54 protein-coding genes and 1 pseudogene (1 of these 55 cut by a window edge) are annotated in these 55,756 nt (G+C 70.6%); 21 read left to right on the top strand and 34 right to left on the bottom strand.

What is annotated here, in order from left to right:
* The 5 genes from ACIRB1_RS00005 to ACIRB1_RS00025 form a co-directional block, all read right to left on the bottom strand.
* The coding region (locus ACIRB1_RS00005; protein WP_403463890.1) for an LLM class flavin-dependent oxidoreductase at positions 1–296 on the bottom strand (296 nt) is incomplete at its 3' end.
* A 172-nt stretch (positions 297–468) separates the two neighbouring features.
* Positions 469–1,635, bottom strand: a complete 1,167-nt coding sequence (locus ACIRB1_RS00010) for an AI-2E family transporter (protein ID WP_403463891.1) — start codon at positions 1,633–1,635, stop codon at positions 469–471.
* A 119-nt stretch (positions 1,636–1,754) separates the two neighbouring features.
* Positions 1,755–2,771 carry an iron-containing redox enzyme family protein gene (locus ACIRB1_RS00015; protein ID WP_403463892.1) on the bottom strand — a complete coding sequence of 339 codons (1,017 nt, stop codon included), beginning with the start codon at positions 2,769–2,771 and terminating at the stop codon, positions 1,755–1,757.
* Complete coding sequence (locus ACIRB1_RS00020) at positions 2,768–2,980, bottom strand: CDGSH iron-sulfur domain-containing protein (protein WP_352178425.1); 213 nt, start codon at positions 2,978–2,980, stop codon at positions 2,768–2,770. Before ACIRB1_RS00020 ends, ACIRB1_RS00015 begins: the two co-directional genes overlap by 4 nt.
* A complete protein-coding gene (locus ACIRB1_RS00025; RefSeq protein ID WP_403463894.1) occupies positions 2,961–3,650 on the bottom strand; it encodes a HemK2/MTQ2 family protein methyltransferase in 690 nt (229 codons plus the stop codon). Before ACIRB1_RS00025 ends, ACIRB1_RS00020 begins: the two co-directional genes overlap by 20 nt.
* 331 nt (positions 3,651–3,981) lie before the next feature.
* Here ACIRB1_RS00025 and ACIRB1_RS00030 point away from each other — a divergent pair, with 331 nt between their 5' ends.
* The 3 genes from ACIRB1_RS00030 to ACIRB1_RS00040 all read left to right on the top strand — a co-directional run bounded on the left by ACIRB1_RS00030 (position 3,982) and on the right by ACIRB1_RS00040 (position 5,500).
* Positions 3,982–4,152 carry a hydrophobic protein gene (locus ACIRB1_RS00030; RefSeq protein ID WP_352178423.1) on the top strand — a complete coding sequence of 57 codons (171 nt, stop codon included), beginning with the start codon at positions 3,982–3,984 and terminating at the stop codon, positions 4,150–4,152.
* Positions 4,153–4,216: 64 nt separating this feature from the next.
* Positions 4,217–4,426: a hypothetical protein gene (locus ACIRB1_RS00035; protein WP_403463895.1), complete on the top strand. Its 210-nt coding sequence runs from the start codon at positions 4,217–4,219 to the stop codon at positions 4,424–4,426.
* 210 nt (positions 4,427–4,636) lie between these two features.
* A complete protein-coding gene (locus ACIRB1_RS00040) occupies positions 4,637–5,500 on the top strand; it encodes a SigB/SigF/SigG family RNA polymerase sigma factor (protein WP_403464866.1) in 864 nt (287 codons plus the stop codon).
* A gap of 11 nt (positions 5,501–5,511) precedes the next feature.
* Here ACIRB1_RS00040 and ACIRB1_RS00045 read toward each other — a convergent pair whose 3' ends face one another.
* On the bottom strand, positions 5,512–6,000 hold the full coding sequence (locus tag ACIRB1_RS00045) for an ATP-binding protein (RefSeq protein ID WP_403463896.1): 489 nt from the start codon (positions 5,998–6,000) through the stop codon (positions 5,512–5,514).
* A 173-nt stretch (positions 6,001–6,173) separates the two neighbouring features.
* Here ACIRB1_RS00045 and ACIRB1_RS00050 point away from each other — a divergent pair, with 173 nt between their 5' ends.
* Positions 6,174–6,533 carry an STAS domain-containing protein gene (locus tag ACIRB1_RS00050; RefSeq protein ID WP_403463898.1) on the top strand — a complete coding sequence of 120 codons (360 nt, stop codon included), beginning with the start codon at positions 6,174–6,176 and terminating at the stop codon, positions 6,531–6,533.
* A gap of 12 nt (positions 6,534–6,545) precedes the next feature.
* Positions 6,546–6,710: pseudogene (locus ACIRB1_RS00055) on the top strand (RsbRD N-terminal domain-containing protein); the annotation flags it as partial.
* Positions 6,711–6,974: 264 nt separating this feature from the next.
* On the opposite strand, the gene ACIRB1_RS00060 reads toward ACIRB1_RS00055, so the two are convergent.
* Positions 6,975–7,349, bottom strand: a complete 375-nt coding sequence (locus ACIRB1_RS00060; protein ID WP_403463899.1) for a PRC-barrel domain containing protein — start codon at positions 7,347–7,349, stop codon at positions 6,975–6,977.
* A gap of 137 nt (positions 7,350–7,486) precedes the next feature.
* Positions 7,487–7,654 (bottom strand): hydrophobic protein, encoded by a 168-nt coding sequence (locus ACIRB1_RS00065; protein ID WP_403463900.1) that lies wholly within the window; start codon positions 7,652–7,654, stop codon positions 7,487–7,489.
* A gap of 162 nt (positions 7,655–7,816) precedes the next feature.
* On the opposite strand from ACIRB1_RS00065, the gene ACIRB1_RS00070 reads away from it, so the two are divergent.
* Positions 7,817–9,400 (top strand): FMN-binding glutamate synthase family protein, encoded by a 1,584-nt coding sequence (locus tag ACIRB1_RS00070; protein WP_403463901.1) that lies wholly within the window; start codon positions 7,817–7,819, stop codon positions 9,398–9,400.
* A gap of 18 nt (positions 9,401–9,418) precedes the next feature.
* On the opposite strand, the gene ACIRB1_RS00075 is transcribed toward ACIRB1_RS00070, so the two are convergent.
* Positions 9,419–10,066, bottom strand: a complete 648-nt coding sequence (locus ACIRB1_RS00075; RefSeq protein WP_403463902.1) for a TetR/AcrR family transcriptional regulator — start codon at positions 10,064–10,066, stop codon at positions 9,419–9,421.
* Between the two features lie 151 nt (positions 10,067–10,217).
* On the opposite strand from ACIRB1_RS00075, the gene ACIRB1_RS00080 reads away from it, so the two are divergent.
* Positions 10,218–11,282: a medium chain dehydrogenase/reductase family protein gene (locus ACIRB1_RS00080; RefSeq protein ID WP_403463903.1), complete on the top strand. Its 1,065-nt coding sequence runs from the start codon at positions 10,218–10,220 to the stop codon at positions 11,280–11,282.
* 47 nt (positions 11,283–11,329) lie between these two features.
* Positions 11,330–11,917, top strand: coding sequence for an ester cyclase (locus ACIRB1_RS00085; RefSeq protein ID WP_403463904.1), 588 nt, complete (start codon positions 11,330–11,332; stop codon positions 11,915–11,917).
* 13 nt (positions 11,918–11,930) lie between these two features.
* On the opposite strand, the gene ACIRB1_RS00090 is transcribed toward ACIRB1_RS00085, so the two are convergent.
* The 7 genes from ACIRB1_RS00090 to ACIRB1_RS00120 all read right to left on the bottom strand — a co-directional run bounded on the left by ACIRB1_RS00090 (position 11,931) and on the right by ACIRB1_RS00120 (position 20,902).
* Positions 11,931–12,365, bottom strand: a complete 435-nt coding sequence (locus ACIRB1_RS00090) for an NUDIX domain-containing protein (protein WP_403463906.1) — start codon at positions 12,363–12,365, stop codon at positions 11,931–11,933.
* Positions 12,366–12,428: 63 nt separating this feature from the next.
* A complete protein-coding gene (locus tag ACIRB1_RS00095; RefSeq protein ID WP_403464867.1) occupies positions 12,429–14,183 on the bottom strand; it encodes an RICIN domain-containing protein in 1,755 nt (584 codons plus the stop codon).
* Between the two features lie 56 nt (positions 14,184–14,239).
* Positions 14,240–16,396: a beta-galactosidase gene (locus ACIRB1_RS00100; RefSeq protein WP_403463907.1), complete on the bottom strand. Its 2,157-nt coding sequence runs from the start codon at positions 16,394–16,396 to the stop codon at positions 14,240–14,242.
* A 27-nt stretch (positions 16,397–16,423) separates the two neighbouring features.
* The gene (locus tag ACIRB1_RS00105) at positions 16,424–17,359 is read right to left on the bottom strand and encodes a carbohydrate ABC transporter permease (RefSeq protein WP_403463908.1); all 936 of its coding nucleotides are present in this window, start codon (positions 17,357–17,359) and stop codon (positions 16,424–16,426) included.
* Positions 17,356–18,267, bottom strand: coding sequence for a carbohydrate ABC transporter permease (locus ACIRB1_RS00110; protein WP_403463909.1), 912 nt, complete (start codon positions 18,265–18,267; stop codon positions 17,356–17,358). The genes ACIRB1_RS00105 and ACIRB1_RS00110 overlap by 4 nt, the downstream gene beginning before the upstream one ends.
* A gap of 2 nt (positions 18,268–18,269) precedes the next feature.
* Positions 18,270–19,646 (bottom strand): ABC transporter substrate-binding protein, encoded by a 1,377-nt coding sequence (locus ACIRB1_RS00115; protein WP_403463910.1) that lies wholly within the window; start codon positions 19,644–19,646, stop codon positions 18,270–18,272.
* A gap of 221 nt (positions 19,647–19,867) precedes the next feature.
* Positions 19,868–20,902 (bottom strand): LacI family DNA-binding transcriptional regulator, encoded by a 1,035-nt coding sequence (locus ACIRB1_RS00120; protein WP_403463912.1) that lies wholly within the window; start codon positions 20,900–20,902, stop codon positions 19,868–19,870.
* A 451-nt stretch (positions 20,903–21,353) separates the two neighbouring features.
* Here ACIRB1_RS00120 and ACIRB1_RS00125 point away from each other — a divergent pair, with 451 nt between their 5' ends.
* Both ACIRB1_RS00125 and ACIRB1_RS00130 read left to right on the top strand, forming a co-directional pair.
* Entirely contained in the window at positions 21,354–22,208 is an 855-nt protein-coding gene (locus ACIRB1_RS00125; protein WP_352178408.1) for a chitosanase, read from the top strand.
* A 315-nt stretch (positions 22,209–22,523) separates the two neighbouring features.
* Positions 22,524–23,549, top strand: coding sequence for a LacI family DNA-binding transcriptional regulator (locus ACIRB1_RS00130; protein WP_403463913.1), 1,026 nt, complete (start codon positions 22,524–22,526; stop codon positions 23,547–23,549).
* On the opposite strand, the gene ACIRB1_RS00135 is transcribed toward ACIRB1_RS00130, so the two are convergent.
* The gene (locus tag ACIRB1_RS00135) at positions 23,508–27,437 is read right to left on the bottom strand and encodes a glycosyl hydrolase (RefSeq protein WP_403463914.1); all 3,930 of its coding nucleotides are present in this window, start codon (positions 27,435–27,437) and stop codon (positions 23,508–23,510) included. The genes ACIRB1_RS00130 and ACIRB1_RS00135 overlap by 42 nt on opposite strands.
* A 219-nt stretch (positions 27,438–27,656) precedes the next feature.
* Between ACIRB1_RS00135 and ACIRB1_RS00140 the strand changes: the two genes are divergently transcribed.
* On the top strand, positions 27,657–28,955 hold the full coding sequence (locus ACIRB1_RS00140) for an MFS transporter (RefSeq protein ID WP_403463915.1): 1,299 nt from the start codon (positions 27,657–27,659) through the stop codon (positions 28,953–28,955).
* A 51-nt stretch (positions 28,956–29,006) separates the two neighbouring features.
* Positions 29,007–30,488: an arabinose isomerase gene (locus ACIRB1_RS00145; RefSeq protein ID WP_403463916.1), complete on the top strand. Its 1,482-nt coding sequence runs from the start codon at positions 29,007–29,009 to the stop codon at positions 30,486–30,488.
* A gap of 134 nt (positions 30,489–30,622) precedes the next feature.
* Here ACIRB1_RS00145 and ACIRB1_RS00150 read toward each other — a convergent pair whose 3' ends face one another.
* Together ACIRB1_RS00150 and ACIRB1_RS00155 are read right to left on the bottom strand one after the other, a co-directional pair.
* Complete coding sequence (locus tag ACIRB1_RS00150) at positions 30,623–30,889, bottom strand: DUF6959 family protein (protein WP_403463917.1); 267 nt, start codon at positions 30,887–30,889, stop codon at positions 30,623–30,625.
* Positions 30,890–31,043: 154 nt separating this feature from the next.
* Complete coding sequence (locus ACIRB1_RS00155; protein WP_352178402.1) at positions 31,044–31,706, bottom strand: DUF6629 family protein; 663 nt, start codon at positions 31,704–31,706, stop codon at positions 31,044–31,046.
* Positions 31,707–31,979: 273 nt separating this feature from the next.
* Between ACIRB1_RS00155 and ACIRB1_RS00160 the strand changes: the two genes are divergently transcribed.
* Complete coding sequence (locus ACIRB1_RS00160) at positions 31,980–32,195, top strand: DUF4177 domain-containing protein (protein ID WP_019056094.1); 216 nt, start codon at positions 31,980–31,982, stop codon at positions 32,193–32,195.
* Positions 32,196–32,234: 39 nt separating this feature from the next.
* Here the strand turns inward: ACIRB1_RS00160 and ACIRB1_RS00165 are convergent, their stop codons facing one another.
* Positions 32,235–33,269: a LacI family DNA-binding transcriptional regulator gene (locus ACIRB1_RS00165; RefSeq protein WP_403463918.1), complete on the bottom strand. Its 1,035-nt coding sequence runs from the start codon at positions 33,267–33,269 to the stop codon at positions 32,235–32,237.
* Between the two features lie 159 nt (positions 33,270–33,428).
* On the opposite strand from ACIRB1_RS00165, the gene ACIRB1_RS00170 reads away from it, so the two are divergent.
* The 6 genes from ACIRB1_RS00170 to ACIRB1_RS00195 all read left to right on the top strand — a co-directional run bounded on the left by ACIRB1_RS00170 (position 33,429) and on the right by ACIRB1_RS00195 (position 39,855).
* Entirely contained in the window at positions 33,429–34,247 is an 819-nt protein-coding gene (locus ACIRB1_RS00170) for an ATP-binding cassette domain-containing protein (RefSeq protein WP_403463919.1), read from the top strand.
* Entirely contained in the window at positions 34,244–35,305 is a 1,062-nt protein-coding gene (locus ACIRB1_RS00175; RefSeq protein WP_352178399.1) for an ABC transporter permease, read from the top strand. Before ACIRB1_RS00170 ends, ACIRB1_RS00175 begins: the two co-directional genes overlap by 4 nt.
* 64 nt (positions 35,306–35,369) lie before the next feature.
* Positions 35,370–36,371, top strand: coding sequence for an ABC transporter substrate-binding protein (locus tag ACIRB1_RS00180; protein WP_403463920.1), 1,002 nt, complete (start codon positions 35,370–35,372; stop codon positions 36,369–36,371).
* A 125-nt stretch (positions 36,372–36,496) separates the two neighbouring features.
* On the top strand, positions 36,497–37,942 hold the full coding sequence (argG, locus tag ACIRB1_RS00185) for an argininosuccinate synthase (protein ID WP_403463921.1): 1,446 nt from the start codon (positions 36,497–36,499) through the stop codon (positions 37,940–37,942).
* 209 nt (positions 37,943–38,151) lie between these two features.
* The gene (locus ACIRB1_RS00190; protein WP_403464868.1) at positions 38,152–39,213 is read left to right on the top strand and encodes a M20 family metallopeptidase; all 1,062 of its coding nucleotides are present in this window, start codon (positions 38,152–38,154) and stop codon (positions 39,211–39,213) included.
* 108 nt (positions 39,214–39,321) lie between these two features.
* Complete coding sequence (locus tag ACIRB1_RS00195) at positions 39,322–39,855, top strand: TerD family protein (protein ID WP_403463922.1); 534 nt, start codon at positions 39,322–39,324, stop codon at positions 39,853–39,855.
* Here ACIRB1_RS00195 and ACIRB1_RS00200 read toward each other — a convergent pair.
* Positions 39,821–40,582 (bottom strand): hypothetical protein, encoded by a 762-nt coding sequence (locus ACIRB1_RS00200; RefSeq protein ID WP_352178396.1) that lies wholly within the window; start codon positions 40,580–40,582, stop codon positions 39,821–39,823. The two genes, ACIRB1_RS00195 and ACIRB1_RS00200, sit on opposite strands and share 35 nt — an antisense overlap.
* Before the next feature lie 154 nt (positions 40,583–40,736).
* On the opposite strand from ACIRB1_RS00200, the gene ACIRB1_RS00205 reads away from it, so the two are divergent.
* Positions 40,737–41,873, top strand: coding sequence for a PP2C family protein-serine/threonine phosphatase (locus ACIRB1_RS00205; RefSeq protein ID WP_403463924.1), 1,137 nt, complete (start codon positions 40,737–40,739; stop codon positions 41,871–41,873).
* A 31-nt stretch (positions 41,874–41,904) separates the two neighbouring features.
* Here the strand turns inward: ACIRB1_RS00205 and ACIRB1_RS00210 are convergent, their stop codons facing one another.
* The 8 genes from ACIRB1_RS00210 to ACIRB1_RS00245 form a co-directional block, all read right to left on the bottom strand.
* Positions 41,905–42,879: an MASE1 domain-containing protein gene (locus ACIRB1_RS00210; protein ID WP_403463925.1), complete on the bottom strand. Its 975-nt coding sequence runs from the start codon at positions 42,877–42,879 to the stop codon at positions 41,905–41,907.
* Between the two features lie 276 nt (positions 42,880–43,155).
* A complete protein-coding gene (locus ACIRB1_RS00215) occupies positions 43,156–43,986 on the bottom strand; it encodes a PP2C family protein-serine/threonine phosphatase (RefSeq protein WP_403463926.1) in 831 nt (276 codons plus the stop codon).
* Between the two features lie 180 nt (positions 43,987–44,166).
* Positions 44,167–44,289 carry a type B 50S ribosomal protein L36 gene (gene ykgO, locus ACIRB1_RS00220; RefSeq protein ID WP_043662604.1) on the bottom strand — a complete coding sequence of 41 codons (123 nt, stop codon included), beginning with the start codon at positions 44,287–44,289 and terminating at the stop codon, positions 44,167–44,169.
* Entirely contained in the window at positions 44,286–44,534 is a 249-nt protein-coding gene (locus ACIRB1_RS00225; RefSeq protein WP_026150279.1) for a type B 50S ribosomal protein L31, read from the bottom strand. The genes ykgO and ACIRB1_RS00225 overlap by 4 nt, the downstream gene beginning before the upstream one ends.
* Before the next feature lie 75 nt (positions 44,535–44,609).
* Positions 44,610–44,774 (bottom strand): 50S ribosomal protein L33, encoded by a 165-nt coding sequence (gene rpmG, locus ACIRB1_RS00230; RefSeq protein WP_329551168.1) that lies wholly within the window; start codon positions 44,772–44,774, stop codon positions 44,610–44,612.
* A gap of 107 nt (positions 44,775–44,881) precedes the next feature.
* Entirely contained in the window at positions 44,882–46,774 is a 1,893-nt protein-coding gene (gene nhaA, locus ACIRB1_RS00235) for a Na+/H+ antiporter NhaA (protein WP_403463928.1), read from the bottom strand.
* A gap of 98 nt (positions 46,775–46,872) precedes the next feature.
* Positions 46,873–48,513 (bottom strand): phosphoglucomutase (alpha-D-glucose-1,6-bisphosphate-dependent), encoded by a 1,641-nt coding sequence (gene pgm, locus ACIRB1_RS00240; protein WP_403463929.1) that lies wholly within the window; start codon positions 48,511–48,513, stop codon positions 46,873–46,875.
* Positions 48,514–48,629: 116 nt separating this feature from the next.
* The gene (locus ACIRB1_RS00245) at positions 48,630–49,550 is read right to left on the bottom strand and encodes an SGNH/GDSL hydrolase family protein (protein ID WP_403463930.1); all 921 of its coding nucleotides are present in this window, start codon (positions 49,548–49,550) and stop codon (positions 48,630–48,632) included.
* A 267-nt stretch (positions 49,551–49,817) separates the two neighbouring features.
* On the opposite strand from ACIRB1_RS00245, the gene ACIRB1_RS00250 reads away from it, so the two are divergent.
* Positions 49,818–50,492, top strand: coding sequence for a hypothetical protein (locus tag ACIRB1_RS00250; RefSeq protein WP_403463932.1), 675 nt, complete (start codon positions 49,818–49,820; stop codon positions 50,490–50,492).
* 54 nt (positions 50,493–50,546) lie between these two features.
* On the opposite strand, the gene ACIRB1_RS00255 is transcribed toward ACIRB1_RS00250, so the two are convergent.
* From ACIRB1_RS00255 to ACIRB1_RS00275, 5 genes are all read right to left on the bottom strand, one after another.
* Complete coding sequence (locus ACIRB1_RS00255) at positions 50,547–50,783, bottom strand: chaplin (protein ID WP_352178388.1); 237 nt, start codon at positions 50,781–50,783, stop codon at positions 50,547–50,549.
* A 100-nt stretch (positions 50,784–50,883) separates the two neighbouring features.
* A complete protein-coding gene (locus ACIRB1_RS00260) occupies positions 50,884–51,336 on the bottom strand; it encodes a flavodoxin family protein (protein ID WP_403463934.1) in 453 nt (150 codons plus the stop codon).
* Positions 51,337–51,345: 9 nt separating this feature from the next.
* Positions 51,346–52,950 (bottom strand): serine/threonine-protein kinase, encoded by a 1,605-nt coding sequence (locus tag ACIRB1_RS00265; RefSeq protein WP_403463935.1) that lies wholly within the window; start codon positions 52,948–52,950, stop codon positions 51,346–51,348.
* Positions 52,951–53,094: 144 nt separating this feature from the next.
* Positions 53,095–55,308, bottom strand: a complete 2,214-nt coding sequence (gene katG / locus ACIRB1_RS00270; RefSeq protein ID WP_403463937.1) for a catalase/peroxidase HPI — start codon at positions 55,306–55,308, stop codon at positions 53,095–53,097.
* A gap of 36 nt (positions 55,309–55,344) precedes the next feature.
* Positions 55,345–55,756 carry the 3' portion of a Fur family transcriptional regulator gene (locus ACIRB1_RS00275; protein ID WP_328826604.1) on the bottom strand. It continues 26 nt past the right edge of the window, so only the last 412 of its 438 coding nucleotides appear in the window; the start codon falls outside the window, past its right edge — the gene reads right to left on this strand; the stop codon is at positions 55,345–55,347.

Here is a 55,756-nt window from a genome sequence, read left to right on the forward strand (position 1 = left end):
AACCGCCCCTCGGAGAGGAGTTGCAGGGTAGCGGCCTTCTGGGCGACGACCGCCGGGTGGTAGCGGGTCGTCGGGCAGGTCACGTACGTCATCAGAGGGATGCGTTCCGTGGCCTGCGCGGCGGCGCCGAGGACGCTCCACGCGTAGGAGGAGTGGCCCTGGGACTCCAGCCACGGGAAGTAGTGGTCTGACGTGACGGAGAAGTCGAAACCGGCGCGCTCCGCGCCGACCACATGGTCCACCAGCTCCCGTGGGCCGGCCTGCTCGGTCATCATCGTGTAGCCGATCTTCACCATGGCGCTCCTCTCCTCGTGGATCGCCCCGCCGGGGCAGGGTCGATCCGGTCAGTTTCTTCGCCTTCGCATACGTTCCCCGACGTTTGCACGCGTACCCGGCATCTCCCGCTTCTCACCCGGCTCCCGGAACACTTCGGCCCCAGCCCGGGCAACGCCTTCCGTCGCCCCGGCGTCACTTCCGTTCCTTCTCGGGAAAGACGTACTCGTCGAGGAGGAGGCCTGCGGCGACGGCCGCCGGGATGGCGACGAGGGCGCCGATGATGCCGAGGAGCGCGCCGCCGACCAGCACCGCGAGGACGGTGACCAGCGGATGGACGTCGACGGCGAACTTCATCGCCCTGGGCACGATGAGGTAGTCCTCGGCGACCCGGAAGACGATGTAGAAGACGGCGGTCGCGATCGCGATGGGCAGGGACACCGAGAGCGCGACGAGGCTGACGACGATCCCGGCGAGGGTGGAGCCGACGATCGGGATCAGGTCCATGAGGGCGGTGAAGATGCCCAGCGCCGCGGCGTACGGGACGCCGGTGGCCGCGCACCAGCCGAAGGTCGCCACCCCGGCGATCCCCGAGGTGACCAGGTTGCCGAGCATGAACTTGCCGATCCGGTTCATGATCTCTTCGGCCACGCCCTCGACGCGCTCACGGCGGCTGGCCGCCACGAAGCGGTAGCCGAACTGTTTGATCGCCGGCAGGGCCGCCATGCAGTAGAGGGTCACCGTGATCACGATCGCCGTGGACGTGAGCGTGCTCAGGACCACCTGCCCGGCACCCAGGAGGCCGCCCGCCAGACCGGACGCTCCGGAACCCGAGCCGATCTGCTGCTTGGCCTTCTCGACCACGTGGTAGCGGTCCTCCAGGCGGCCGATCGTGGACTGGTGGTTGTGGATCTGCTCCAGCCAGCCGGGCACGGCGTCGATCAGCGCGCTGATCTCCTTGGCGACCGGCGGAATGACCAGTGCCAGGAACCCGGCGAGCACGACGACGAATCCCGTCAGCACGATCGTGACGGCCCAGCCGCGCCGCAGACCCCGGCGCGTGAACCAGACGACCAGGGGTTCCAGGCTGATCGCGATGAACACGGCGAGCAGGAGCAGGGTCAGCATCGAGCTGACCCGCAGGACGGTCTGGACGGTGAGCCACGCCAGGGTCGCCCCCAGGCCGAGAGCGAAGCCGACCGTCACCCAGGACCGCTTGCGGCCGCCGCGTGTCTCACGTTGCGGGGGCTGCCGGAACTCCCGTACGGCGTCGGCCGGTCCGTTGTCGGAGCCGTTCAGGTCCGCCCCTTCCGGCCCGCCGTGCTCGTCCCGGGCGGACCCGGACTCGGACTGCGCTGACATCGCTCGCCTCTCCTCGGTGCCTCACCTGCGTGGGTGGCACCCGTCCCGTGTACCCCGGCACTCCGCTCGTACCGCGGAGGCGCGCGGTCCGTCTGTCCCGGCCACGCGTCGGAAGCGGGTCACAACGGCGTGCGCAGCGAACTGCGGCCGTCCCGCCAGGCGGTGAGGAGATAGTTCGCGAGCCGGTTCTCGGTCCATTCGGTGGCGTCGACGCCGAAGGCGATGTCCTCGTCGAGGGAGGGTTCGCTTTCGAGGAGGCCGCCTACGACGTCCCGGCGGACGATCTGCTCGTGGACCGCGTCAGCCTCGACGTGCTCGGCGTAGAAGTGGACGGCGGCTGGGCCCGCGCCGACCCGTCGCAGGCCCTGGGCGAGGCGCCGTGAGCCGGGCGACGAGGTGGTCTCCACGGCCGCGAAGTGGCCCACCAGGGCTCCGCGCAGCGTCCGGTGCAGGCCGAACAGGGACATGAGGTTGACGTTCGTCAGCATCTCCGCGCCGGCCGCGTCGACATAGTGGCCGTACGTGGTGTCGAGACCGAGGTCCGTCATCAGGTCGGCGAACAGCCGGGCGTGGATGCGCTCGGCCCGTCCGGCGCCGAACTCGTCGTACTCCACGGCGACCATCGCGGCCTTCGCGCGGCCGGTCAGCCGCGGGATGACCCAGGCGTGCGGATCGGCTTCCTTCAGGTGGTAGAGGGAGCGTTGCGCCGCGTACTCGCGGAACTGCCACAACTCCCCCTTCTCCTTCAGGAATTGGGAGGCTCCTTCAGGCTCCGCGGGTTCCACGAGAAGGTCCGCGAGCGCTTCCTCTGCCCTTCGCCGCGGTCCGACGTCCCCGCGGAGCGCGGTCAGGAAGCGCTGCTCCATCTCCGCCCGCAGCCGCAGCAGGCCGGGGTCCCACTCCCACGCGGGGTCGACGCCGGCGAAGCCGCGGTAGTGCAGCTCGTAGCAGAGGTAAAGGGCGAGTTGCAGATCGTCCCCGTACGGGTCGGCGGAGGCCGCCGTCACCCGCTCGGGCAGCGGTGTTCCGGCGGGGCGGGTCAGGGCCTGGCGGACCGTGCGCGAGAGTTCGCCCCTGCTGCGGGGCAGCGCGGGACCGGTGGTCCGGTCGCGGTCGGGCGGTGCTGTGGTGGTCATGGGGTGCGCTTCCTGGCTCGGGCACGGTGGCTGGTGTCGCACCAGGGGTAGGTGCGGCTCCGGCGGCAGACGCAGAGGGCGACGATGAAGCGGTCCGAGCGCACGGTGGTGCCGTCGTCGAGGACCACCTCGACCGGTCCTTCGAGGAGGATCGGCCCGTCGTTCGTCAGCGTGACGCGGTGCGAGGGCTCAACGGGTCCGTTCGGCACGGATGATCACCAGCTCTTCCTTCTCCTCGTCGGCGTCGACGAGCCCCTGCTCCCGCAGCCACGGGGCGCGGGAGCGGAGTACGGGACCGAAGGGCACCACACGCCGGTCGGTCACCCGGGCTTCGAGTCCCGACCGCTCCAGGGCGGCCAGGGTCGGTGCGATGCCGCACAGGGTGGAGTGCACGAGCAGCAGCACACCGCCGGGGTGCAGCGACGTGTGCGCCCTGCGGCAGATGCGGTCCAGCAGGAGACGTCCGTCGGCGCCCGCGTCCCACGCCATCGCGGCGTGGTGCCGGCGGGGCACGGCCCCGGGCGTCGGGACGTAGGGCGGGTTGCTCACCACGAGGTCGAACCGGCGGCCGGTGACCGGGCCGAAGAGGTCACCGTGGAGGACCTCGACGGGCAGGCGCGCGATCCGGGCGTTGAGGCGGGCGGCGAGGACCGCCCGGTAGGTCCGGTCGACGGCGGTGACGCGGGCGCCCCGCCGGGCGGCGGCCAGGGCGAGGGCCCCGGAACCGGTCCCCACGTCGAGGACGGCGGCCGAGGCGCCGAGGCGCTCCCGGTCCAGTGCCTGGGCCAGCAGTTCAGTGTCGTGCTGGGGGGTGTACACCCGCCACGGCGCCAGTACCTTGGCACCTCCGACGTCGTCCCGCACTGTCGTACCGATCACTCGTCCACCTCACAGCTCGCGCCCCGAGTGTCACCGGACGCACCCGTGGGTGGCTCCATGCGAGGGGGCGCCTCACGAGCGAACCTCATAGGGCACACCCGACCAATGCGTCACGCTCCGAGTGCCCGGCGATTCGGACCTCACACGGCACAACGGACACTTCCGCGATCTTTCAGGGCGTCGAAGCCGCACGTGGGCGGGGCGCGGTGGTGACTCCAGGCGCGTTTTCCCGGTCCGCGTCGGACCCGTCGCCCCGGCCCGCCGAGATCCGCTGCCGTCAGAGCGTCTGACCGGCACGATTCAGGGCACTCGGCGACCAGGAGGCGCAATCATGGTTCCCATTCTGCTGGTGTTGCTCTTGGTGCTGATCCTCTTCGGCGCCGGTTTCGCGGTCCAGGCTCTCTGGTGGATCGCCGTGGTCGTCCTCGTCCTGTGGCTCCTGGGGTTCCTGGTGCGCGGGACGAGCGCGAGCGGAGGCCGGGGGCGCTGGTATCGCTGGTAGGCAGTCCTCGGCACGGCGGCCCGTACGCGGGTCGGACAGTTCTCACGCACCATCTGGAGCAACGATGAGCAAGCACGAACACGCACGTCCCACCCCTCCGTCCCAGGCTCCTGGGGAGAGCGGCGACCCGGAGGCCCGGAAGGACGCGGAGGACGCGGCGCGTCCCCGCACGCGGGACGACGACGCCCGGAAGTCCTCGGCATCGGGCAGTGGTGAGCGGGGCCCCTCCGAGGACGACGGAAAGGCCGCCGGCTCGGACGCGTCGGACGAGTAACGGCCCCGTCCGGTTCGTCGGCCGTGCGGAGGTCTGGATCTACGGCGGCCGGCGGCCGTGGAGAGACCCGGATCGACAGCGGCGGGCCATCAGCGTTCCACCTGGATCTCCGTTATCCCCTCGCCACAACTGATCGAACATGTATGCGATGGTGGGGGGCAGGAGATCTTCATCCTGCTTTCCACCTGAGGCGGCCCCGTGACCCATTCCGTGCATGTCCGCCGACCGGCGGCACCCGTCACCGGGGAGACCCCGGAACCGACGGACGACCTGCCCTATGTCGAGGACGGCGGCAAGGTCGCTCCCAAGGACGCGCGCGTGCTGTCACGCCTGTTCCTGGACCGGCTGCGGGAGGCGGAGGAGGGTACCCCTGAGTACCAGTACGCGCGGAACACCCTCATCGAGATGAACCTGTCGCTGGTGCACTTCGCCGCACGGCGTTTCCGCAACCGGGGCAGCGGCGGCATGGAGGACATCGTCCAGGTCGGCACCATCGGCCTGATCAAGGCCATCGACCGCTTCGACCTGACCCGCGAGGTCGAGTTCACCTCCTTCGCGATCCCTTACATCGTCGGCGAGATCAAGCGGTTCTTCCGCGACACCACCTGGGCCGTGCACGTCCCGCGCCGCTTGCAGGAACTCCGCGCCGACCTCGCCAAGAGCAAGGAAAGCCTCACCACCACGCTGGGCCGCACCCCCACCGTGAAGGAACTCGCCGCCGATCTCGGCCTGACCGACAACCAGGTCATCGAGGGCCTCGTCGCGGCCAACGGCTATGCCGCCGGCTCCCTCGACACACCGGGCGGCGAGGCCGAGGCCGACGACGGCGCACCGAAGTACGCGGACACCATGGGCGACACCGATCCCGCCCTGGAACTCTTCGAGGACCTGCACACACTCGGCCCCCTGCTGCGGAGACTCGACGAGCGGGAGCGCGCCCTCATCGAGATGCGCTTCGGCCGGGAACTGACCCAGGCCGAGATCGGCCGCGAACTGAACGTGTCCCAGATGCACGTCTCCCGCCTCCTGACCCGTACGCTCGCCACACTCCGCTCCGGACTGCTGGCCGGATGAACACGCCGATCTCACGGAGCGCCGAGCGGGGAGCCGCCGGGAGAACCGGTCCCGCGCACCCCGTCGGCCAGGGCGATGCGGGCCGTGACGGCCTTGCCGTTGGGTTCGAGCCGAACCTGAAACGCCTGCGCCACGGCCATGACGATCTCCAGACCGTGCTGACCGACCCTGCGCGGATCGGCCGGGCGGGCGAGCAGCTGTACACGGGCGGTGTCTCTTACGGTCACTTCCACCGCGTCGTCCAGGATGCGCAGTTGCATCCGCAGCGGGCCGGGCGCGTGCCTGCCGGCGTTGGTGACCAGCTCGCTGACGACCAGGCGCGTGAGGTCCATGGCGCGGGCGGAGACGGCCACCCCGTGGTCCGTACCCGCACGGACGAGGAAGTCCGCGGCGAGATCGCGTGCCTCGGCGATGCGAGTGCCGTCGCCGCGCAAGGTGACGGAGGTCGTCAGATGACGGGCGCTCAGCTCACCGTCGCCGTCACTGTCGGCAGGCTCCACTCCGCGTCACCTTCCCTTCCCGTCGTCGGCCGACGCCTACCCGGCACGACGTACCTCATGTACTCGCCACTCGATTTCATCGCGCCTACGGGCGCGGCTCCCCCCTGCCATCCGGACCGGCTTCGGCACAGGGACCGGCCCGCATCGCACCAGCGAACGCAGTCGAGGACACGGTGACAGACGAACACCCCGCCCGGCCCAGCCACCTGACGGTCCATCACTCCACCCTCGACGGCATCCGGATCGTCGCCCTGCGCGGCGAACTGGACCACGCGGCGCGGGACTTCGCCGAGGAGGCACTGAAGCCGCCCGCCGGTGACACACCACGGACCGTCGCCGATCTCACCGAGCTGACGTTCATGGACTCCAGCGGCATCAACGCGCTCATCGCCGCGCACCGTGCGGCGATGGACGCCCAGGGCTGGCTGCGGGTGGCCGGTGCCCAGCCGTCCGTGCTGCGCGTGCTGCGGATCGTCGGTGTGGACGCTCTCATTTCCTGCGTGCCCACCGTGCGCGAGGCGGTGGAAGAATGACCCGATCGAGAGCTGAGCGAGCTGTACGAATCCCTGGTGGACGCGCTGCGAAAGGGGGCCACGGATGTCCACTCGGAGCACATCTCCGAAGTCCGGGCCCATCTGTCGGAATTGTCGAGGAACCGGTCCCGGCAGATATTTTCGCCGAGTGAGATTTACATCAGCGCTTTCGCGCTGAAACGGGTTCTGGAATGCGTCGCGACCTATTCGCAGAGGCGGGACGAGCGGATCACCGTGCGGGTGGAGCAGCCATCAGCTGCACATTGTCAACGCCCGTCGCATCCCGCCCCTGGTGATCGATCCGCGGAACGGCCCCCAAGGACGACGACAGCGCGCAGGTCGCCGCCCTGTTCTCATAGGCAGCGGGTCCCGTGGGGCACGCGAGAGCCCCGGGACTCCTCGCGGAATCCCGGGGCCGTGGTGCTCGTGGCGACTGCCGGATCAGACCTGCGGCCCGCCGAAGGGACCGCCGCGGCCCGTGCCGTAGTACGTGCCGACCTGGTCGTGGTAGTCCCGGTTGCCGAGGTGCTTCTCCCGGTCGAACTCCGGGGCGTCCTTGATCTGTTGCTTGGTGAGGCCGACCGACACCTTCTTCTCGTTCGGGTCGATGCTCACGACCGTGCTCGCCGGGAGCAGGACCTCCTTGCCGAAGATCCACACACCCGTGTCGACCACCAGGTAGGAGTCGTCGACCTCGTCGGAGTGCTTGTCGACCTTGCCGATGCCGCCGTCCGTCGCCTCGACCTTGAATCCGGTCAGGTCAATGCCCGGCTGGTGGCCCGAATCGGCCTGGTAACCCCATACGTTGTCCGTCATGCGAAACCTCCCCTTGCGGTGCGTCAATACCGAGGAAGCCCGTCCGGAATTCCGGTGGGCGACCCTCGGCAGGTCGAGTGCCCCCCGTTCTCCGTCCCACACAACTTTAATTTTCGACTACGCTCCGCGTGAGGTCATCACCGATACCAGCGACCCCTCGACCCACCGCTACCGGCACTGCGGAAGACGAATCCCAGGAGCCACAGCACGGCTACGATCATCGCGACCCACCAGAGAAAGTGAAGGGCGAATCCGGCGCCGCCCAATATCAGGGCGAGTAGAAGGACAAGAATCAACACAGCCATGTCGATTCCCCTTTCCGTCAGGCCGCGATACCCGCCGTGCCGTATGCCATTCGGGCGTTTCCCGGCCTTTCTCCGACGGTACCTCGCCGAGCCTCCCGACGGGCACTGCCGTCCGCCCCGGCCGGTCCGCATGAGACGGCTCATGCGGGTAACCCGTGAGCCGTGCTGAGAATCGGAATGGTCGCCGTGGTCGTAGGTGCCGCCCTCGCGGCGGTCGGTCTGGCCGTGGCGGTGTCGCCCTGGTGGTGGCCGGCGGCGGTGCCGCTGGTCCTGCTCGGTGCGGTCGGCGTGTGGGACCTGGTCCAGCGGCGGCACTCGGTGCTGCGCAACTACCCGGTGATCGGACACGCCCGCTTCCTGCTGGAGCGCATCCGTCCCGAGCTGCAGCAGTACTTCGTGGAGCGGAACTTCGACGGCCGCCCCTTCGACCGGGACATCCGCAGCATCGTCTACGAGCGCGCCAAGGGCACCGCCGCCGAGGAGCCGTTCGGCACCGAACGCGACGTCTACGAGGCGGGGTACGAGTATCTGGTGCCGTCGATGGCTCCGCGCCCGGTGCCCAAGGACCCGCCGCGCGTCCGGATCGGCGGCCCGGACTGCACCCAGCCCTACGACATGGCCCTGCTGAACGTGTCCGCGATGAGCTTCGGCTCCCTGTCGGCCAATGCGGTACTGGCGCTCAACCGGGGTGCCGCAGCAGGTGGTTTCGCGCACGACACCGGTGAGGGCGGGCTCTCCGAGTACCACCTGCGCCCGGGCGGCGACCTGGTCTGGGAGATCGGCACCGGATACTTCGGCTGCCGGACCCGGGACGGGGACTTCGACCCCGGCGAGTTCGCCGAGAAGGCGTCCGGCGACAGCGTCAAATGCGTGTCCCTCAAGCTGTCGCAGGGCGCCAAGCCCGGTATCGGCGGGGTGCTGCCGGGCGCCAAGGTCAACGCGGAGATCGCCCGGGTGCGGGATGTCCCGGAGGGCGAGACGGTCGTCTCGCCGCCGTATCACCGGGTGTTCTCCACGCCCCGTGAACTGGTCCGCTTCATCGCGCGGATGCGGGAGCTGTCCGGTGGCAAGCCGGCCGGTTTCAAGCTGTGCCCCGGTTCACGGCGGCAGTTCCTCGCCGTGTGCAAGGCGATGATCCAGGAGGGCACCGCACCCGACTTCATCATCGTCGACGGCGCGGAGGGCGGAACCGGAGCCGCCCCGCTCGAATTCGCCGACCACATCGGCACCCCGCTCACCGAAGGTCTGATTACCGTCCACAACGCCCTGGTCGGCGCGGGCCTGCGGGACCGGATCCGGATCGGCGCGAGCGGCAAGATCGCCACCGGCACGGACCTCGTCAAACGCATGATCCAGGGCGCCGACTACGGCAACGCGGCCCGCGCCATGATGTTCGCGGTCGGCTGCATCCAGGCCCAGCGCTGCCACACCAACACCTGCCCCGTCGGCGTCACCACCCAGGACCCGCGCCGGGCCCGCGCCCTCGACGTCGGCGACAAGGCCGCCCGCGTACAGCGCCTCCAGGAAGCCACCGTCGGCAGCGCCCTCCAGATCATGGCCTCCATGGGAGTCACCGACCCCGCCCAACTCCGGCCGCACATGCTGCGCCGGCGCATCGACCCGCAGACGGTCCGTTCCTACGACGCCCTGTACGACTGGCTCTCCCCCGGCCAGCTCCTGGTCGAGCCCCCGGCAGACTGGGCGGCCGACTGGAAGGCCGCGGACCCCGACCACTTCACCATCTGACCGGCGGCGGTACGCCCGCTAGCTTTCCGCGAGCCCGGCCAGTTCCGAGTCGAAGAACGTCGCCGGGTCGAACCCCATGCCGTTGAAGTGGCCCGCGAGTTCGAGGGACAGCACACCGTGCAGACGGGTCCAGAAGGTCAGCGCGCGGTGAAGGGCCGCGGGCGGGGCGGGATGGTCGCCCGCCCAGTGCCGGTGTGCCTGGAGGTCGAGTTCGAACGTGCTCGCGGGACCGTCAGCGTGCACCTCCGTGCTCGCGTCCAGGAGGAACGCCATGATCTCGGACGCGATCCCGGTGATGTCGTCGGGCGCGTGGTAGCCGGGGACCGGTGTGCCGTAGATGAGGAAGTAGCGCTGAGGGTCGTCGAGGGCCCAGTCGCGCAGGGCGTGGGCCAGGCCGGTCAGGTCGGTGCCTGACTCGGCGGTCGCGCGGAAGACGTCGGCGAGGCTGCGGTACGCGTCGCGGATGAGTTCGGTGATCAGGTCGTCGCGGCTGGCGAAGTACCGGTAGAGGGCGGGTCCGCTCATGCCCATGCGCTTGGCGATCGCGTTGAGGGAGAGCGCGGAGGCGCCCGCCGTGGCGATCTGCTCCCGCGCGTGTTCCTTGACCTCCGCGCGGACCTGGTCGCGATAGCGCTCGCGTGGGGTCTTCGTGCCCGTTTCCGCCATGACCGGCCGCCTTCCACTGCCACTCGACTACACACTGAAGCTTCAGTTAGAAGCTATCACGATCGCTATTGACGACTCCTTCTCGCATGAGTTACAACTTATAACGAACACGAAGACGCCTAGCTCACAGCGGATCGCAGTGGAGGTCACCATGAACAACACCGACAGCACGAACCCCGTGGACAGCACCACCGAGGCACTCGTCGAGGTCGTCCTGCCGGGCAAGGTGGAGCCCGAGGGCCTGGAGGTCCGGCACGGCGCGGTCCCTGTCGCGGGCCCCGGCCAGGTCGTCGTCCGGATGGAGGCGACCGGGGTCTCCTTCGCCGAGCAGCAGATGCGACGCGGGAAGTACTACGACCAGCCGCCGTTCCCCTTCGTCCCCGGCTACGACCTGGTGGGCACCGTCCGGAGCACGGGCGAGGGCGTCGACCCGGGCCTGGCCGGCACCCGGGTGGCCGCGCTGGTCAAGGTCGGCGGCTGGGCCAGCCATGTGCTGGTCGACGCGGCCGACGTGGTGCCGGTGCCGGAGGGGATCGGCGCGGCCGAGGCGGAGACGGTCGTCGTGAACGGCATCACCGCCTGGCAGATGCTGCACCGCAAGGCCCGAGTCCGCGCCGGCCAGACGATCCTGGTGCACGGGGCGAACGGCGGGGTGGGCACCGTCCTGGTCCAACTCGCCCGCGCCGCGGGGGTGCACGTGATCGGCACGGCCTCCCCGCGCCACCACGACGCACTCCGCGAGCAGGGCGTCGAGCCCGTCGACTACCGCACCCCGGACCTCGCGGCCCGCGTCCGCGAGCTCTCCCCGCGCGGTGTGGACGCCGTCTTCGACCACGTCGGCGGCCCCAGTGTCGTCCGCTCCTGGCGCCTCCTCGCCCCCGGCGGCACGCTCGTCTCCTACGGCAGCGCCTCCACCCGTGACGACGAGGGCTCCAAGCAGCTGCCGGTGCTCAAGATCCTGGGCCGCGTCTGGATATGGAACGCGCTGCCGAACGGCCGCCACGCCTACTTCTTCAACGTCTGGGCCGGGCGCGCCCTGAACAAGAACAAGTTCCGTGCCCAGCTGAGCGCCGACCTCGCACAGGTCTTCGCGGCCCTCGAGCGCGGTGAGGTCACCGCCCGGATAGCGGCCCAACTCCCGCTCGCGCGCGTCTCGGACGCCGTCCGCCTGGCCGAGTCCGGCACGGTCGCGGGCAAGGTCGTCCTGATCCCGTGACGCGCACTCCCCTCCCCGCTCCCCCACCTCGTCCGGAAGGACCCGCCATGACCACCGTCCCGTCCGCCCGCACCACCCGGCACCACCGCGCCCGACTGCTCGTCCCGGCCGCACTCGCCGCCCTCGCCTGCACGGCCATGACCGCCACCGCCTCGGACGCGTCCACGGAGACCACCAGGACAACCACGGTGACCACCGCCCGAAGCCACGACGGCGTCCAGCGGCCCAAGGTGATGCTCGACAACTGGCTCCGGCTCTGGAACGGCGACTACGACCGGGCGCCGGGCATCATCTCCCCCGCCTTCCGCGTCCACGCCGCCCTCCTCGACGGCGGCGACGGCAGCTCGATCCGGGGTGCCGACGGCCTGGTCGCGTGGATCGAACAGACCCGCGCCGCCTTCCCCGACCTCCGCTTCACCGAGCAGGTCACCCCGCTGGTCGACGGCCACCGCGCGTCCGTGCGGTGGACAGCCACCGGGACCTACGCGGGCGGCTTCCCCGGCGCCAGGGCCGAGCCCGGGACGGTGGTCACGTTCACCGGCACCGACACACTCCGGATGCACGACGGCAGGTTCGTGGAGTACTGGGTCAACACCGACACCCTCCAACTCCTCACCCAGCTGAAGGTGTTGTGACCCCGTGCGACTGTCAGGCGCCCCAGGCCTCGACATGCCGGAGGACGTAGTCGGCCAGCTCGGCGGGCTGAAGGTTGAGGGCCGCCACGGTCGGACGGCTCAGGGCGACCCGGACCGGTTCGAAGAGGCCCGTGTCGGGGTCGTCGAGTTCGGGGCCGTGCCGGAGATCCAGGTCCATGTCCACCAGGTCGGCGAGGAAGTAGTGCTGGACGACGGTGCTCGTCCCGCGCGGTTCGGTCAGCGTCAGGAACTCGGTGGCCGGCCCGATCGTGGCCCCGATCTCCTCCAACGCCTCGCGCCGCAGCGCCGCTTCGAGGTCCGCGTCCTCGGGCGCCACGCTCCCACCGACCGTCGTGCAGTAAGGATCGCCGCCGGGCCAGCCCCGCTTCAGGAACACCAGATGGCCGTCGTCGAGGAGCACGACCCGCGCTGTGTGACGAACCCTCATGTCCCCAACGGTAGTGGGCCGGACGGCAGTTCACCCCGGAAGCCGGCCGGCCCGTCCACCGCCCTACCGCACGAGCTTCCACTCCTGCGAGCCGTCCGCCGCCGCGTCCTCCAGGGTCAGCGGGGCCCCGTCGGACGCTCCGGTCAGATACAGGCTCGGGTTCTTGACCGACCGCAGACGGAAGAACCCGTCACCGGTATTCACCAGGTGCCAGCTGCCGGTGGCATTGTCGTCGACCCACTGGCCGATCCGTTGGCCGACCGTCGCGTCGCCGGTCCAGATGGCCGCCGCCCGTCCACCCGACTTGTTCAACAGCGTTACCCCACCGCCGGGTTCGCTCACCACGTGCCAGTAATGGGTGTCCCGGTCCACAGCCGAACCCGGGGCCTCCAGGACGACATCCGGAACGTTCCCGTTGCCGATGTTCGCGTCGTTCGACCTCCCGCCGGTGCCGATCACCTGGCCGGTCTTCCGGTTCACCAGCCGGTAGTAGGCGCCCGCCGACCGTCCGAGGTCGACCTCGGCGTAGGCGATCGTCGAGGTGCCCTGGTTGTTGAGGATCGCGATACGGCCGGTGGCGTCGACGTACTGGAGGTCGCGGCTGTATCCGGCCCGCGACGTCGTCTGGTACTCCTTCCACGACCCGTCGCTACGACCGCTCGTGTTGACCCAGACGTCACCGCTGCCGGCCGCGTTGTAGACCAGCCCTCCCCCGGGCAGCCTGATGACGACGGGACTGCCGCCCGTCGCGAGCAGACGGGAGCCGGTGTCGACCGGCAGCGAGGTGACGGCACCGCCGGTCGCCGAACTCCGGTAGAACTCCAGCGGGTTGTCGGCGAGCAGGTAGCGCGTGTCGGCCCCGCCGCCCCAGTACTCGTAGGTGAGCAGCCACTTGCCGTCCGTGGTCCGCACGACGTTCGTCATGCCCGGCCGTCCGCCGCCGATCTCGGTCTTGCCGCCGCCCATGGACTGGGTCAGCCCCGCGACGTCGACGACGGGTGCGCTCCACTCGGCGCTACGGCCGTTCCAGGTGCGGTGGGCGAGGATCTGCCCCTGCGAGTCCATGGCGGTGTCGTCGGCGGGGTCGAGGGTCGCGACGCCGGTGGCCGCGTCGAAGCCGGTGTAGTCGTTCTCGTCGGAGTAGTAGCAGACGAGTTGGCCCTCATAGACCATCAGGTACGGCTCCCAGACGGGGTCCACCTGTTGGTGCGTGTTGGCCGTGGCGACGTTCTGCCCGATCGCGCCCGCGCTGCCGCCCTGCCAGCCGCCGGTCGCGATGACGTTGAGGACCGTCCAGGACGCGCCGCCGTCGGTGCTGGAGTACAGCGCGATGGCGAGGTCGCTGCGGTCGCCGTCGTTGGAAGGTGTCCAGTTCGGGTCGGCCGCCTTGTGTTCCTTGTAGTACGCGTCGTCGCCCGACACGACACTGGCCAGCAGCAGCGTGCCCCGCTTCAGCGGCCCGACGTCCTGCGGCAGTGTGTAGAGGTAGGGGTTGGTCCAATTGCTGGTGTACCGCGCGTACTTGGGGTCCTGGGGGAGATACGCGGGGGCCTTGACCTCCGACAGCGGCTGCCAGCTCGTCCCGTGGTCGTCGCTCTTGTAGACGGGAAGCGTCTGCCCGGCCGCGCTGCCCGTGGCGGAGACGACGGTGGACTTCTCGAACGACGCGACCAGCCGCCCGCCGGGCAGTTGGGCCGACTTCGGGTAGACGGCGCAGTTGCCCCGTCCTTTCAGGCACGGTTCGCTGCCGAGCTGATAGAGGATTCCGCCCGTGGGGTTGTACGCCTGCGCGCCGGTGGCCATGGGCACCGCCAGCATCGCCGCGGCCCCGACGAACGTACCCAGCGCCCGCACCGCTCTGGTTCTTCGCACAGCTACTCCTTCGCGTCGGTCGGGGAAACGAGTACGCGTACGTCCCACGGGCCCAGCTCCAGCACCGCGCCCGCGGCCGGCGCCGTGCCGTCCAGGGCGTCGACGAGATCGAACGGCACCGCCGGACGGGCCTGCTCCCAGCTCCAGTTGTGGACGATGTGCACACGCCGTCCGTCGGGCGAGGTACCGGTCGTCGCCGTCACCGACGCGGGCAGCTCACCCCAGCCACTGGCGGCGACCGGCGCGAGCCACTCGGCGAGCGCTCGGGCGAGGTCACGCCCGGGCACCGTGCCGACGTACGTGACCCGCCCCTCCCCGTGCCGGCGGGTGGTCACGGCGGGCCAGCGTCCGAAGTGCGGGTGCTCGTAGGTCGCGAGGGTCTCGGCGTCGGTGAGGGTCAGGCCGTCCGCCCAGTGCGTCGCGGTCGCGGTCTCCGGCACCGTGAGCGGGCTGCCGGGTACGGACCGTACGGGCACGGCCCGAGCGAGGTTGCTGAACTCGTCGTAGGACACTCCCGCCGCGTCGGTGAGACGGGCGGGGGCGGTTTCGTGCCGTGCGCGTGCCTCGTGGTCGGCGTAGCCGGTGCGGGGGCCGAGCACCAAGTGGCCACCGGCCCACGCGTAGGCGGCGAACCAGTCGAGCGTGGTGTCGTCGGCGAGATACAGGGCGGGGACGACGAGCACGGGGTGGCGGCGGGCGGCGTGCTCGGGGGGCATGCCGTCGCGTTCGCCGCGCGGGTCGTGGAGCTGGCGGGCGTGGACGACGCGGACCTGGCGTCCGGCGTCGAAGGCGCCGCGGTAGAAGGGGTCGAGGATGCGGTGATACGCGGCGGGGTCCGGTTCGCCGTCCGGGGTCGCGAGGGGCGGGTGCTTCTGCATCAGCCACTTGCTGGGGGTGGAGTAGACGATCGTGATGTCGGCGTCGGGTTCGAGTCCGGCGACGAGCGGACCCGCCGTCTCGAACTCGGCGCCCAGCCGGGCGAGTTCGGCGTACGTACGGCCCGGCCGTCCGCTGTGCGGGAGGACTCCGCCCCAGTAGGTCTCGGCGCCGAAGCGCAGGGTCTGCCACTGCCAGTACTCGATCATGCGGGCACCGCGGCCGACGAGGGCCCAGGCGGCCTGGCGCCACTGGCCGTCGTAGGCGGGCCGGTTGTCCCAGGCCATGCCGATGGAGTTGGCGTTGGTCTCGGTGACGAGGAACGGTTCCTGGCGGGAGGAGAACATCCAGTCGGCGGTCTGGTAGAGGGACCAGACGCCGGTGGTCTTCCACTGCTGTTCGTGGGTGTCCGGGGTCGGGTCGGGCAGGAGCAGGCCGTCCTGCATGTCGTAGTACGGATTGCCGGTGGCGATGTCGAGGCGGTCGGTCAGCTCGTCGTCCTCGACTGCCGGGCGGGTGTAGGAGATACAGGTGGTGACGAAGTGCTCGGGGCGGGCGTACTCGCGGACGATGTCGGCCTGCCAGCCGATGAACTCGGTGCACTGGCGGGCCTGGAACTCCCGCCAGGCGACGTCGTACTGGGGCTGGACGTTGCCGTCCGGAGTCCACAGGTCGGCCCATGTGGACAGCCGGTGGGACCAGTAGACCAGGCCCCACTCGCGGTTGAGGGTCTCGACGTCGCCGTACTTCGCGCGCAGGTGGTCGACGAAACGCTGGAAGACGCCGTGGTTGTGGAACAGTTCGAGGCCCGGTTCGTTGTCGACCTGGAAGCCGATGACGGCGGGGTGGCCGGCGTACCGGGCGACGACCTTGCGGATGATCCGTTCGGCGTGGAAGCGGAACGCCGGATGGGTGAAGTCGACTTCCTGGCGGGCCCCCCAGCCGATGCGCTCGCCGGTGCGCCGCTCGCCGGTGATCTCCGGGTACTGGCGGGCCAGCCACGGCGGTACGGCGTAGGTGGGGGTACCGAGGATGACGGAGATGCCGCGTTCGTGGGCGCCGTCCAACACCGGGCGCAGCCAGTCGAGTTCGAAGCGGCCGTTCTCGGGTTCCCAGGTCGACCAGACCGACTCGCCGACCCGGATGACGGTGAAGTGCGCCTCGGCCATGAGGTCGAGGTCGGTCTTGAGCTGCTCGTCGGGCTGTACGTCGGGGCCGTAGGCGGGGTGGTACTCGTGGTAATAGGCGGCACCGAACAGCACGCGGGCGGGCAGATCCGCCATGGACAAACCTCCGGAGAATAGGGGGAGTTACTGCTTGACGCCGCCGGTGGCCAGGCCGCTCTGCCAGTACCGCTGGAGCAGCAGGAAGGCCAGGACGAGCGGGATGATCGAGATGAGGGAGCCGGTCACGACGAGGGCGAGCATGTCGCTGCTGGCTCCGGCGCCGCCGTTCTGCGCCCGGGCGGCCCAGGAGGAGAGCCCGACCGTGATGGGGTACAGGTTCGGGTCGTTGAGCATGATCAGCGGCAGGAAGTAGTTGTTCCAGGTGGCGACGAGCGTGAAGAGGACGACGGTCACCAGGCCGGGGGCGAGCAGCCGCAGCGCGATCGTGCAGAAGATCCGCAGTTCTCCGGCGCCGTCCATGCGGGCGGCCTCGATGAGGCTGTCGGGGACGGCGTCCTCGGCGTAGATCCGCATGAGGTAGAGGCCGAACGGGCTGATGAGGGAGGGCAGGATGACGGCCCAGGGGGTGTTCACCAGGCCCGCCTTGGCGAACAGCAGATAGGTGGGGATCGCCAGGGCGGTGGTCGGGATCATGATGGCGCCGAGGACCAGGTTGAAGGCCGCGCCGTGGCCTCGGAAGCGGTACTTGGCGAAGCCGTAGCCGGCCGCCGCCGCGAGCAGTGCGGCGCCGAGCGCGCTCGCCCCGGCGTAGAGGACGGTGTTGAGCAGCCAGCGGCCGAACACGTCGTCGTCCTGGGTGAAGGTGGCCCTGATGTTCGACAGGAGCTGCGGCGTGTGCGAGAACCACAGGCCGAAGCTGTTGAACAGGTCCTGGGTGCTCTTGGTCGAGGCGATCAGCAGCCAGAACAGGGGCAGCAGGAAGTACGCCAGGACGGCCAGCATCGCGATGGTGAGCGGGGTGCTGCGGCGGCGGGTCGAGGGCCGGCGGGACGGGCGGGGTTCGGCGTCAACTCGCGTCGCAGTGGCCGTGGTTGAGGCGGCGGGTGTCACGGTGGTCATGCGTTCCTCCTGCGGTTCGCGGTGAGCAGGAAGGCGTACGACACGATCACGATGACCAGCCCGAGGATGAAGGACACCGTGGCCGCGTAGTTGGTCTGCTGGCTGATGAACGCGACGGAGTAGGCGTACAGGTTGGCGGTGTAGGAGCTGTCGATGACGTCCGGGGCGACGCTCATCAGCAGCTTGGGTTCGTTGAAGAGCTGGAAGCTGCCGATCACCGAGAACAGGACGGTGAGGGTCAACGCCGGTCGCAGCGCCGGGAGTTTGATGGACCAGGCGATCCGCCAGGCGCCGGCGCCGTCCATGGCCGCCGCCTCGTACAGCTCGGCGGGGATGGTGCGCAGCGCGGCGTACAGGATGATCATGTTGTAGCCGACGAACTCCCAGGTGACGATGTTCGCGAGGCTGCCGACCATCCAGCCGTCGGTGAGGAAGTGCGGGGCCGGCAGATGGAGGTCGTGGCTGATCTGGGCGAAGGGGCCGAAGTCGGGGCCGTAGAGGTAGCCCCACATCAGGGTGGCGATCACGCTCGGGACGGCGTACGGGACGAAGATGCCGAGGCGGATCACCCGGGCCAGGCGGAGGAGGCCGCTGTCCAGGGCGAGTGCGAAGCACAGGGCGAGCACCAGCATCACGGGGACCTGGATGACGAAGAACAGGGCAACTCGGCCCAGTCCCTTGAGGAGTTGGGGGTCCTTGAGGGCGGTGACGTAGTTGTCGAGGCCGACGAAGGCCGAGCCGCCGATGAGGCGTTCCTGGAAGAGGCTCAGGTAGGCGGCGTAGCCGAGCGGGGCGAGGAAGAGCAGCAGGAACAGCACCATGAACGGGGCGATGAACAGCACGCCCGTGGAGCCGGGTTGGCGTCGTCGGGGCGGGGATTCCGTACGGGTGGCGGCTGTTGTGGCCATGGTCAGCCTCCCTTGACCGTGAAGCCCTGGCTCTTGGCGAAGGTCGTGATGCGTGACTGCCAGGAGCCGAGCGCGCGGACGGTGTCGGTCTTGTCGGCGAGGGACTTGCCGACGGTCTCGGTCCAGTCCGTGGCCACCCGGTCGAGGAACGGCGGCCACTGGAAGGCGGGGTCGACCTGTGCGCTGATGTCGGCGAAGACCTGGTTGACCTTCTGGCCGCCGTAGAAGGCGGGGGCGTCGGCGAGGAAGCTCGCCTCGGAGAGCAGGGGCTTGGTCGCCGGGAAGAAGAACTGCTCGGTGGCGAACATCCTGGCGCTGGCGGGGTCGCTGTTGAGGAACTGGGCGAACACCGCTGCCTGGATGGGGCTCTTGGTGGAGCGGATGACGGCGGTGGTGGAGCCGCCCCAGTTGCCCGAGCTGGGCTTGGCCGCGTCCCACTGCGGCAGCGGGGCCGCGCGCCACTTGCCGGAGGTGGCCTTCGCCGAACCGGACAGGAACGCCGGCCCCCAGGCGCCGGTCAGCCAGGTCGCGTACTTTCCCTTGTTCAAGGCCGCGTACCAGGCGTCGGTGAAGTCGGGTTCCACACCGATCACACCGTCCTTGGCGAGGGTGCCCCAGTACGCGCCGAGCTTCTTGGAGACGGCGTCGTCCACGCTGACGGTGATGCCGCTCTTGCCGGAGGTGACATACGGCTTGGCGCCCGCCTGCCACAACAGGCCGTGCCAGGCGGCGACTTGGTTGGCGGCGAGGTTGGTGAGGTAGACGTCCGGGTCGGCCTTGTGCAGCTTGCGCGCGGCGGCTGCGAACTCGTCCCAGGTGGTGGGGACTTGGATGCCGTGCCGGTCGAAGATGTCCTTGCGGTACAGCATGCCCATCGGTCCGGTGTCCTGCGGGATCGCCCAGATCTCCCCTCCGCTGCCGCTGACCTGCCCCCATGTCCAGTCCACGAACGTCGACTTGAGCGCGGAGGCGCCGTAGGGACGCAGATCCAGCAGGCTGTTGGTGATGGTGAACGTCGGGATCGCCTGGAACTCGATCTGCACCATGTCCGGGGCACCGCTGTTCGCCTTGAGCGCGGTGCGCAGCTTGGTGTACTGAGGCGTGCCCTGACCGGCGTTGACGACCTTGACCTTGACGGCCGGGTACTTCTTCTCGAAGAGCGCGACCTCCTTGTCGATGTTCGGGACCCAGGTCCAGAACGTCAGTTGGGTCGGCGTCTTCATCGCCTTGTCGATGTCGGCCTGCCCGACCGGCTTGCCGGACGAGCCACTCGTACCGCCGCCACCCCCGCCACAGGCGGCCAGCGACAGCGCCCCGGCGGCGACGAGAAAGCCCCGACGGCTGAAGGTGGAGGGCGAGGTGAAAGAGGGTCCGGACATGATGAACTCCCGCGAGAGGGTAGGGGTGACCGGCACACCGAGAGCGAGGGCGTGCTGAAGGTATGACCGGGTTGGTGTGGGCAGGGGCGGAACCGGGCGTATCCGGTGCCGCAAGCGCCCTTTGAGGGGCGCGGGACTGGATCGATGTGCGGCTCCGCCGCGTGGACGCGACCAGCCCGCACAAGGCCCGCGGGCAGAAACCCGCGAACCCGGCGGAACAACTACCGCGGCGCCGCCGAAGACGCCCGGACCACGAGTTCGACCGGCGGATCGATCATCGGCAACGGATCGGACCCGGGGTTCTCGATGGCATGCACCAGCAACTTCAGACCGTCCTGCGCCATGGCGTCGAACGGCTGCCGCACGGTCGTCAACGGCGGAGTCACATACGCGGCCACCGGTGTGTCATCGAACCCGACCACGCTGACGTCCTCCGGAACGCCCCGCCCCGCCTCCGTCAGCGCCCGGATCAACCCGATCGCCATGTCGTCGTTGGCGGCGAACACCGCGGTGACGGCCGGGTCCGCGAGGAGTTCCCGCCCGGCCGCGTAACCGGACGCGGCCGACCAGTCGCCCTCGACCACCGGAGGCTCCGCCCGCCCGTGGGCGGCCAGCGCGGCACGCCACCCGTCGAGCCGGTCCCGCGCCGAGTACCACCTCTGCGGCCCGGCCAGATGATGGACGGTGGTGTGTCCCAGATCCAGCAGATGCTCGGTGGCGGCCCGCGCCATCTGCCCGGAGACGATCCCGCCCGTCAGGACATGCGAGGCGGCGAACGGCGGCGGCGCGCCGAGCACGAGGACCGGCACATCGACCCGTGCCGGCAGCTCCGCGCCGCCCTCCTCGTCGATCGGCTCCGAGATGACGATGCCGTCCACGCCCTGGTCCAGGAGCGAGTCCACGGCACCGGCGATGCCCGCGGCCTCGCCCTCCATCGTGTTGACGACACGGAGCGCGTAACCGGTGTCCCGTACGGCCCGTTCGACGCCCATGAGCAGCGAGGCGGGACCGTACAGCGCGGTGCCGAGCGTCACGACGCCGATGGACCGGGTACGTCCGGAGGCGAGCGCGCGGGCGGCGTTGTTGGAGCGGTAGCCGAGTTCTCCGGCCGCCGCGAGGACACGACGGCGTACGTCCTCGGAGACGTACGGCTCGTCGTTCATGACCCGGGACACCGTCTTCTGCGACACGCCCGCGAGGCGTGCGACGTCCACGCTGCGCGGTGCGGCTCCGCCGCGTCCTGCCACTGGTGTCATGGTGTCTCCCGATCTCCGGCAGCCGCATCCTAGCCCGGCCCCCGCGTATGACTGCGCTGTCATGACTGCGCAGTCATATCTACGCAACAAGGCGGGACGCGTCAAGACTTCGCGCAGAATCCGCGGCATACGGGAGCACGGGGAGGGCGCGAGGCCCGTGCCACCCGAGCGCGAGGGGCAGCCGGCGGGTGCGCGGCGAGCGTCACGGCAAAGGTGCGGAGTTCGCCCAATACGCCGTCCACGGAACAGACTTCGCCGTCGCGAGACGGCCGGGGCGACAAGGGCGGGCAAAACGTCAAGCATCGCCCTCGTACAGCCACGCGACTCTCGTTCATAGCTACGAACTTGGCTCCCAGTGGGTGCCGTCCACGGCGAACCTCTGATAGTTAACCTTCCTATCAGTTCGGCGGTACGACCAACTCCCCACCCCCCACCACCCTTTGGAGTCCCCGTGGTCCACCCGTTCCACGACGCTGCGCCCTCCGAGCCGACGACCCCCTCGCGTCGGACGCTCCTCGCACTCATCGGCGTATCGCTCGCGGCGGCACCCCTGCTGCGCGCCCCGCAGGCCTCGGCCGCCCCCGAGGCCGCCGCGGCGATCGGCCTCGACGACCCGGCGAAGAAGGAGATCGCCATGAAGCTGGTGTCGAGCGCCGAGAACTCCTCCCTCAACTGGAAGGCCCAGTACAAGTACATCGAGGACATAGGCGACGGCCGCGGCTACACCGCCGGGATCATCGGCTTCTGCTCGGGCACCGGCGACATGCTCGACCTGGTCCAGCTCTACGCGACCCGCAAGCCCGGCAACGTCCTCGCCAAGTACCTGCCCGCGCTCCGCAACGTCAACGGCACCGACTCGCACTCCGGACTCGACCCGAACTTTCCCAAGGACTGGCGCACGGCGGCCCAGGACACGGTGTTCCAGCAGGCGCAGAACGACGAGCGGGACCGGGTGTACTTCAACCCGGCAGTCAGCCAGGGCAAGACCGACGGGCTGCGGGTGCTGGGCCAGTTCACGTACTACGACGCCATCGTCATGCACGGCGACGGCGACGACCCCACCAGCTTCCGCAACATCCGTGCCCGCGCGCTGCGTTCGGCCAAGCCGCCGGCCCAGGGCGGCAACGAGACGACGTATCTCAACGCCTTCCTCGACGCGCGTGTGTGGGCCATGAAGCAGGAGGAGGCCCACAGCGACACCACCCGGGTCGACACCGAGCAGCGTGTGTTCCTCCGCAACGGCAACTTCGACCTCAACACACCGCTGACCTGGAAGGTCTACGGCGACAGCTACACCATCAACTGACCTTCTCCGCCCGCTCGTTGAGCGGTAGCGCGAGCGGACGGAGCGGCGCCGGGGCCTGGGGGCAGGGTCCTGGCGCCGCTCCATGAGGTGGACCGGTCCCGCGCCTCAGCGGGCGATCGCCCTCCATCGGGTCATCAGCCCCGGCCCCCTCCGCCTCAACCTCATGCCGACCGTGTTGATCACAGGCCGGTGTGGCCGATCCGCGCCCCTCCCCGAGGGCACCCCGCGGAAAACGTTGCAACCACCACCGGGGTACACTGACGCCGCCCAGGAGAACCGCGTCGTGCCTGGTCGCACGGCTGTCACAGCGAGGGGGTGGACGCCGTTCAGGTTCGCCCCGCCCGTATCCAGGACGTCGCAGCCGCCGCAGGCGTCTCGGTGTCCACGGTCTCGAACGTCCTGAACCGGCCCGAGCGCGTCAACGCCCGCACCGCCGAGCGGGTACGCGACGCGGTCGCCGCACTCGACTACGTCCCCCACCCGGGAGCCGCGGGCCTGCGCACCGGCCACTCCTCCTCCATCGGCCTGGTCCTCCCCGACGTCGCCAACTCCTTCTACTCCCGCATCGCCCGCGGCGCCGCCGACGCGGCCTACGAGCACGGCTACGCCCTCGTCCTCTGCGACAGCGGCGACGCCCCCGAGCGGGAGCAGGGCTACTTCACCATGCTGATCGAGCAGCGGGCCGTGGGCGCGGTGGTCGTACCGCTCGGCGCCGACCCCACCCGCCTCACCCGGCTCCGCGAGCGCGGCATCCCGCTCGTCCTCGCCGACCGCGCGCTGTCGGCGCAGGAGGGCTGTTCCGTCTCCGTCGACGACATCGCCGGAGGCCGGGTCGCCGTGCAGCACCTGCTGGACTGCGGCGCGCGCGACATCCTCGTCGTGAACGGCGAGCGCGGCATCGTGCAGTGCGCCGAGCGCTACCAGGGCGCCCGCCAGGCCGTCCGCACCCGCCGCGAGGCCCGGGTCCGCCAAGTCGTCGCCGACGAGATGACCGTCGCCTACGGCCTGGAGATCGCCCGCACCCTCGACGAACTCCCCGACGCCGTCTTCTGCACCAACGACTTCCTCGCCGCCGGCCTCTGCCGTGGCCTCGGCGAGCGGGGTGTCCGCATACCCGAGGAGATACAGGTCGTCGGCTACGGCGACCTCGACATCGCCAGTTTCGTCGGCACGACCCTCACCACGGTCCGGCAACCCGTCGAGGAACTCGGCAGGGCCGCCGTCGGCATGCTCCTCGACGAGGTGGAGGCCCGAGCCGAACACGCCCATGAGACAAGGGTGTTCGCCCCCGACCTCGTCCTACGCGACTCCACCCGCCCCCTGCCGGTCCCGAACCCGTAGCGTCACCGGCCCCATCAGCCCGGACGACAGCTGGGCCGGGAACGCCCAGGCGGTGGGCGTCGCCTCGGCGAAATAGGGCGCCAGGGTGTTGTTGACCGTCACCTCGACCAGGACCAACCGCCCCGCCGTGCCCGGGAGTTCAAAACGGTACGGCGGACAGAACGCCTCCCCGACCCCGGCCCCGTCGACTTCCACGGACACGCTCCCGCGGACCCGCCCCAGATCCAGCACGGGGTCCGCTCCGGCCGGCACCTCCACTTCCCGCGCGTACGTCACACCGCCGCTCCAGCCGCCCAGACCGGCCAACTGCCAGTCACCGAGGGGAAGTTGTGCCGCCACCGTACGGACGCGCACCGGTCCGCGCCACGCGGAACCGCCCCGCAGTACGGCCGTGGGCACGGTCACGACGTCGACCTCCGTCGGCTCCGGAAGCGGTTCGTCCAGCGTCAGGACCGAACCGTCGAGCGCCACCTCCGCGCTGTCACCGACCCGTACCCTCGCCGCCAACTCCAGTGGCAGGTCCAGCGATACGGTCCCCGGCGGCACGGTGAAGCGGAAGCGCTGTGCGCGTTCGCGAACGGAGTCCGTGGCCCGCAGCGGCGGTACGGCAGTGCCCAGCACCGGTGCGCCGGTGAGCCACTCGGTGTCCGGCAGCGGGTGCGGTCGTACGGCCGCGTAGCAGTGCTGCAACTCCCCCCAACGGCCGACATGTTCGACGGTACGGCCTCGCCACTCCCCGGTCTCCGCCTCCCAACCCGCGCCACTCACCAGGTGGTTCACCGCGTCGGCCACGCAGTCGACGAACACCGCCTCGCGCGGGTCGACGGCGTCGGCCACCACCTCCAGCACGTGTTCGCCTTCCCCCAGGGCGAGTTCATGCCGGAAGAACATCGGCACCGCGCCCCAGTCGGACTCGTAGTACTCCACCTTCTCCTGCCGGGCGACGACCGCCCCGTCGAGCAGCACGGTGACGCCCACCGCGGCGCCCACGACAAGCACCGCCCGTCCGGCGGCGTTCAGCCGCCCTCGGTAAGTCACCCCGCCGGACGGTCGTACGTCCTCCGGCAGGCACATGAACTGCGGGCGCGGTCCGAACGCGTCAGGACGGCTCAGGCAGAAGAAGCTGCCCAACGGGGTGTCCGCCGCGCCGGAGATCAGCAGCGGCCTGTCCTGGGCGTCCCCCAGTTCGTATTCGAGGACGTTGCGGGTTCGGCCGATCTCGACGCGGGCGGTGGCGCGATAGCCGGTGCCGGTGTCCAGGCGTTCGCCGTTCCACCACACGCGCTTGGCAGCCGCGGAGCCGATGTGCAGGTCGGCGGGGCCTCGCTGGTCGGTCTCCACGATCGCGCGGACCCGGGCGACCGTTCCGGGCCCGGGCACCGGGACGCGTACGAACTCCTCTGTCACCAGGCCCTTGTTGCCGAGCAGACCGTCCGGGTCCGGGATGCCCCGGCTGGAGGAGTACAGCGAGACGCTCCAGTCGGCGGGGGTGAGGGGCAGGTCTCCGGCGAGGACCTGCTCGACGGCGGGTGCGTCGAGCGGATCTGGGGCCTGGGCGGACGGCACCGGAGGGAGGACCCGGACCCGGTTGCCGTACGTCGCCCGTGTCCGCTGCCAGTTGGCGTCGGAACCCTCGGTCTCGGTCCACCGCATGGTCCAGATCTGGGGTTCGCTGACGGACGAGCCCGCGGGCAGGGCCAGGTCGCCCCAGGTGTTGTCCAGGGTGGGGACCAGGCGGCCGTCCCATCCTGTCGAGAGGTCGATCGTCCGTTCCGGCGCGGGTGGTGGCGTGACCGTGCGGTGTGTCCGCGGGGTGCCCTCGCGCCATACGACGAGGACAGCGGGGGCCCCGTCGAGTGGTACCTCGATGGTCGAACGGCCGTCAGCCACAGCGACTTGGGCCGGGCCGCGGGTGCCGGTCGCCGGGTTCCAGATCTCGGCCTCGGTGACCGTGGCGTGGACGGTGACCGTCGAGTGGCGGGCGTAACGCGCCGGGTCCGCCTCGTGGTTGGCGTCTCCCGGCAGCGTGCGGGCGTCGGGGAAGGCGCCTGTCACCAGGGCGACCGCATCGACTCCCTCTCTCCTGACCAGCAAGGGGACCTCGCCGGTCGCGTGGCCTGCCGTGTCGGCGACCGCCGCCGCGCCCGCTTCGGCATCGCTCGCCCGCTCCAGGCGCGGGTGTTTCAGCAGGGCCGCGACCACGGAGTCGTCCCCGGTCATCCCCGCCGCCGTCGTGGGCGGACGGCCCACGACCACCACCCGGCCGCCCGCGTCGAGGAGTTGGGTCAGTCGACGGGCCGTCTCCTCCTCCAGGACGCTCGCCGACGGCAGCAGCACCGCGCGGTACGCCAGGTCCGTGACGCGCAGGGCTCCTTCGGCGGCCGTGGCGCGCTGTACGGAGGCGTCGTCGATGATGTCGAAGGCGATGCGGTGGCGGTCCAGTGAACCGACGTGCGGGTCGAGCCAGTTGTTCGTGCCGCAGAGGTCCAGGTAGTGGCGCTGCGTCTCGTCGGCGTCGGCGTGGTCGTCGCCGAGGCGGCCGTCGCCGAAGTGCTGGACGGGGGCGTCCAGCGGGATGAGGGACTGCATGGTGGCGGTGGGGTGCAGGACCGCGACGTCGGCGCTGAAGGTGCCCCAGGACATGATCGAGCAGATCCGGGCGACGGCACGGGAGAACGCCGGGTACTGCCGCCAGTAGGGCTGGCGCCAGTCGGTGGAGGGGGGCGCCCATTCGAACCAGCCGCCCGCCGTGCCGAAGTAACTGGCGTGCGGGTTGTACAGGTTGGCGCCGCTGCGCAGGAACGGCAGCAGCCAGTCGTAGGTGTCCGCCAGGGTGCCGCCCCAGCCGGAGGAGTGGAACGCCTCGATCCAGACCCGCTCGTGGCCGTAGAGGTGGGCCATGGAGGAGTGGACCTTGGAGTCGCCGTGGTGGTCGCTGCCCGCGGCGCCGTACCAGCGGTGGGTGCGGAAGTAGTCGGTGTAGATCTGCGTCGACTGGGCCGGGAAGCCCGCCCGGGCGGGGTGGCTCTGGTCGGCGCCGACGAGCATGCCGCGTTCGTGGTGCCAGGCGGCGAGCGGCTTGAAGAGTGCCTCTTCGGTGAGTTCGGCGCGGACCGCGTGGTAGTCGGCGCGGATCTTGGCCGCGCGGGCGGTCAACGGGCCGAACAGGGCCGGGAGATGGTCGAGGAGGTCGTAGCCGCGGCGGGCGCGGAACTCGCCGGGGAAGCGGTGGCTCCAGGAGTTGGTGCCGGGCAACTCGTCCTGGAAGCTGCCCGCGATGACGTTGCCGAGGTACTCGGGGACGCGCCGGTCGTACTCGTGGTGGACGGTGTCCAGCAGCAGGCCGACGGCGTGCGGGTCCAGGTAGTCGAAGGCGGTCGGGACGGCGACGACGGCCTGCACGTCCGTGCCCTCCGGGGCTGAGGGCAGGAGGCGGCCCTCCGTGTCGTAGACGGCCACGAGGGTCTCGGCGCCGTGCAGGGGGATCGTGCCGCCGGTGACGGTGGCTCTCCGGGAGCGCAGGGCGAGGCCGGTGGCCTCCGGGTGGTGGCGGGTGACGGCGCCCTGGACGTTGGCGCCGGAGAAGCCGATCTGGTCGTAGAACCACAGGCGGGTGCCGATGTCCCGGGCGATGCGGCAGGTGTCGGTGAAGCGGTCCCACCACTCCTCGCCGAACCACGGCGGGTCGTCGGTGCGGGCGCCGATGGCCGGGCCGGCCGGGGCCAGGTTGATGACGACGAGGTTGTGGACGCCGCCGTCCGCGAACCGGCGCAGCTGCCAGTCGAGTTGCTCGCGGGTGACCTTGGCGCCCGACCACCACCACAGCGGGGTGGGGCCGAAGTCCCGGGGCGGGGCGTCGAAGAGCTGGTGCAGCGCGGGCGAGATCACGGCGTTGGTCCTTCCGAGTAAGGCTCCGTCATCCTCACGGGTCAAAAAACGTTTTATGTCGGCTCGATCGTCTGCCACCTGCAATGTTGGCACCGGATCCGAAGGCCGGGAAGGAGGCGGACCCGTCTTCGCCCGGATACGTGCGAGAGGGCTTGTTGGAACGTTTTTTGAACCCTATATTCACTGCGACCCCGGCCCAGAGCCGCGAGGAGCCGCATCATGATCCGATTCCCGTCCCCACCGGAACACGCGGAACAGCCGCCCATTCCAAGGCACTTGTGGAAGGTCGCGGCCCTGTCGGGCATGGCGTCCTACCTCGACGCCGCACTCATCGTCAGCATCGCCGTCAACCTGGCCATCTACCGCGACCACTACGACATGGGTGTGTGGATGGCCGGCGCGATCAGCGCGATCGTCACCGGCTGCATCGCCGTCGGCTCCCTCGTCGGCGGCCGGCTCGCCGACATGTTCGGGCGCCGCCGCGTCTACAACCTGGACATCCTCTGCTACGCGGTGGGCGCCATCGTCATCACCCTCGCCCCGAACGACATCGTCCTCTTCGTCGGCGTCCTCGTCGCGGGCCTGGCCGCCGGAGCCGACCTGCCGACGTCCCTGGCCGTGGTCTCGGACGCGGCGCCCGCCGACGGCCGAGCGCGTCTCGTGTCGTTCACGCAGGTCATGTGGGTGCTGGGCATCGTCGTCGTCATCTTCCTCGGCTACGTCCTGTCGGACACCGGCATGACCGGGGCACGGTTCATCACCGGCCATCTGGTGGTCGCCGCGCTGGCCACCTTCCTGCTCCGCGCCCGGCTGGAGCTGGCCGACCCGTCCGAGGCGGCACAGCGGGAGGAGGCCGCCGCGCTCGCCGCCCCGCGCGGCATCGAGCTGAAGAACGTGTGGAACCGCACCGCACTGCTGCCGATGATCGCGACCTTCGTCTACTACGTGACCTGGGGCATCGGCGCCAACACCTTCGGCCAGTTCGGCACCTACCTCCTGGTCACGGTCAGCGGCGCCTCACAGAGCCTGGCCACCGGCATCAACCTGGCCTTCCTCCCCATCGCGCTGGTGCTGACCTTCGTCTTCGTCCGGGTCGCCGACACCCCCTGGCGCGACCGGCTGTTCTACGTCTTCACCGTCGTGCAGGTCGTGGCCTTCTGCATCGCCTCCCTCACGGCGGGCGCGCTCGTCGGGATGCTCGTCTTCTTCGTGCTGTACCAGATCTCCAACCCCTTTGCCGGAGAGGCCAGTTACAAGGTCTGGTCGCAGCTCACCCTGCCTCCGGACACGCGTGGCACCACGCAGGGCCTCACCTACGCCCTCTCGCGCGGGGTCTTCGCGGGCGTCGCGTTCGTCACGCCGGCGCTGATGGACTACAGCGCGTCGCTCCTGCTGTGGCTGATCACGCTCTGCATGACGGCATCCGGGGTCGCGGGCGTGTACGTCATCCATGTCCTCATCCGGCGCTCCCCCAACACCGCGGTGGCCCGGGCGAGTCTGGGCGTGGCCAGGACCTGAGTCCGGCACCGGCCCCCGGACAGCACACCGGACACCGTAAGGACATCGCGCATGACAACGACCGAGCCGACCACCGAGCCCACGACCGTGACCGACGAACGCGCCGCCGCTCTGCGCGAGTTGCTCCCACCGGCACCCCGCCGCCGTACCCGGATCGGACTCGTGGCGGGCGGCCTCGGCGCCTACTGGCCGCAATTCCCGGACCTTCTCCCGCAGTTGAAGGAGTCGTCCGCCTACGTCGCCGAACGCTTCCAGCGGATGGACGCGGAGGTGACGGACGTCGGCTTCATCTCCGACGCCGTCGAGGGGGCGGCAGCGGCGGAGCAACTGCGGCGCGCGGACTGCGACTTGATCGTGCTGTTCCTGACGACGTACCTGACCTCGTCGATGGTGCTGCCGATCGCCCAGCGCTCGCACACCCCGGTCCTGGTCATCGACCTCCAGCCCTCCGAGCGCATGGACCACGCCGCCTTCGACACGGGCGCCTGGCTCGCCTACTGCGGGCAGTGCCCGGTGCCCGAGGTCGGCAACGTGTTCCGGCGGGCGGGCATCCCCTTCCGCTCGGTGTCGGGCTGGCTGCGCCAGGAGTCGGCGTGGCGGCGCATCGAGCAGTGGATCCGGGCCGCCCATGTGCGGGCCTCGCTCCGGCACGCCCGGCACGGACTGATGGGGCATCTGTATCCCGGCATGCTCGATGTGTCGACCGATCTGACGCTCCTCCCGGCGACGTTCGGCTCGCACGTCGAGGTGCTGGAGTTCGACGATCTACGGCATCGCGTGGAGCGGGTCAGCGAGACCGAGACGCGGGAGCGCACGGCCCTCGCGCGGCGGGTCTTCGCCGTCGACGACAGCGTGGTGGACGAGGACTTCGCATGGGGGGCGACCGTGTCCGTGGCCCTGGACCGGCTCGTCGAGGACTTCGGCCTCGACACCCTCGCGTACTACCACCGGGGCCTCGACGGCGAACTGCACGAACGGCTCGGCGCGGGCATGATCCTGGGCGCCTCCCTGCTCACCGCCCGGGGCGTACCGGCCGCCGGTGAGTACGAACTCCGCACCAGCCTTGCGCAGTTGGCGACCCAGAGCATCGGCGCCGGGGGCTCCTTCACCGAGATCCAGGCCCTCGACTTCGAGGCCGGTGTGGTGGAGATGGGCCACGACGGTCCCGCCCACCTCGCGGTCAGCGCCCGCGATCCGCTGCTGCGCGGCCTCGGCGTCTACCACGGCAAGCGCGGCTGGGGCGTCAGCGTCGAGTTCGACGTCCGGCACGGGCCCGTCACCCTCCTCGGCCTCGGCCAGGACGCCGACGGCACCCTTTCCTTCGTCACCTCCGAGGGCACCGTCGTCCCCGGCCCCCACCTCGCCATCGGCAACACCACCAGCCGCGTCGACTTCGGCCGCGACCCCGGCGAGTGGGTCGACGCGTGGAGCGCGACGGGCGTGGGCCACCACTGGTCCCTCGCCCTGGGGCATCACACGGCGGACTTCCGCGCCGCGGCGAGCCTGCTGGGGATCGAGCACCGGGAGGCGTGAGGGCGGCGGCCCTCCTTGGCACGGGTCCCCGCCGAGCACGGGTCCGCACGGGTCCCCACCGAGCACGGGCCCCCACCGAGCGCGGGCGCTCACCCCGACCACGGGCTCGGCACCCGCCCGGAGGGCACGCCAGTTCAGTACGGCAACGGAATCCGGTGCTTCTCCAACGCCACCGAGTACCGGCTCAGCAGCGCGTCGAACCCCGCCAGCAGAAGCCCCGCCGCCTCCCCCGCCTCGGTCAGATCGCCTCGCTCACAGGCCTCCACCACCTCGGCCACATCGCCGCGGAGGATGTGAAGCGAGTCGCCCTGGATGAGCACGCCGGGCAGCCGGCGGCCGGGCAGACGGACCACGGCGTCGTTCCCGCCGTCAGTGAACAGCTCTGCGTCTATACGCTCCATGAAGCCATCCAACCCGACACCACCGTCCGACATCAACGACGTTGTACGCGAAGGACTTTGGGCACGGCCCGGCGACACCCACAACCGGCCACCGCCGAATCCCGTTCGACTCCCGCCCCCTGGGAGACCCTCGCCGTCGCCACGGGCAGCGACCTCACCCTGTGGACCCGCCGCGCCCCGCGCCGACGTAGGGCCGCGCTCCCGGCTTCCTGTCCCGGTCGCGTACCCAGAAGAACAGGACCACCGAGGACAGTGCCGCGACCGCGCACCAGGTGGAGACGAATTCCAGCTCCCACAAGGTCCAGCAGATCAGCGCGCCGGCCGTGACCAGCACCCCCAGCACCACGAGCCCGTGCTCACCGGACAGGAGGAGCGAGCCGATCGTCGCCACCAGGTAGCCGGCGATGACCAGTTGGGGGTGAGGAAGGTGGACGACGTAGCCGAGGGTGTGGCCACGGATCTCGGCCGTCACGGAGTGGGCGGCGAGCGCGTGGCCGAGTGCCGCCGCCGTCACCGCGCCGATCACGACGAAGACGCTCAGCCGCTTCCGGGCCCGCCGTGACGCGGCGCACCACGCGCCCACCGGGACCCAGACCGCCAGCAACGGCATGGCGATGACAGCCCAGGCGAGGGTGGCCGGCCCCGAGCCCCCGTCGGCGGCCCACACCGCCGACTCCACGATCTGATGGGCACCCAGCAGCAACGGCAGTGCGGCGAGCGGCAGATCGGTCCGCCGCCGTGCCCGCGCCACACACGCCACTCCTACGGCGGCCACCGCCGCACCCGCCACGAGGTCGGCCTTCGCACTCCAGCACATGGCACCTCCACGGGTTCCGTCCGCGTCCACGGATCACCGGCCACGCTATGTCTCCGCCCCGCCGCACCCCCGGTGACACGACGGCCGCGTGTGCCGTGACTGCGTACCCGCGCGTCCTCCCACGCTGCCCGGCCCGGACAACATCCCTCCCTGCGCGCGGAGTTGACGGCTCTGCCGCGAAACCACCCCCGGCCTGCGCGGGAAGGTTCCCCCATGATTGGCTGACCCCGCCCGCCGCACACCGTGCGCACGCAGCAGAAGGACACCGCAGCCATGAGCAATGCCTACACGTTCGAGTACAAGGTCGTCAGCTTCCGGGAGTCGTTGATCGGCGACGCGCTGGACAGCGACAAGCTGGAGAAGGTCCTCAACAAGCACGCCGAGGACGGCTGGGGCCTCAAGGCCATCACCGCCGCCGACGTCAAGGGCCGCATAGGCCCCGGCGCGGTCGAGGGCCTGCTCCTCACCTTCGAGCGGCCTCGCGCGTAACACCCCTGCCGTACGCGGGACGGGGGCGGCCCGGATGCGTCAGCGCCGAGGAGTCCTGATCGGCGTACCGGGGCCCGGGATCTCCCCCGACCCGCGCGCGATCAGCGCGGTCGGCATGACGACCCTGCGCGGCGGTGACGTGTCCCCGTGGATGCGGGCGAACAGCAGCTGCGCGGCGCTCGTCGCGAGGGCGACCGGGTCCTGCGCGATGACCGTGACCGGTGGTGTCAGCTGCGCGGCGAGCGCGAAGTCGTCGAAGGCGACGAACGCGACGCCGGCGGGCAGCACGGCCCGCACGCCGAACGCGAGAGCCTCGTTGCCCGCGAGGACCGCCGTGGGCGGCTCCGGCGTGGAGAGGATCGCGGTGACGGCCCGGGCGGCGTCCGCGCCGGACCGTAACCCGTGCCGGACGAGCGCCGGATCGGCGGCGATACCCGCGGCGTCCAGGGCGGCCAGATAGCCGCGGTGGCGCTCGGCGAAGGTCCAGATCTCCGGCTTGTCGCCGAGGTAGCAGATGCGGCGGTGGCCGTGCGCGATCAGATGGCGTACGGCCTGCTGGACCGCGCCGAAGTTGTCCACCACCACGGTGTCCACGTCGAGGCCCGGCGCCACCCGGTCCACGCACACGATCTTCGTGCCCCGCGCCTGCGCCGAGCGCAGCACACGGTGGTCGCCCGCGACCGGAGTGAGAATCAGCCCGTCGACCCTGCGGGCGGTGAAGGCCGCGATGACCTCGCGTTCCCGGCGGAGATCGGCACGGCTGGAGCCGATGAGGACCATGTTGCCGCGCCGGTGGGCGACGTCCTCGGTGGCCGAGGCGACGGCGGCCATGAAGGGGTCGGCAACGTTGTCCACCATCAGTCCGATGGTCTGGCTCAACCGGTCCGTGCGGCGCAACTGCCGTGCCACGTCGTCGCGTTGATAGCCCAGTTTGCGGACGGCGGCCGTCACCCGGGCGGCGGTGAGGGGTGCCACGCCCGCCTCGCCGTTGACCACGCGGGACACCGTCATGACGCTGACGCCCGCTTCCGCGGCCACGTCCTTCATCCTGGGACGGCTGGGGCGACTGGTCACGCCGTGTCCTCCCGAGGTCATCCAGCGCGACCGGACCGGAGTCCGTCCGGCGGGCCGACGGTGTCCGCCCAAATCCCCGTTCGTTCACGACCCTTGACGCCCACCCACGGGCCTCCCAGAATCGACGAGCTGTTAACGATACCAACCAGAAGGCACAACATGGCCTCTGCAAGAGAACCCCTTCTCGCGGCACACGGTGTGGTCAAGCGTTTCGGCCATGTCCAGGCGCTCTCGGGCGCCGACTTCACGGCGTACGCCGGCGAGGTCGTCGCACTGATCGGTGACAACGGCGCCGGCAAGTCGACGTTGGTGAACGTACTTTCCGGCGTACTCACCCCGGACGAGGGCGAGGTGCGCCTGGACGGGACGCCGGTCCGCTTCACGGGGCCGATGGACGCGCAACGGCACGGAGTCGAGACCGTCTACCAGGATCTCTCCCTGGCGCCGGATCTTGACGCGGCGTCAAATCTCTATCTCGGCAGGGAACTTGTGCGCGGAGGCCTGCTCGGCCGGCTGGGCGTGCTCGACCGGCCCACCATGCGCCGGGAGGCGATCGCGGCGTTCGGTGAACTCGGTGTGGAGCTGAAAGATGTGACGGCTCCTGTGACAACGTTGTCAGGAGGGCAACGTCAGTCCGTGGCCGTGGCGCGCGCGGTCGCGTTCGCCAACAAGGTCATCTTCATGGACGAACCGACCGCGGCCCTGGGCGTCGTCCAGCGCGCCCGGGTCCTGGAGACCGTCCGCAGGGTCGCCGACCGGGGCATCTGCGTCGTCCTCATCAGCCACAACATGCCCGAGGTGCTGTCGGTCGCGGACCGGGTCGAAGTACTGCGGCTGGGCCGCCGGGTCGCGTCGTTCACCGCGGCCGACGCCACGATCGAGAAACTCGTCGGTGCCATGACCGGATCGCTGGACGAGCCCGCGCGGAACGGGAACCACGACCCGGTCGGCGCGACGGAAGCGGAGGACGGGCGATGAGCGCCAACAGCCAGGACATCAAGCCGGCCGCCCCGGCGCAGGAAGCGCCCCCGGCCGCGGACGGACGTCTCGCGATACCGCCGTGGCTCCGACGGGCCGCCGGTATCAGCGAGTTGTGGACCTTCGTGATCCTCGTCGCGCTGGTCGCGTTCTTCACGATCGCGGCGCCCGGCAAGTTCTTCACCACATACGACATCACGCAGATCGCCGTGAACGCGGCCATCTATCTGGTGCTCGGCGTCGGCATGACGTTCGTGATCATCACCGCGGGCATCGACTTGTCGATCGGCTCGGTGCTGGTGCTGGCGGCGGTGGCCGCCGGTGAGTACAACATCCACCACGGCGGGCCCACCGCAGGCTGGTTCACGGTCGCGGTCTGTGTGGTCATCGCCCTTGCCGTGGGGGCGGGTTGGGGCGCGTTGCAGGGCGCGGTGGTGGCGACCGGCAAGGTGCCGCCGCTGATCGTGACCCTCGGCGGTCTGGGCGCGGCACTCGGCATCGCCGAACTCGCCACCGGCGGCCAGGACCCGTCCGGGGCATCCGCCGCGCATCTCCAGAACAGCCTGGGATTCGGCAAGCTGCTCGGCATCCCCTGGATGGTGATCCTCGCCGCGGTGGTCACCGCCCTGTTCGGCGCGGTGCTCGGCGCCACGCGGTTCGGCAGCCACACCCTGGCGATCGGCTCCAACCCGACCGCCGTCCGCCGAGCCGGCATCCCGGTGGGCCGCCATCTGATCAAGGTCTACGGCCTGATGGGCCTCCTCGCCGGTCTCGGCGCGGTGATGTGGCTGGCGTCGTACGGCACGACGTCGATCGCCGGGCACTCCACCGACAACCTGAAGGTGATCACCGCGGTGGTCCTGGGCGGCACCAGCCTGTTCGGCGGGCGGGGTTCGGTCCTCGGCACGGTGATCGGTGTGTTCATCCCCGCGGTGCTGACCACCGGGCTGATCGTCATCGGCGTTCAGCAGTACTGGCAGGACGTCGCCGTGGGTGTCGTCCTGGTCGCCGCCGTCTACATCGACCAGATGCGCAGGAAGACCCGAGAGCGTGCGTGACCGCCGCCCCGCTCCCCTCCCCGACCTTCGCCCCGACCCTCGTACCACCCAGGAGGACACCCGTATGTCGAACATCCGCATCACGCGCAAAGTACTGGTCGCCGCGGGCACCGTGCTGGTCCTGACCGGCGCCGCCGCTTGCAGTTCATCGAGCGACAGCGGCAGTTCGGGCTCGAAGGGAGGGGCCTCCGGCAAGAAGGTCCGGCTGATCACCGGCGTGAAGAGCGACCCCTTCTACATCACCATGACCTGTGCGGCGCAGACCGAGGCCAAGGCGAAGGGCATGGACTTCTCGGCGGACGGTTCCGCGCAGTGGGACGTCTCCGTGCAGCGGCCGCTGCTCGACTCGGTGGCGGCGTCGCGGCCGGACGGGCTGCTGATCTCGCCGGTCGACACCAGCGCGCTCACCCCGTCGCTGAAGCAGATCCAGTCGGCGGGCACCAAGGTCGCGCTGGTGGACACCACGGTCAGCGACGACTCGATCGGCATCACGCGGATCTCCTCCGACAACGAGAAGGGTGGCCGGGTCGCGGCCGACGCGCTCGCCAAGCTGATGCACGAGAAGGGCTCGGCCATCGTCATCAGCGTCAAGCCCGGTGTCTCCACCACGGACGCCCGTATCAAGGGCTTCACCGAGGAGATGAAGAAGTACCCGAACATCAAGATGCTGCCCACGCTCTACGACAACGACCTGCCGGCCACCGCGGCCTCGCAGATCCAGTCGACGCTGGCGGCCCACCCGGACCTCGGCGGTGTGTTCGCGGGCAACACCAACACCGGCCAGGGCATAGCCACCGGCCTCAAGCAGGCGGGCAAGGAGGGCAAGGTGCAGGTCGCCGCGTTCGACGCCGAGCCGGACGAGATCGCCTCGCTCAAGGCGGGCACCCTCCAGGTCCTGGTCGCGCAGGACCCGGCGGCGATCGGCAAGGAGGCCGTCGACCAGCTCGCCGACGCCTTCGAGGGGAAGTCGGCCCAGAAGTCGATCGGCACCAACATGGTCGCCATCACCAAGGCGAACATGAACGAGCCCGCCGTCAGCAAGTACTTCTACAAGTCGGGGTGTTGAGCACACTCCTCTGCCGCCGCTGCCGGGTGCCCCCCTGTATCACGGGCGCCCGGCAGCGGCGTGTCACGCAGAGGGATCGGACAGGGGACTTTGCATGACCATGCGCGAGGGTGCATAATCTTCCTATGTCTAAGGTCCTCACCTCCCTCCCCACCGGCGAGCGCGTCGGCATCGCCTTCTCGGGCGGACTCGACACCTCCGTCGCGGTCGCCTGGATGCGCGACAAGGGTGCCGTCCCCTGCACCTACACCGCCGACATCGGCCAGTACGACGAGCCCGACATCGCCTCGGTGCCCGGCCGCGCGCAGGCCTACGGCGCCGAGATCGCGCGTCTGGTCGACTGCCGTGCGGCGCTGGTCGAGGAGGGCCTGGCCGCGCTGACCTGCGGGGCGTTCCACATCCGCTCCGGCGGGCGCGCCTATTTCAACACCACCCCGCTGGGCCGTGCCGTCACCGGCACGCTGCTGGTCCGGGCGATGCTCGAGGACGACGTCCAGATCTGGGGCGACGGCTCGACCTTCAAGGGCAACGACATCGAGCGGTTCTACCGCTACGGCCTGCTCGCCAACCCGCATCTGCGGATCTACAAGCCCTGGCTGGACGCGGACTTCGTGACCGAGCTGGGCGGCCGCAAGGAGATGTCGGAGTGGCTGCTCGCCCATGAGCTGCCCTACCGCGACAGCACGGAGAAGGCGTACTCCACCGACGCCAACATCTGGGGCGCCACCCACGAGGCCAAGACCCTGGAGCACCTGGACACGGGCGTCGAGACCGTCGAGCCGATCATGGGCGTCCGCTTCTGGGACCCGTCGGTCGAGATCGCCACCGAGGACGTGACGATCGGCTTCGACCAGGGCCGCCCGGTGACGATCAACGGCAAGGAGTTCTCCTCCCCCGTCGACCTGGTGATGGAGGCCAACGCCATCGGCGGCCGCCACGGCATGGGCATGTCCGACCAGATCGAGAACCGGATCATCGAGGCCAAGAGCCGCGGCATCTACGAGGCCCCCGGCATGGCCCTGCTGCACGCGGCCTACGAGCGTCTCGTGAACGCGATCCACAACGAGGACACCCTCGCCCATTACCACAACGAGGGCCGTCGCCTCGGCCGGCTGATGTACGAGGGCCGCTGGCTGGACCCGCAGGCCCTGATGGTCCGGGAGTCCCTTCAGCGCTGGGTCGGCTCGGCGATCACCGGTGAGGTCACCCTGCGGCTGCGGCGCGGCGAGGACTACTCGCTGCTCGACACCACGGGACCGGCGTTCAGCTACCACCCGGACAAGCTGTCCATGGAGCGCACCGAGGACTCGGCCTTCGGCCCGGTCGACCGCATCGGCCAGCTCACCATGCGCAACCTCGACATCGCCGACTCCCGCGCCAAGCTGGAGCAGTACGCGGGCCTCGGTCTGATCGGCACCGGCAACACCGCGATCGGCGCCGCCCAGGCCGCCGCGACCGGTCTCATCGGCAGCATGCCCGAGGGCGGCGCCGAGGCCATCGCCTCCCGCGGCGAGGTCTCCGAGGACGACGCGCTGCTCGACCGCGCGGCGATGGAGTCCGGCACCGACTGATCAACTCCGCTTGTCAGCACCGCCGTTGGGCCGGTTCGACGCGTTCGCCGTCGAGCCGGTCCTTCGTCGTCCGGGCGGGGTACCGGAGACCGCGGGCACCGGACAGGGCCGACGCCGCCCGGTCGCGCCCTCCCCCACACTCCCTCGCACTCCCCGCGTAGCCTTCCTCCGTGACCACGCACCACACCACCGCCGTGAGCGTCGAAGCGATGCTCGAAGACCTCCGGACCCTCGTCGAGGTCGAGTCCCCCTCCCGTGACTTGGACGCCCTGCGGACCTCGGCGGAGACCGTCGCCGGTGTGATCGAGGCGCGGCTCGGCGGGCGGGCGGCGCTCGTCGAGAGCGAGGGCGGTCCGCACGTCCACTGGTCCGGCGGTGGCGCACCCCGCGTGCTGGTCCTCGGGCACCACGACACCGTGTTCCCGCTCGGCACCCTCGCGCGCCGCCCCTTCCTGGTCGAGGACGGCCGGGCGACCGGACCCGGGGTCTTCGACATGCTCGGCGGTCTGGTGCAGGCGATCCACGGGCTGGCCGCGCTGGAGGACCGGTCCGGCGTCGAGATCCTGGTGACCGCGGACGAGGAGGTCGGCTCCCACTTCTCCCGGGCGCTCATCGAGGAACGCGCCCTGGCCTGCGGTGCCGTGCTCGTGGCTGAGGGCGCGGCCGACGGCGGGGCCGTGAAGACCAGCCGCAAGGGATGCGGCACCTTCGAGGTGTCCGTCGCGGGGCGGGCCTCGCACGCGGGGCTGGAGCCCGCCGCAGGGGTCAACGCGCTGATCGAGGCGGCGCACCAGGTGCTGGACATCGCGGCGCTCGCGCGGCCCGAGATCGGTACCACGGTCACGCCGACGGTCGCGTCCGCCGGGACCCTCGACAATGTCGTCCCCGCGCAGGCGACCGTCGTCGTGGACGTCCGGGTCGAGTCGGCCGCCGAGAAGGAGCGCGTCGAGTCGGCGTTCGCCGCCCTCGCGCCGCATCTCGACGAGGCCGTGATCACCGTGGAGGGACGGGTGGGTCGGCCGCCGATGCCCGAGTCGGCCGCGGCTCAACTCTTCGCGATGGCACGGCGGTTGCTGCCCGGGCTGGAAGCCCGGGCGGTCGGCGGTGGGAGCGACGGGAACTTCACGGCCGCGCTGGGGGTGCCGACGCTCGACGGGCTCGGCGCGGTCGGGGGCGGGGCGCACGCGGACCACGAGTATCTGCTCGTCGCAACGATGGTCGAGCGGGCGCGTCTCGTCGCCGGGCTGGTGGACGCGATCCGTAGCACCTGACCCCGGGTTTGTCGGTCCCGTCCGGGCGGCATCAACAGGCCGTCGAAGAGCGATACTTGACCATGCGGGGTATTGTCCCGTGATGGCCTGATACGGGAGCGTCGATCAGTGAGCAGTGTCAGCACAGTTGCGGGCAAGGTCGAGGTTCGGCTCCGCTGGGACCCGAGTCCCTGGGGGCAGCAGCCGCGCCATCTGGACATCGTCGCGGCGACCTACTCCGCCGACGCCCCGCACGGACGGCCGGTGTACGTCGTCAACTCCGCGAGCCGCTCGCCGGACGGCACGATCAACATGAGCCGGCACAGCGAGAGCGGCCAGGGGTACGGGTACATAGAGGTGATGGTCCTCGAACTCGACCGTCTCGCCGGGTCGTTCGCCCGGGTGGTCGTCGGGGTGGCGATCCACCAGAACGGCGGGGCCAGGACGTTCGGTGAGCTGTCGCACGCCAGGACGCTGGTCGTGGAGGGGTACAAGGAGCTGCTGTCCGACGACTTCACGGGAGTGGCCGGATCCACCGCCGCGACGGTCGCGGAGTTCACCAAGGACGCCTCCGGCGCCTGGGAGTTCCGTCCGATGGTGCGGGGGTTCGACAGCGAACCGGCCGGATTCAGCGCGGAGATGGGCAGCGCGTCTCGGCCCTGACCGGCTGGTCGGCGATGTACTGCGGCAGCAGCGTCGTGACGGTCGGCCGCCGGTGCCGCAGCTCGTGGACCAGGCCCAGGACGACGGCGGCGGCCACCGCGACCAGGTGTTCCCGCCCGGCCAGATTGGGCTTCACGATCGACTCCCACACCATCGATCCCCCGGTGAGGAAGAACACGACGGGCGCACGCCGGACGACCGCGAGATACGTGAACAGTCCTACGACGGCCGCCGACGGCCCGGTGTCGAGGATGTGCCCGATCTCCGGCCGCAGCCCGATCCCGCCGCAGCCCGGCCCGATCAGGAGCATCACGCGCACCGTGAGGGTGCCGGCCAGGGTGGTCACGTAGGCGACGACGAGGGTGCGGGCCCGGCCGAGGGCCAGCTCGGCCAGCGCGAAGGCGAGGAACAGCTGGGTGATGCCGGCCCAGACGGGCAGGTCGAGGGCGGGGACGTACAGGGAGACGGGGGTGCGCACCAGGGCGAGCCACAGCGGCAGGTCGCCCTGGACGCCGCCGATGTCCCGGACGATCTCGGCGCCGGTCGGGTTCTGCGAGACCGCGTGGAAGAAGATCACACCGAAGGCGGCGACGAACGCGAGGGACACCCCCATCAGTCCGCGCCGCAGCAGCTGTCGTACCGGATCGACGACAATGCCCTGCCATTCACCCCGCAGTGTGCGCCAGATGAACAACACTCCCCAACTCCCCCACCATCGGTCGAACATACGGATCGGAATGTAACCCCCCTGTGCGGGGACTGTGTGTCCCGGGTACGCCGGAGCTGTTGTCGCAGCTCGCGGACGGTACGCCTGGGGCTGATATTGAAGAGTGGGAAGCTTTCCCGACGGTTGTTCGACGACTGAAGGAAGCGGAGGGCCGGTGCGCACCTCGAGAGATCCGGCCGGTTCCACCGTGGTAGACGCAGGGCAGCGCTCCACACCTCCGCTCAGCTGGGCCGTCGTGGTGTTCTGGCTCGTCGTGGTCACGCTGGCCGTGGCGGTGACCGGTGTCGTGCTCGGCCGGGACACCCGGCCCGCCCCCTTTCTCGTGGTGCTGCCCGCCCTGCTCGCCGGGCGCGGCACCGTGCGGCAGACCGTCGTCGCCTCCGCGTGGGTGACGCTCGTCATCGTGGGCTCCCTCGTCGACACTCCGCTGGGCACGGCGGGCGCCGACGCGGCGGTCATCGCCTTCACCCTGGTGTTCAACGGCCTCAGCGTGGCGCGGGCGGCGCAGCGGATCCGCTGGGAGGGTGAGATCGCCCGGCTGCGCTCGGCCGCTGCCGCCCTTCAGCGCCAGATCCTGCGCCCGTTCCCCCTGATGACCGACCAGCTCCTGGTCCACGGCCTCTATCAGCCCGTGGAGGAGGACAGCCGGGTGGGCGGTGACGTCTACGAGGTGGTCTCCTCGCCGTACGGCAGCCGGGTCTTCATCGCCGATGTCCAGGGCAAGGGCCTCCAGGCGATCAGCGCCGCGTTCGCCGTGCTCAGCGCCTTCCGCGAGGCGGCCGTCGCCGAGCCGACCCTCACCGCCGTGGTCGACGCGCTGGAGGAGGCGGTGCTACGGCACAATTCGTTCGCGGAGCAGACCGGTGAGCGGGAGCGGTTCGTGACGGCGATCGTGCTCGGCGTCGACGGCGGGGACGAGGTCCAGGCGATCAACTGCGGTCACGTGGCACCGCTGCTGCTGCATGAGGAGCGGGCCGAGCCGGTGCTCCGGCAGGAACCGTGCGTCCCGCTGGGCCTCGACGCGCTGGCCCCCGAGCCGCGTACCGTCGAATGGTTCGTCTTCCCGCCGGACGGCACACTGCTGCTCTGCACCGACGGGGTCACCGAGGCGCGCGATCCGTCCGGCGCGTTCTATCCGCTGGAGGAGCGCGCGGCGGCCTGGGGCGACGTCCTCCCGAAGGACGTACCGCCCACTGTCTACGGCGATCTGCGCCGCCACACGGCCGGCACGCCCCGCGACGACACCGCGCTGCTGGTGCTGCGCAGACGGGGCGACGGGGGCCTTCTCTGACCGGGCGGCAGGGCGGGCCGACGCAGGACGGTCACGGTCGGCCGCCCTGGCGGGGGTCGCCCGCGGTGAGGTGTTCGAGGACCTCGGCCAGTTCCTGACAGGCCATCTCCACCGAGAGCCGAGTGTTGCGCTGCTCGGTGATGACCGAGGAGAGCAGCAGGGCGGTGAGGGCCATCGTGCCGTTGAACGCCTGGAGTTTCATCATCACCTCGACATGGGTCAGCCCCGCGAACGGGCCCGTCTCCTGGGTCGCCGCGATGGTGGCCATGACGGAGGCGAACAGGGCGCACAGCATGCTGCCGGCGAACCGGAAGCGCAGGGCCGCCCAGATCAGCAGCGGATAGATCAGGAACAGCAGGCTGATGCGGTCGTGGGTGACCAGGGGGACGATCACGCCGATGGTCGCCGCGAGCCCCAAGGCCTCCTTCCACCGGTGCAGGTCGAAGGGCGGCCGCACGGTCCACAGCAGGAGCAGGAGCGGGGTGACGATCAGGACGCCCATCGCGTCGCCGACCCACCAGCCGAGCCAGACCGGCCAGAAGGAGTGCGCGGCGAGCTTGTCGGTGAGGACGAGGAGTCCGACGCCGCAGCTCGCGCTGATCAGCATCGCGGACAGGGCGCCCAGGAACACCAGGGCGAGGCCGTCACGCAGCCGTCCGAGGTCGGTACGGAAGCCGACCCGGCGCAGCATGAGGTAGGCGCAGGCGGGGGCGAGGGTGTTGCCGAGCAGGACGACGAGCACGGTCGGATGGAGCGAGGTGATCGACATGATCACGAGAAGGATTCCGAGCGCGATGCCGGGCAGCACCCGCAGCCCGAAGATCAGCAGACAGGCCACCGCGACGCCGGTGGGCGGCCAGACGGGTGTGAACACGGCACCGTCGACCACCAGCTCCCGCAGCAGCCCGAGCCGCCCCGCACCGAGGTAGCTCCCGGCAACGGCCAACGTCAACAGGACGTACCCGCCCGGCCGCCGCAGATCCTCGAAACCCACCACAGCAGCCATCAGACACTGAGCCGGCTCTCTCGGCGAGGCGAAAGGGGTGGGGTGGGGGGTGCGGGAGGGGTTCGGTGGGGATGGCGGGTGCTGGTGGAGGGGGTGGCGCGTGCTGGTGGGACGGGCGGCTGTACGACGGGGAGGGTGCTCGGGTGGGGGCCTCAGGGGGCCAGCGGTGCTGGCGGTGCTGGCGGTGCTGGCGGTGCTGGCGTTGCTGGCGGTGCTGGCGGTGCTGGCGGTGCTGGCGGTGCTGGCGACAGCCTGGGCTTCCTCGCCCAGTAGGCCCTACGTCTCGCCGTCAGGCGCGTCGTGGCCCACGACCAATACCGCCGCGTCGTCCTCGTGGCCCACCCGCTCGGCCCCCTTGATCACGGCCGCCGCGAGGGAACCCGCGTCCATGCCTGCCACGGCGGCTACTCCGGCGAGGCGGACCACCTGGTCGAGGCCTTCGTCGACGTTCATCGAGGGGCCTTCCACCACGCCGTCGGTCACCAGGACGAAGACGCCGCCGGTGGTGAGACGGTGCTCGGTCACCGGGTACCGCTGGCCGGCGACGATGCCGAGGGGCGGTCCGCTTTCGTCGTCGGTGATGCCGGAGCGGCCGTCCGCCGTGGCCCAGACGGAGGGTATGTGTCCGGCCCGCGCGCTCTCCAGCACGCCGGTGATCGGGTCCAGGCGCATGAACGTGCAGGTCGCGAAGAGGTCGCCGCCGAGGGAGAGCAGCAGGTCGTTCGTGAGGGCGAGGAGTTCGCCGGGCTCGCTGGTGACGGAGGCGAGCGCCCGCAGCCCCACCCGGACCTGGCCCATGAACGCGGCGGCCTCGATGTTGTGCCCCTGGACGTCGCCGATGGACAGGCCTATCCGCCCGTCGGGCATCGTGAAGGCGTCGTACCAGTCGCCGCCCACGTTGAGGCCGTGATTCGCGGGCGAGTACTGGACCGCGAGGTGGAACCGCGGGGTCACGGGCATGTCGCCGGGCAGCATGCCGCGCTGAAGGGCGACGGCCAGTTCGAGCAGGGAGCGCTGGAGCTCCGCCCGCTCGCGGGCCTGGGCGGTCAGCGTCCCGAGGCGGGCCAGCAGCTCGTCACCGTCGTCCGTGGGGCGCTTGTGGGACATCGACCACTCCAAGGGGGTTGGTACCGCTATAAGCATAAAGAACGGATTTCTCCCCCTCCGAAACGCGCTGCGAGAACGACGGCGGCCCGGCCCCGCGAGAAGCGGGAACCGGGCCGGTCGATCCGTCGACAGTCCGAGATCCGTCCATGGATCGGGATCGGTCCGTCGGTGCGCGCCGGGTCAGCCCTGGCGGGCCTTGAAACGCGGGTCCTTCTTGTTGATCACGAACGTCACACCGCGACGCCGTACGACCTGCGCGCCGGGCTTGGACTTCAGCGAACGAAGCGAGTTGCGGACCTTCATGACGTCCTCCCATAGCGGCGCTCGAAGCGCTCCACACGGCCCGCGGTGTCCACGACACGCGTGTTGCCGGTGTAGAACGGGTGGCTGGCCGACGAGATCTCGACGTCGATCAGCGGGTAGGTGTTTCCGTCCGCCCACTCGATCGTGCGCGCCGACTGCGCGGTCGAGGTGGTGAGAAACGCGGTGTCCGCCGCGCGGTCGCGGAAGACGACCGGACGGGAGACGGGGTGGATGCCAGACCTCATGGTGCTTCCTTCCTCAGGCCGTCCGCTGCGGGACGGCCGCTCTGCTTCGTTCGTGGGACAGCCGCCGTACTCGACTCAACGCTCTTCGCGGAAGTCGACGTGCGCCCCTGCTACCGGGTCGTACTTGCGCAGGACCAGCCGGTCGGGGTCGTTGCGACGGCTCTTGCGCGTCACGTAGGTGACGCCGGTTCCGGCCGTCGACTTCAGGGTGACGACGGGGCGGTTCGTGGTGCGTGCCATGAGGACCTCCTTCCGCTCACATCCCGGGATATTGTCCCGAGCATGTCAGCTACATGCGTCTCAACGCCGGCACCCGGCAGTCCATTCCCGCCGGCTGAGCCCCGCCGTCAGGACACCTGAACCGCCACCGCCGCCCGTTCCCGAGCCGCCCGCACCGCCTGCGACAAGCCCTCGATGTCGTACGCGCCATGGTGTCTGCGGCCGTTCACGAAGAAGGTCGGGGTGCCCGCGACCCCGCTGAGGTCGGCGGACTCGACGTCCTCGGCGACATGACCCGCCCCGGCGTGGGCCCGCATGTCACGGGCGAAGCGGGCGACGTCGAGGCCGATCTGGCCGGCGTAGTCCCGGAGGTCGTTGAGGCGCAGGGCGCCCTGGTGGCTGAGGAGCAGGTCGTGCATGTCCCAGTAGCCGCCCTGAAGCCCGGCGGCCTCGGACGCCTCGGCAGCGAGCTGGGCATGGGGGTGGACGTCCGTGAGCGGGAGGTGCCGCCACACGTACCGCACCTCGTCCCCGAAGGCGCCGAGCAGTTCGCGTACGACGGGCTCGGCCTGGCCGCAGTAGGGGCATTCGTAGTCGCCGTACTCCACGACGGTCACCGGCGCCTGGCGCGGGCCCCGCAGATGGTCGCGGTCGGGGTCGACCGGGACCGACAGGTCGACGATGGTCTCCGCGCGGCCGAACAGGACACGCGGCCGGATCTGCGGCGGGAGCAGCCCGATCGCCCCGGTGACGAGTCGGCCCACCAGGAACGAGCAGACGACGGCGCTGAGAATGCCCGTCTTCGCGTCCTCCAGGGTGGTGCCGTCGAAGGCGAGGGTCGCGATCAGCAGGGAGACGGTGAAGCCGACGCCTGCCAGCGTGCCGCCGGCGGTCACCGCTCCCCAGCCGACCGGCGGCCGGATGCGGCCCCGGGACAGGGCGCTGGTCAGCGCGGTCGAGGCGACGATGCCGAGCGGCTTGCCGACGACGTACCCGATGAGGATGCCCAGTGCGACGGGTGAGGTGAAAGCCCTGGCGAGCTGGTCCCCGCTGAGGTGGAGACCGGCGTTGGCCAGCGCGAACAGCGGGACGACGACGTAGCTGGCCCAGGGGTGGTACATGCGCTGGAGGCGGTCGTTCGGGGAGATCGCGGAGGCGATGCCGGCGCGTACGTCGCGTTCCAGTTCGGGGGTGGGCTGTTCGCGGAAGAGCCGGAAGAGGCCGGTGGCGCGTTCCAGGTCGTCGCGTCCCGCCGGGTAGGCGTACGTGATCAGGCCCATGGCGAGTCCGATGACGACCGGGTCGACGCCCGACTTCAGCAGGGCGACCCACGCCACGACCCCGAGCAGCGCGTACAGCGGGCCCCGGCGCACCCGGAACCGCCGGAGCACCACGACGACGGCGAACAGGGCGACGGCGACCAGGAGTGCCGGCACGGCGATGCGGTCGCTGTAGAAGACGGCGATCACCACGAGCGCCAGGAAGTCGTCCACGACGGTGATCGTGAGGAGGAAGACCCGCAGCCCGGGCGGCATGTGGCGGCCCACGACGGCGAGCATGCCCAGCGCGAACGCGGTGTCGGTGGACATCACCGCGCCCCAGCCGTTCGCCGTGCCGTGGCCGCTGTTGATGGCGAGGTAGATGGCGATCGGCACGAGCATCCCGCTGGCGCCCGCGACCATCGGCAGGGCCAGCCGTCGCCGCTCGCGCAGCTCGCCCATGTCGAACTCGCGGCGCGCCTCCAGCCCGACGACAAGGAAGAACAGCGTCATCAGCCCGCTGTTGACCCACTCGCGCAGATCGAGCGAGATCCCGTGCGAGCCGAGCCGCACGGACAGGTGGGTCTCCCAGAACGTCTCGTACGCCGACGGTGCCGCGTTGGCCCACACGAGCGCGACGAGCGCCGCCGCGACGAGCACGGCGGCGCTTCCGGTCTCGGTCCGAAGGAAGTCGCGCAGCGGGGAGCGTGTGTCGTCCCCGCACGACGTCTGCCCCATGTAGTCGGTCGTTTCCTGAGACATACGGGGCTCACATCCACCTTGCGTCGTCACTCACGTGTCGCCCAACACCGGCCGCCACACCGTTCATTCCGGTGGCAGCCGGTACCCGGCCGACCGTGTCAGCCGCCCAGCGCCGCCCCGACCACGGCCTTCGCCTCCTCCTGGACCTGGCCGAGGTGGTCGGTGCCGTGGAAGGACTCGGCGTAGATCTTGTAGACATCCTCGGTGCCGGAGGGCCGCGCCGCGAACCAGGCGTTGGCGGTGGTCACCTTGATGCCGCCGAGGGCCGCGCCGTTGCCCGGCGCCTCGGTGAGGACACCGGTGACGGGCTCGCCCGCCAGGGTGTCGGCAGTGACCTGCGCGGGCGAGAGCTTGGCGAGGAGCGCCTTCTCCTCGCGGCTCGCGGGGGCGTCGATCCGGGCGTAGGCGGGCGAGCCGAAGCGGTCCGTGAGCCCCTTGTAGTGCTCGGACGGGGTCTTCCCGGTGACCGCGGTGATCTCGCTGGCCAGCAGCGCCAGGATGATGCCGTCCTTGTCGGTGGTCCACACCGAGCCGTCCCGGCGCAGGAAGGACGCGCCGGCGGACTCCTCGCCGCCGAAGCCGAGCGAGCCGTCGACCAGTCCGTCCACGAACCACTTGAAGCCGACGGGCACCTCGACGAGCCTGCGCCCCAGGTCGGCGGCGACCCGGTCGATCATCGAGGAGGACACCAGCGTCTTGCCCACGCCCGCGTCGGCGGGCCACTGCTCGCGGTGGGCGTAGAGGTAGGCGATCGCGGCGGCCAGATAGTGGTTCGGGTTCATCAGGCCCGCGTCCGGGGTCACGATGCCGTGCCGGTCGGAGTCGGCGTCGTTGCCGGTGGCGATGTCGAACCGGTCGCGCTGAGCGATCAGCGAGGCCATCGCATACGGCGACGAGCAGTCCATGCGGATCTTGCCGTCCCAGTCCAGCGTCATGAACCGCCAGGTGGGGTCCGTGAGCGGATTGACCACGGTCAGGTCGAGCCGGTGCTCCTCGGCGATGCGTCCCCAGTAGGCGACGGACGCCCCGCCCAGCGGGTCGGCGCCGATCCGCACTCCCGCCGCGCGGATGGCGTCCAGGTCGAGGACGCTCGGCAGGTCGGCGACGTACGTGCCGAGGAAGTCGTAGCGGCCCGTGCCGGGGGCGGCGAGCGCGCGGGTGTACGGGATGCGGCGTACGTCCTTGAGGCCGCCCGTGATGATGTCGTTGGCGCGGTCCTGGATCCACGAGGTGGCGTCGGAGCCGGCCGGGCCGCCGTTCGGCGGGTTGTACTTGAAGCCGCCGTCGGCGGGCGGGTTGTGCGACGGGGTGACCACCACGCCGTCCGCGAGGCCCGAGGTGCGGCCGCGGTTGTGGGCGAGGATCGCGTGGGACACCGCCGGGGTCGGCGTGTAGCCGTCCTCGGTGTCGATCAGGACCGTGACCCCGTTGGCGGCGAACACCTCCAGCGCGGTGACCTTCGCGGGCTCGGACAGCGCGTGTGTGTCGGCGCCGAGGAAGAGGGGGCCGTCGGTGCCCTGGTCCGCGCGGTACTCGCAGATGGCCTGGCTGGTGGCCGCGATGTGGTCCTCGTTGAACGCCGTCGCCAGGGACGAGCCCCGGTGCCCGGAGGTGCCGAACGCGACGCGCTGCCCCGGCTCGGCGGGGTCCGGGTGCAGCGCGTAGTACGCGGTGACCAGGCGGGCCACGTCGACGAGATCCTCGGGTCGGGCCTGTTCGCCCGCTCGCTCGTGTGGCATGTGCCCGCTCCTCCGTGTCGAACCGCTTCGCGTACGGCCCCCATCTTTCCTCGTCAGGGGCGTCTTTAGCGAGTACACCCCCTCCGCCTGTGGAAAACCCGGGCCGCGGCTGTTCGTCAGTGCCGGTGGTGCCGGTCCAGCCGCTTCAGCACCGCGCCCGCCATGGCCGCCTCACCCTTCGCGTTGGGGTGCGCCGGAGCCGCCGGGGAGGCGGGCTGCAAGGGCTCTATCCAGCGGTCGGCGGGCGCCTGGCACATGTCGTGGCCGACGGTCGGACCGTAGGTGTCGACGTACTCGGCGCCGTTGAGGGCCGCGACCACGCGGAGCATCAGGTTGAGGCGCTTGCCGGTGTCGCGGAGGTAGGGGAAGTCCTTGGCGGCGAACGGGACCGAGGGGTAGCAGCCGCTGCCGTCGTCGGGCAGCAGGTCGGGGTAGCCGACGACGACCACGCGCGCGTGCGGTGCCTTCTTGTGCACGGCCCGCAGCACCTTGGAGACCTTGGGCGCGGTGTCGAGGATGCTCAGCACCAGCTGGTCGGCGCCGGAGGAGTTGTAGTAGCGCTGGCAGGGGTTGCCGGTGAGGTCCGTGGCGCTGAGCTTGGCGCAGGTGCCGATGATGGTGCTGAACCCGATGTCGTTGCCGCCTATCTGAAGCGTCACCAGGTTCGTGTTCCGCTGCACGGCGTCGAGTTGGGGTCCGTTCGTGCCCTGTGCCTTCCACATCTCGGCGGTCGTCGCCCCGCTACAGCTCACGTCCTTGAGCACGGTCCCTCTGCGGTCCGCCGCCACCAGCGAGGGGTAATTGTGGTCGGAGCGGGCGCAGTTGGCGTCGACCTGGGTCGGGATGTACGGGCCCGAGGTGTAGGAATCCCCGAGCGCCACGTACTGCGTCGAACGGCCGTTCCCCTGGCCGGAGTTGTGCGCCGCCGCGGGTGCCGCCGACGCGACGACGAGGGCGCAGCCGCTGACCGCCGCCGCGACCGCCACGGCCCTGCCGCGCTGGTGTGCCGTCGTGGCCTGATGCGTCTCACGCTTCATGGAGTTCCTCCCCCAGGTCCGAGACGGCGCGACGGGACACACCCGCTGCGGTCGTCTCTCGTTCAACTGGCCTTGTATACCGGTCGGTAAGTCCCGGAGGCCAGAGGTGTGGAGGGACGAGTTCGCTGCCCGAAGGGTCACGGCACCCCGCCGAAACAGTTCGGCCGGTTTGGTGGCCGGTTCCCGTCCCCGCGCACGTGGACCACGTCCGGCGGGTATCCCTACCGCAGGCGTCAACGCGCTTGGGGGTGGGGGGAGTTGGCTCTGTTGCCGCAGAGGCCGCGGAGACACGAGAAGCATGAGTCGCAGCGCTCCCGTCGCCGGGAGGCGATCCGTGCGCTGCGCGCCCAGGGACGATACGGCCCCGCACTGCACGAGGTGCTGCCCGCCCTCGTCGCGGTCGTCCTCGTCGTGTGCGGGATCGTGGCCGGGCTCGCCGTCGCGTACCGCACCCTCGGCACCGGAGCACTCGCCGGCGGCCTGGCGCTGCTCGCGGTGATCACGGTGGCCGTGGTCCGGCACAACCGGCCGCTGGCGCGTCGCCGCCTCGGCTACTACACGCCCGACGAGATCGCCGAACTGGACGTGGAGGGGCTCGCCCTGGCCGTGTCCCGGATGCTGCGCCGGGACGGCTGGCGGGCGCTGGCCAGGCCCGACGCGCAGGGCCTGCCCCGGGTCCGGGCGCGCAACCGGCTCGGTCACCGGCTGGACGTGGCCTTCCGGCCGGTCGCGGAACCGCTGCCCGACGAGGACACACCGACGCGCTCCGCCCGCACGCCCGGCGAAGGCCCGCACCTCCGGCTCGTCGTCCACCGGGGCACCTTCAGCCGGCGGGACGTCCAGTGGGCACGGCGGCAGGGCGGCATCCAGCTGATCGACGGCTCACGGCTGCGGCGCTGGGCGCACGGCACTCCCCTGCACCGGCTGACCGACGTCCCCTGACACACGGAACGAGCCGCGGGCACAGGGCCCGCGGCTCGTTCACGGTGCGGCTCGTCAGTCCGAGTTCTGGCAGTGGTTGCCCGACGCGGGGTTCAGCAGACCGATGAGGTCGATCGAGTTGCCGCACAGGTTCAGGTCGAGGTCGACCGGCACCTGGACGACGTTGCCGGAGAGCACGCCCGGGCTGTCGACGGCAGCACCGGTGGGGTCGGGGTCCGCACTCGCCGTACCGGCGCACAGCAGCAACGCCGCACCCGCCAGACCGACCGCGGCCGTCAGACGCTTCCTCATGAAGAACTCCTGTCACTCAGAGGGGCATGTCCCTCCACGCTGCGGGACCTCCGGGGGGTCACGACACTCCGCGGGGTCCAAACGGGTGGCGGCGGCCCGCTCAGGCCTCCAGTCCGGCGGCGATCGTCGCCCCGAGTTCCCAGCACGCCTCGACTCCGGCCCGGTCCGGCTCGCCGGTCAGCGTCACGGGTTCCGCGGCCCGCCGCCAGCCCAGCCCGGTGGTGATCGACTCGATGCTGCGCACGGCTCCGGTCACGTCGTTCCCGCCGTGCACGTAGTAGCCGAAGGGCCGCCCGCGGGTCTCGTCCAGGCACGGGTAGTAGATCTGGTCGAAGAAATGCTTCAGCGCCCCGGACATGTACCCGAGGTTCGCGGGCGTGCCCAGCAGCAGTCCGTCGGCTTCCAGCACGTCCGACGCGGTCGCGGACAGCGCGGCACGCCGTACGACGCGCACGTCCTCGATCTCCGGTGCCGTCGCCCCGGAGACGACGGCCTCGAACATCGCCTGGCAGTGGGGCGAGGGCGTGTGATGCACGATCAGCAAGGTGGGCACCGGGTGAACCTACCCGTCGGACGGCATCACCCTGGTCACGGTGCCCTTGGTGTTGGCCTCCAGGTAGCCGCCGGCGCCGTAGTCGTCGCTCAGATAGATCGCCATGCCCGCCACCGTGCCGTCGTAGGTGTTCGGCACCCGCAGCAACAGGTACCGGCCCGTCGGCTCGTCGACCTTCAGTTCCTTCTTCGCGGTCTTCAACAACGCGGGTACGGCGTCCCAGTTGAAATCGTCCAGCTTCACCGGCTGATCGCCTTCGTCCACAAGGCCCTTGTCGCCGTCCGGGTCGAAGCCGGTGCCGGAACGGTAGGTGTAGTTCTGGAACTTCGTCTGACTGCCCTTCACCATCACGTCCGCGATGACGTACCCCGGGTAGACGGAGAAGTCGGCAAAACGGTCGCTGCCCGTCTTCTCCTTGAAGGCCTTGATCGCGGTGCGGATTCCGGCGGGTGTGAGCATGTCCTGCGTCTTCACGGCGGCACTGCTCTGGCTCGCCGAGGCGGTGGGCGTGGTCTGCTGCCGCGTCTGGCCGGTGGTCCCCGAGGACGACGCACGCGTGTCGTTTTTGTCGTTGCCCCCCGGCAGCACCTTCCAGGCGAGCGTCCCCACCAGCAGGACGCCCACGACGCTGGAGGCGACCGCGACGCCCCGGCTCCGCTTCACCGGCCGGCGCCGACCGGTCGTCGTCACCATGCCGTTCGTGGGCGGCAGCGGCGGGGGCACCGGCGGGGCGATCCGGTAGGAGGTGGTCTCGGGGCGCCGGTCCTCGGGCCCGGCCCCGGCAGCGGCGGCGAGCATCCGGCCGACCGTCCCGGCGTCCGGCCGCGCCTCGGGATCGCGGACCAGCACGCAGGACAGCACCGGCGTCAGCGATCCCGCCCGCATCGGCGGGGGCACGTCCTCCTGGAGTACGGCGGCCAGCGTGGCCAGGGTCGTACCGCGCTGGAGCGGATGGTGGCCCTCGACGGCGACGTACAGCATCATCGCCAGCGACCACAGGTCCGCGGCGGGGCCGCCGCTGCGGCCGGAGACGCGTTCCGGGGCCATGTAGTCCGGGGTGCCGATGATGGAGCCGGTCGCGGTGAGGGCGGTGGCGTCGCGGATCGCGGCGATGCCGAAGTCGGTGAGGACGGGGCGGCCGTCGGTGCGCAGCAGGACGTTGGCCGGTTTCACGTCCCGGTGCTGGACACCCGCCTGGTGCGCGGCGGCTAGGGCGTCGAGCACGCCGATGCCCAACCGGGCGGCTTCCGCCGGGGACATGGGTCCGCGGGCCAGCCTGTCGGCGAGCGAACCGCCCTGGACGAGTTCCATGACGAGCCAGGGGTAGGTGCCCGGGCCGCCGTCGACGATGTGATGGATCGTCACCACGTTCGGGTGCTCGACCCGGGCCAGTGCCCGTGCCTCGCGCAGGACCCGCTGCCGCAGCAGCTCGGCCGCGGCGGGGTCGTACTCGGCGAGGTCGATGTCCGGCGGCCGGACCTCCTTGACCGCGACATAGCGGTGCAGCAGCAGGTCCTGGGCGCGCCACACCGTGCCCATGCCACCGCCGCCGAGCCGGGACTCCAGCTCGAAGCGGCCGTCGACGACCCGTCTGCCGGGCTCCCCCTCGTTCATGCGGAGGAGCTTATGTGACGAACGTGCACTCCTGTGCGTCGAGTTCGGGGGACGAGAAACGTCCGGGCCGACCCGTGAGGGCCGACCCGGACGTCAGTGGTCCGTTCCCGTGGGACCAGGACCGGGCGTCAGCTCAGCCTCGGCTCAGACGAGGTCGAACCGGTCCAGGTTGGAGACCTTGACCCACGCGTCGACGAAGTCCTTCACGAACTTCTCCTTCGCGTCGTCGCTCGCGTAGACCTCGGCGAGCGCGCGCAGCTCGGAGTTGGAGCCGAAGACGAGGTCGGCACGGGTGCCGGTCCACTTGACGGCGCCGGAGGCGTCGCGGGCCTCGAAGGTCTGCTGGTCCCCGGAGGTCGACGTCCACGCGGTGCCCAGGTCGAGCAGGTTCACGAAGAAGTCGTTGGTCAGCGTGCCGACCCTGTCCGTGAGGACACCGTGGGTGGACTGGCCCTGGTTGGCGCCCAGGACGCGCAGGCCGCCGACGAGGACGGTCAGCTCGGGGGCGCTCAGCGTGAGCAGGTTGGCGCGGTCGAGCAGCAGGTACTCGGCCGGCAGGCGGTTGCCCTTGCCGAGGTAGTTGCGGAAACCGTCGGCGGTCGGCTCCAGCGCGGCGAAGGACTCGACGTCCGTGTGTTCCTCGGTGGCGTCGACACGGCCCGGCGTGAAGGGGACCTCCACGTCGACGCCGCCGTCCTTGGCGGCCTTCTCGACCGCGGCGGCACCGCCGAGGACGATCAGGTCGGCCAGGGAGACCTTCTTGGCGCCGGTGTTGAACTCCTGCTGGATGCCCTCGAGGACCCGCAGCACGGAGGCGAGCTGGTCGGGGTCGTTGGCCTCCCAGCCGCGCTGCGGCTCCAGGCGGATACGGGCGCCGTTGGCGCCGCCGCGCTTGTCGCTGCCACGGAACGTGGAGGCGGAAGCCCACGCGGTGGACACGAGCTGCGGGACGGTGAGGCCGGAGGCGAGGATCTTCGCCTTGAGGGCGGTGACGTCGGCGGCGTCGATGGCCTCGCCCTCGGCCTGCGGCAGCGGGTCCTGCCAGAGCAGGGTCTCCGCGGGGACCTCCGGGCCGAGGTACAGGGACTTCGGGCCCAGGTCACGGTGGGTCAGCTTGAACCAGGCGCGGGAGAAGGCCTCCGCGAACTGGGCCGGGTTCTCGTGGAAGCGCTTGGAGATCTCGCCGTAGATCGGGTCGAAGCGCAGCGAGAGGTCGGTGGTGAGCATCGTCGGAAGCTTCTTCTTCGACGCGTCGTGCGCGTCGGGGATGATCGCCTCGGCGTCCTTGGCCACCCACTGGTTGGCGCCGGCGGGGCTCTGGGTCAGCTCCCACTCGTAGCCGAAGAGGATGTCGAAGAAGTCGTTGCTCCACTGGGTGGGCTTGGTGGTCCAGGTCACCTCGAGGCCGGAGGTGATCGCGTCGCCGCCCTTGCCGGTGCCGTAGGTGGACTTCCAGCCCAGGCCCTGCTGCTCCAGCGGGGAGGCCTCGGGGTCGTCGCCGACCGCGTCGGCCGGGCCGGCGCCGTGGGTCTTGCCGAAGGTGTGGCCACCGGCGATGAGGGCGACGGTCTCCTCGTCGTTCATCGCCATGCGGCGGAAGGTCTCACGGATGTCGCGGGCCGCGGCCAGCGGGTCCGGGTTGCCGTTCGGGCCCTCGGGGTTGACGTAGATGAGGCCCATCTGGACGGCGCCGAGCGGGTTCTCCAGCTCACGGTCGCCGGTGTAGCGCTGGTCGTCGAGCCAGGTGGTCTCGGGGCCCCAGTACACGTCCTCGTCGGCCTCCCAGACGTCGGCACGGCCGCCGGCGAAGCCGAAGGTCTCGAAGCCCATCGTCTCCAGCGCCACATTGCCGGTGAGGATCATGAGGTCGGCCCAGGAGATGGACTGGCCGTACTTCTTCTTGACGGGCCACAGCAGACGGCGGGCCTTGTCCAGGTTGCCGTTGTCCGGCCAGCTGTTCAGCGGCGCGAAGCGCTGCTGGCCGCGGCCGCCACCGCCGCGGCCGTCGCTGATGCGGTAGGTGCCGGCGCTGTGCCAGGCCATACGGATCATCAGCGGGCCGTAGTTGCCGAAGTCCGCCGGCCACCAGTCCTGCGAGGTGGTCAGCACCTCGGCGATGTCCTGCTTGACGGCGGCCAGGTCGAGGGCGCCGAACGCCTTGGCGTAGTCGAAGTCCGCGCCGAGCGGGTTGGCGACGACCGGGTCCTTGGCGAGGATCTTCAGGTTGAGGCGCTCGGGCCACCACTGACGGTTGCCGCCGCCCTGGGTGGGGTGCGCGGCGCGCCCGTGCGCGACGGGGCAGCCCCCTGCGTCCTCCGACTTCGCGTCCGTGACGATTGCGTCGTGGTTCTCAGACATGGATGGGAATCCTTCCGAACTGGGGGAACACGTGATTCAGGTACGGGGGGCGTCGGTACAGGCGGGGCACAGGCCCCAGTAGATGACCTCGGCCTCGTCGATCGAGAAACCTTGGTCGTCGGCGGCGGTCAGGCAGGGTGCCTCGCCGACCGCGCAGTCGACATCGGCGACGACACCGCACGACCTGCACATGAGGTGGTGGTGGTTGTCGCCGACACGTCCTTCGAAGCGGGCGGGACTGCCGGCCGGTTCGATACGGCGTATGAGTCCGGCCGAGGTCAGCGCGTGCAGCGCGTCGTAGACGGCCTGGAGCGATATGTGTCCTACGCGGTCACGGACGCCGGAGGCGACCCCTTCGACATCGAGGTGGTCACCGTGCCGGACGGTCTCGAGCAGCGCGACGCGGGCTGCCGTCACCCGCAGTCCGGCACCGCGCAGCTCCTCAGCG

This window comes from Streptomyces sp. NPDC096013, from assembly GCF_044763565.1.
Taxonomy (GTDB): domain Bacteria; phylum Actinomycetota; class Actinomycetes; order Streptomycetales; family Streptomycetaceae; genus Streptomyces.

Excerpts from the sequence above, each read along its gene's own strand:
- ACIRB1_RS00010 (WP_403463891.1), bottom strand. The coding sequence starts at position 1,635 with ATGTCAGCGCAGTCCGAGTCCGGGTCCGCCCGGGACGAGCACGGCGGG.
- ACIRB1_RS00015 (WP_403463892.1), bottom strand. The coding sequence starts at position 2,771 with ATGACCACCACAGCACCGCCCGACCGCGACCGGACCACCGGTCCCGCG.
- ACIRB1_RS00030 (WP_352178423.1), top strand. The coding sequence starts at position 3,982 with ATGGTTCCCATTCTGCTGGTGTTGCTCTTGGTGCTGATCCTCTTCGGC.
- ACIRB1_RS00035 (WP_403463895.1), top strand. The coding sequence starts at position 4,217 with ATGAGCAAGCACGAACACGCACGTCCCACCCCTCCGTCCCAGGCTCCT.
- ACIRB1_RS00060 (WP_403463899.1), bottom strand. The coding sequence starts at position 7,349 with ATGACGGACAACGTATGGGGTTACCAGGCCGATTCGGGCCACCAGCCG.
- ACIRB1_RS00065 (WP_403463900.1), bottom strand. The coding sequence starts at position 7,654 with ATGGCTGTGTTGATTCTTGTCCTTCTACTCGCCCTGATATTGGGCGGC.
- ACIRB1_RS00075 (WP_403463902.1), bottom strand. The coding sequence starts at position 10,066 with ATGGCGGAAACGGGCACGAAGACCCCACGCGAGCGCTATCGCGACCAG.
- ACIRB1_RS00080 (WP_403463903.1), top strand. The coding sequence starts at position 10,218 with ATGAACAACACCGACAGCACGAACCCCGTGGACAGCACCACCGAGGCA.
- ACIRB1_RS00085 (WP_403463904.1), top strand. The coding sequence starts at position 11,330 with ATGACCACCGTCCCGTCCGCCCGCACCACCCGGCACCACCGCGCCCGA.
- ACIRB1_RS00090 (WP_403463906.1), bottom strand. The coding sequence starts at position 12,365 with ATGAGGGTTCGTCACACAGCGCGGGTCGTGCTCCTCGACGACGGCCAT.
- ACIRB1_RS00095 (WP_403464867.1), bottom strand. The coding sequence starts at position 14,183 with ATGCTGGCGGTGCCCATGGCCACCGGCGCGCAGGCGTACAACCCCACG.
- ACIRB1_RS00100 (WP_403463907.1), bottom strand. The coding sequence starts at position 16,396 with ATGGCGGATCTGCCCGCCCGCGTGCTGTTCGGTGCCGCCTATTACCAC.
- ACIRB1_RS00105 (WP_403463908.1), bottom strand. The coding sequence starts at position 17,359 with ATGACCACCGTGACACCCGCCGCCTCAACCACGGCCACTGCGACGCGA.
- ACIRB1_RS00110 (WP_403463909.1), bottom strand. The coding sequence starts at position 18,267 with ATGGCCACAACAGCCGCCACCCGTACGGAATCCCCGCCCCGACGACGC.
- ACIRB1_RS00115 (WP_403463910.1), bottom strand. The coding sequence starts at position 19,646 with ATGTCCGGACCCTCTTTCACCTCGCCCTCCACCTTCAGCCGTCGGGGC.
- ACIRB1_RS00120 (WP_403463912.1), bottom strand. The coding sequence starts at position 20,902 with ATGACACCAGTGGCAGGACGCGGCGGAGCCGCACCGCGCAGCGTGGAC.
- ACIRB1_RS00140 (WP_403463915.1), top strand. The coding sequence starts at position 27,657 with ATGATCCGATTCCCGTCCCCACCGGAACACGCGGAACAGCCGCCCATT.
- ACIRB1_RS00145 (WP_403463916.1), top strand. The coding sequence starts at position 29,007 with ATGACAACGACCGAGCCGACCACCGAGCCCACGACCGTGACCGACGAA.
- ACIRB1_RS00150 (WP_403463917.1), bottom strand. The coding sequence starts at position 30,889 with ATGGAGCGTATAGACGCAGAGCTGTTCACTGACGGCGGGAACGACGCC.
- ACIRB1_RS00155 (WP_352178402.1), bottom strand. The coding sequence starts at position 31,706 with ATGTGCTGGAGTGCGAAGGCCGACCTCGTGGCGGGTGCGGCGGTGGCC.
- ACIRB1_RS00160 (WP_019056094.1), top strand. The coding sequence starts at position 31,980 with ATGAGCAATGCCTACACGTTCGAGTACAAGGTCGTCAGCTTCCGGGAG.
- ACIRB1_RS00170 (WP_403463919.1), top strand. The coding sequence starts at position 33,429 with ATGGCCTCTGCAAGAGAACCCCTTCTCGCGGCACACGGTGTGGTCAAG.
- ACIRB1_RS00175 (WP_352178399.1), top strand. The coding sequence starts at position 34,244 with ATGAGCGCCAACAGCCAGGACATCAAGCCGGCCGCCCCGGCGCAGGAA.
- ACIRB1_RS00180 (WP_403463920.1), top strand. The coding sequence starts at position 35,370 with ATGTCGAACATCCGCATCACGCGCAAAGTACTGGTCGCCGCGGGCACC.
- argG (WP_403463921.1), top strand. The coding sequence starts at position 36,497 with ATGTCTAAGGTCCTCACCTCCCTCCCCACCGGCGAGCGCGTCGGCATC.
- ACIRB1_RS00190 (WP_403464868.1), top strand. The coding sequence starts at position 38,152 with ATGCTCGAAGACCTCCGGACCCTCGTCGAGGTCGAGTCCCCCTCCCGT.
- ACIRB1_RS00200 (WP_352178396.1), bottom strand. The coding sequence starts at position 40,582 with ATGTTCGACCGATGGTGGGGGAGTTGGGGAGTGTTGTTCATCTGGCGC.
- ACIRB1_RS00210 (WP_403463925.1), bottom strand. The coding sequence starts at position 42,879 with ATGGCTGCTGTGGTGGGTTTCGAGGATCTGCGGCGGCCGGGCGGGTAC.
- ACIRB1_RS00215 (WP_403463926.1), bottom strand. The coding sequence starts at position 43,986 with ATGTCCCACAAGCGCCCCACGGACGACGGTGACGAGCTGCTGGCCCGC.
- ykgO (WP_043662604.1), bottom strand. The coding sequence starts at position 44,289 with ATGAAGGTCCGCAACTCGCTTCGTTCGCTGAAGTCCAAGCCCGGCGCG.
- ACIRB1_RS00225 (WP_026150279.1), bottom strand. The coding sequence starts at position 44,534 with ATGAGGTCTGGCATCCACCCCGTCTCCCGTCCGGTCGTCTTCCGCGAC.
- rpmG (WP_329551168.1), bottom strand. The coding sequence starts at position 44,774 with ATGGCACGCACCACGAACCGCCCCGTCGTCACCCTGAAGTCGACGGCC.
- nhaA (WP_403463928.1), bottom strand. The coding sequence starts at position 46,774 with ATGTCTCAGGAAACGACCGACTACATGGGGCAGACGTCGTGCGGGGAC.
- pgm (WP_403463929.1), bottom strand. The coding sequence starts at position 48,513 with ATGCCACACGAGCGAGCGGGCGAACAGGCCCGACCCGAGGATCTCGTC.
- ACIRB1_RS00245 (WP_403463930.1), bottom strand. The coding sequence starts at position 49,550 with ATGAAGCGTGAGACGCATCAGGCCACGACGGCACACCAGCGCGGCAGG.
- ACIRB1_RS00255 (WP_352178388.1), bottom strand. The coding sequence starts at position 50,783 with ATGAGGAAGCGTCTGACGGCCGCGGTCGGTCTGGCGGGTGCGGCGTTG.
- ACIRB1_RS00265 (WP_403463935.1), bottom strand. The coding sequence starts at position 52,950 with ATGAACGAGGGGGAGCCCGGCAGACGGGTCGTCGACGGCCGCTTCGAG.
- katG (WP_403463937.1), bottom strand. The coding sequence starts at position 55,308 with ATGTCTGAGAACCACGACGCAATCGTCACGGACGCGAAGTCGGAGGAC.